Genomic DNA, 57,671 nt, shown 5'->3' on the forward strand with positions numbered 1-57,671 from the left:
TTTATCAAGATATTTTACGAACTTTTTATTTTATTTTTTAATAAAAAGTTCGTTTTTTAAAAATAAACAGTTCGATACGTTAATTAAAAGCTCGGAAATTAATAAAAAAAAGCCTTAATGCAGTATTTAGCTACATCAAAGCTTTTTGGAAATTAATATAGTTTTAAAAAGCGATCTTTCCAAATATCTTCATAAAAATCGATTGTATCCTTAGCAGTCATAAATTCATTATCATAAGTTGTTGTACCATTTTTCTGCATTTGTAAGTTATAGCCTAGTCCATGCGCCATTTTAACTGTACTATCAATACAATATTGCGTTTGAGCCCCACAAATCTCGATTGAATGAATGTTTTTGCTTTTTAAAATTTTTTCTAAATTAGTGAGATAAAAAGAGTTAGCATGGGTTTTATCTACATAAATGTCTGTTATTTTGTTATTTATTTCAGGAAGAATTTTCCAATTAGTAGAGCCACACACTAATCCAACCTCGTTGTGCTGAATAAAAATAATCTCTTTTTCCTTTTTTCGATAACACTGAATTAATTGGTTTACTTGTAAAATTAATTTTTCTAAATGATCAATATCTGTTCTACCTCTGCATACTCCATTTTGTAAATCAATCACTAACAATGCATCTGAAGTTATCATACTTTCCACCTAGTTTTATTTTTAAAATACGCTTTTTTATTTATCTGTCAACAAATTTATGTTTTACAACTTCAGTTTCTTATGATAATATGATAATCAAATTAAAAATCAATGAAGACAAAAAGAGAGACGAGTAGAATTTATCATTCTGTCAGTGAGTTGGGATAAGTGGGAACCCAATCAGACCCTGATACTTTTGAATAACACTTTCTTAGTTTCTAACTGAAATAGCATAGGCTAAAGTAGGCTTAGACGTGACCGGTACGTTACCAATCGGAGGAGTATGTTTGTACTCTTATTGAGGTGGCTTATTAAATATAGGCAACTTGGGTGGTACCGCGGAAAGTCTTTCGTCCCTTGTCATGGATGAAAGGCTTTTTCTTTTATCCTTAAAATCTAATTTATTAAAGGAGAATCAATTATGGATTTAATTATTCCTGCATCATACGATCCAAAATTATCAGTACGTCAAACCCAAGAGGCCATTCGCTACATCCGCGAAACTTTTCAAGATGAATTTGGAAAAGAACTCAACCTCTCACGTCTCTCTGCACCAATGTTCGTTCCTAGTGCCACTGGGTTAAACGATAATTTAAATGGAGTTGAAACCCCAGTTTCCTTCTCTATGCAAGATATGCCTGAAACCAGCATCGAAATCGTCCACTCTCTAGCTAAATGGAAAAGAGTTGCTTTGAAACGCTTTGATTTCGAGATGCACAGTGGACTTTATACTAATATGAATGCCATTCGTAAAGACGAAGATCTTGATAATATTCATTCCATCTATGTTGATCAATGGGACTGGGAAAAAGTTATCGATCAAAGTGAGCGTAATCTAACTACCCTTAAAGAAACAGTTCAAACAATTTTTAAAGTAATCAAACACATGGAGCACGAAGTTTGGTATAAATATCCTGAAGCCGTCTATCATCTTCCTGATCAAATTCATTTTGTCACTACCCAAGAATTAGAGGATCGTTTTCCGAAATTAACTCCTAAAGAACGCGAGGACGCCATCTGTAAAGAACTGGGTTGCGTTTTCTTAATGCAAATTGGTGGGACGCTAAAAAGTGGTGAACGTCATGATGGACGCGCACCAGATTACGATGATTGGCAATTAAACGGCGATATTTTATTTTGGTATGAACCTCTTCAAAAAGCCCTTGAAATTTCTAGCATGGGAATCAGAGTTAGTGAAGAGTCGATGCTAAAACAACTAAAAATAGCTAACGCAGAGGATCGAATCCATCTCCCTTATCATCAAATGTTGTTGAATCATCAACTGCCCTACACCATTGGCGGTGGAATTGGTCAATCACGTCTTTGCATGTTGCTATTAGGTAAAGCCCATGTTGGTGAAGTTCAAGCTAGTGTCTGGCCTCAATCGATGATTGATCAATGTGAAGAAAATCAAATTCATATTTTATAAACTAAAATAAAAAAGCTATGACTTAATAAGCGACTTATCCGTCGTTTAGAAATTGAGTCATAGCTTTTTGTATTTTTTAATCTTGATCCATTGAGTAAATCAAGGCTTGTAATTCTAGAGATAAATCAACATCATGGATAGTTACATTATAAGGTACATCAATAATTTCAGTGGTGAAATTCATAATTCCTTTGATGCCTGCTTCTACAAGTAAATCGGTAACCCGTTGTGCTTGTGAATTAGGCACTGTTAAAATGGCTACTTCAATCTTCTCATCTCTAACACGTTGCTTGATTTCATTAATATCATAGACCGGAACTTCGCTTTGAATCGTACCTACTACCTCAGGATTAACGTCAAATGCCATTTTAATCCGAGCATTGCCCGTCTTATGAAACTTGAAGTTAATTAACGCATGCCCCAAATTACCTACACCAACAATGGCAACATTAGCAGCTGTATCTTGTTTTAAAACGTCGTTAAATAATTCCAATAAAATCTTCACATCATATCCATATCCACGTCGCCCCATTTGACCAAAATAAGAAAAATCACGACGTACGGTTGCAGCGTCGATTTTTAATAACCGTTCCAAAACGGCTGAAGAGACTTTATCTTCGCCTTTTTCATTTAGTTCACTCAAGCAACGGTAGTATAATGGTAAACGACGAGTTGTTGCCAATGAGATTTTATTATCATCCATTTTTTCTTCCACCTTTTCTACTGAATTACCTTTAATAATCCTGTTAACATTTTGGCATGAACTTGATTATTTTCCACAAAGTTATGAAGAACGACCATACCTTGTTTTTTCTTAACATTAAATGCGATAACCCCAGTTGGACTACTGCCATAAAATACGTCAGCATTGGCGCTAAAACGACTCCAACCAAGTGATTGCCCATCAATGTTGAATTTTTCCATCGTATCAAATAGCTGTGGATCAAGGACTTCTTTTCCTTGATAATTACCACGGTTTAACATCATTTCAACAAATACTGTTAAATCATTCAAGGTTGAAAATAATCCAGTGTAACCACTTTCTCCATTCAACAACAAGCCCAATTGATCTTCAACTTGTCCTTGGATTTGTCCTCGCTTAGCATCTTTTCTAGTTGGTACAAAGCGAGCCTTAGGACGGTTTAAATTAAAACCAGTATTAGTCATTGCTAGTGGATATAAAATGCGATCTTGAACAGCACGATCAATGGAACCGTCTACTGTTCGAATAATAATTCCTAGCACCACAAAGTTAAGTGGTGAAACTTGCATTTTTTCACCAGGTTTAAAATCTAGACCGACAGAATATAGTGCGTTAGTAAATTCGATTCCTGTAAAATGTTTCGATTTATTAACCGTTACTGGTAATCCACTAGTATGGGTTAATAAATGTAGAATCGTAATATCTCGATTTGAAAAACCAGGTAAATATTTAGTGACTGGATCTTTTAAGCCAATTTCTCGAATTGCAAGTAATTGAAAAATTCGAGTTGTGGTTGCAACTACCTCTGTCATTGTACTTAGGTCATAAATCATTGAAGGATCTAATAAAACGGCAGATGGTCCTTCTCCTTGGACACCTTCATAACGATTTTCAATTTCTTTTGGCGTAATCAAGCTATAGGAAGCACCATAAATATTATGATTTTCAATTTCCTTTTTAATAACTTGATGAACTTGATACATTTGCTCAGTCATATTTATTCACCCACTCTTTACTTAATTGCTTCTGGTTCCCAATCAAATTCTAAACTTGGATCAGCATTTAACGTCATATCAGCAAAAACTTGGTGTCGCATTAACATTTCACCAGCAGCACCAATCATTGCTCCATTATCACCACAAAGATCCAAAGGTGCCTTAACGAAATCTAAATGATTAAATTTTTCGCCAAGTTCTTTATCTAAAGTATCCCGTAAACCACGGTTAGCTGCAACTCCTCCAGCTAAAATTAATTGTTTTATTTCTAACTGCTCGCAAGCCCGAACCGTTTTAGCCGTGATAACATCTATCACGCTTTGTTGGAAGCTTGCTGCTAAATCTTTTTTACTAAGTTCTTCATTAATTTGATCTGCATGATGCACTGTATTAATAAAAGCACTCTTCAAACCACTGAAACTAAAATCAAAATTATCTTCGTGTTCCATTGCTCGTGGGAACTTGAAGATGTCTTCGCCTTGGTGAGCAAGTTCGTCGATTGCTTTACCCGCTGGATACTTCAAACCCATTACGCGCCCCACTTTATCATAGGCTTCACCGGCTGCATCATCACGAGTCTCACCGATAATTTTAAATTCATTTTCGGTTGGCATATATACTAGTTCTGTATGACCCCCCGAAACAAGGAGAGCTAAGGCTGGAAAAACAATGGGTTTTACAAAACGTGCAGCGTAGATATGTCCAATCATGTGATTAACTGGGATTAATGGTAATTCATTTGCAAAAGCAAAAGCTTTAGCAGCTGAAACGCCCACTAAAAGTGCCCCAACTAATCCGGGTCCATACGTAACTGCTACAGCATCGAGGTCCTCTTTACGTACTTCAGCTTGCTTTAAGGCTTGTTCAATGCAGATGGTAATTTGCTCGATATGATGGCGACTGGCAACTTCCGGAACCACCCCGCCAAAGCGCTGATGGCTATTAATTTGTGTTGCAATTATGTTAGATAAAATAATGTCACCATTTTTAATAACTGCAACACTAGTTTCATCACAACTTGATTCGATTGCTAAAATTAAACTAGTTTGATCCACGATATCCTCCTCGCCACTTCGACAAATCTAATGTCATATCAATTGCATCTTCATGATCGCCGAAATAATACCTCTTCTTGATTCCTGTCTTTTCAAAACCAATCTTTAAATATAATGCTTGAGCTGTAATATTACTTTTTCTTACTTCTAAAGTGATTGATTTGTATTCAATAAATTGAGCTTTTTTAATAATCGACTCAATTAGAAACGATCCAATACCACGGTTTTGATATTCCGGTAAGATAGCTACATTAGTAATGTGCGCCATTTTACTACGATCATCAAAAGAAGCTCCGATAAAGCCCAACAGTTGGTCATTATGCCTAATAACTAAATATAATCGGTCTAATTTTCTTCGCAATTCGTTGGCAAAGGCCATTCGATCCCAAGGGGTTTGTCCGTCATACACAGCACGTTCAACCGTTAATATCTCCGGAATATCGGTATTAGTAGCCTGCGCTACAAAATATCTTTCACCTTCGATTACAACATTATGGTGTTTAATTTCAAAAGCCTCCTCACGCAAACGTCGTGTCCGATTAAAAAAAGTGTATTTAGCCCAATTAATTAATTTGTCTAACATATGATTCTTTGTTTTCATCGTTTGGATGCTTTTCCTTCCAATTTCTTTCTGCTTCTGTCACTCGTAAATAAGCTGGTACAAAAGTATAAACATTTTCAAGTTCTGTTTTTTGTAATCCTAAGATTCCTAATGCATGCGCATTTGGTAAACTGTTTAATTTTCCAGAATGTTCTGCAACAACAACCAACGTATTTTCTACCATTGTTTGAAATTGTTCAAATTGAGAAGATACAAAGTAAACTGGTCGACCTAACTCATTAATCTTAGCCAATAATTTTTCAAAACTAATATGTTGGTCTGCTAGTACGTTTACAACTTGTTCTCCATTTTTCTCATAAATTCCGGCGAATACATTTCCATTTCTAGCGTCAAAGAATGGGACTACTAAACCATTTTGAGGTGCGTTAGGAACCAACATTTCTAAACTAGATACTCCTACTAACTCAGCATTTAACGTTAATGCTAATGTTTTGGCCGTAGTAACGGCGATTCGTAACCCAGTATATGAGCCCGGTCCTTTGGCAACAACAATCCGGTCAATTTCGTTTAGTGCCATCCCTGCTTCTGCAAGAGTTTGCGAAATAATTGGCATCAGTTGTTTACTATGATTTCTTTTAATATTAGTGGTTTGCATAGCTAGTAATTGTTCTGAATCCAAAACCGCTACACTTAAAGTAACGTTGGACGTATCCATAGCTAAAATCTTCATTCAGTTCGCTCCCTTTTAATTCCTCTACATATTATCCTACAGAATAGTGATGACGACAACAAAGAATAAATTCGTCCTTTCAAGGTCATTTCTTTCAAAATTAAAGAGGTTATGACAAATTTTTATGTCATAACCTCAATTAAAATTATTTATACGTTTATTTTAGTGGTCTTCATAACCATTGGGATGTTTCTGAGTCCAATTCCACGCAGTTTTAATGATTTCTTTAACGTCATCATATTGAGGATTCCATTTTAAGATTTTGCGTGCTTTTTGACTTGCAGCAATTAATGAATCTGGATCTCCAGGACGACGAGCCGCAATTTTAGCTGGAATGGCTTCACCAGTTGCTTCACGTGCTGCTTCAACCATTTCTTTAACTGAGAAACCAGTTGATGAACCTAAATTGAAGACGTCGCTATCATTACCTGCTTTAAGATAATCGATTGCTAAAATATGAGCATCCGCAAGATCTAAAACGTGCACATAGTCACGTACGTTCGTACCATCTGGAGTATGATAGTCATCTCCAAAAATTTGTAATTGGTCACGTTTGCCTAAAGCCACTTGCAAGATAATTGGTGTTAAATGAGTTTCTGGTCCATGATCTTCGCCAATTGAACCATCTGGATAGGCTCCTGCTACGTTAAAGTAGCGGAGGGCTACAAATTTGATTCCATAAGCTTGATCCGCCCATTTAATGATTTTTTCCATCATTAATTTACTTTCACCGTAAGGATTGATAGGGGCTTGACGGTCGGTTTCTTCGATCGGAGACTTTTCAGGAACTCCATAAGTAGCAGCTGTAGATGAGAAAATAATGCGTTTTACATCGTGATCCCGCATTTCTTCAAGAAGAGCAACCATTCCTGCCGTATTATTATCAAAATACTTAAGCGGTTTTTCCATGGATTCAGGAACAATTGAAAATGCAGCAAAATGCACAACTGTGTCAATTGCTTCTTGATCAAAGACTTCCTTTAAAAAGGCATGATCTCGGATATCGCCCTCATAAAATTTTACGCCTTTATCCACTGCGCCACGATGACCAGTTGATAAGTTATCCACAACGACTACATCTCGATTTTGTTCGACTAATCGCTTAACCATATGTGAACCAATATATCCGGCTCCTCCAACTACAAGAATACTCATTCATTCATCCTCCAATGTAAAATTTAAACTACGCTCATTGTAACCTTAACGGTGATTCCATTCAACATTTGCTTCACAACACAAAGTGTCATTAGCAAAAATTTTATGATCACTTTTGAGTGTATCATGATCCATCGTAAAAGTGCTATGGGCAACCTGGTTAGGTTGGATTTCCACATGATAACGAATGTTAATCATCGCTGGATAATAGTTATTTAGAGTATCTTGATCAACCGTATTAAAAATCCATTCAAAATATTTAGCATTATTCACATGCCGATTTGGATCAATATCAAAATATTCTACACTGAAATCCTTAGCAACTGATGCTCCTTCAATGGTTTCCAGTTTAGGCAAACGAACAATACGTTTAACCTGGTCAGCTTCATAGGGTTCAATAATTTCAGGTAAGAGCTTGTGCATTCTTCGCGTTGTTCGATCCATCAATACAAAAATTGAAGTGTTTTCCACAATCACTTCACCTTTTTGATCTTTAACCCAAAAATCCCGTTGGCAGAAATAATCATTGTTATTAACTGCTCTAGTTCCTACTACAATTTGTTCTCCAACCCGTGGTAGTCGTTTGATTTTCAGCACGTATTGCGTAATTACCCAGCCTAATCCGGTTTTATCCACAACTGCATTTCCGACACCTAGTTGCTGACTTTGATTATCCGAAGTTAACAACATGGCGTTAATAATCATGGGAACTTTCATTGTTCCGGTCTGGTCACCTTCGTAATGCGTTACTAAATGTTGTTCTTCATGTATCTTTCCAGCCATTATTCTCTCCTATTGCTCTAACTGATGATAGATGTCATAAACTTCTTGTTTACTTAAACCTCGCAATTTAGCGACCTGTTTAATCGCAATTGTTGGTTTAACTTGTTCATCATCGATAATTTTTTGCACATGTTCATTAATCGTCATGCTTTCCCACTCGTTATTGGTAGTAACCTGTGGATGATCATTTCCTTCGACCATCACTACAAATTCGCCTCGTACTTCATTTTCAGCAATCCATTGCTGAACTTCTTCAATACTTCCACGAATAAACTCCTCATAGCGTTTGGTAAGTTCGCGTGCCAAAACCATTTTACGAGTCGTACCGAAACTACTACCAATTTGTTTGACGGTCTTAGCTAAACGATGCGGTGCTTCGTAAAAGATAACTGTATTAGGATTATTTTTTAAAACCTCAAGCTCTTCTTTTTGCTCTTTAGTTTTGCGTGATAGAAAACCATAAAAAGTAAAGGGTTGGGGAACTAATCCTGAAGCAATTAATGCTGTAATTCCGGCATTCGAGCCTGGTAAAGGTACGACGTTAAGGTGTTGTGATACTGCTACCTTTACTAACTCTTGACCAGGGTCACTAATTGACGGCATCCCCGCATCTGATACCTGAGCAATTTGTTGACCATCTTCTAACATTTTCAAAATTGTTGGAATGCGCTGCTGAGTATTGTGCTCATGGAAGCTCATCTGTTTGGTATCAATTTCAAAGTGATTAAGTAGTTTTTGAGTATTTCGTGTATCTTCAGCTAGGATTAAATCAACATCTTTCAAAATATTAATTGCTCTGAAAGTCATATCTTCTAAATTTCCAATCGGCGTTGGTACCAGATATAATCGTCCTTCATTCGATTGGCTGAAACTTTTTTGCGTTAACATATTAGCGATCTCCATAGATGACGGTTAAACAAAATGCGCACTCTTCTTCATCTTGACGATGCTTACCGTAAAATTCATTACAAACGTGATATCCGCTCGCATATAATTTTTCTAAGTTTTGAAGTGACTTTGATAAACCATATTTTGTGTTCTTAGTTCCTTCATTTTCAGCAGCGGTTGCTTGCTTTAGACGCTCTCTCAAATGTTGATTTTCAATTTGAAGTTCAGCATTTTCTTCCATGATTTCCACCATGGCACTTTGGGTTTCGTGTAGTTTATTTAACAAATCCTCAGTATTTCGCGTGACTTCTGTTATTTGATCAAATAAATCTTTTTTATCCACACTATCGCCCTCTCATTTTGAATATATTACATATTTTAATCGTTGCTTTTTCCACAACGCTTTGAAAATTTAAATTCTGACTTAACTGATGTTTTAAAGGCAGCAATACATCTGCAACAGCCAATAATTGACGGACGTTGGTCTGATCAGCTAACTCTTGTAACTGACGTCGATTAGCTTCATAAGTAATCGTTTCTTGATCAAATTTTAGTTCTAACAGGTCCATTGCATATAACATCATCAAGTCCAATATTTTTTCTTGATAAAATCGATCCTTAGCCAAAGCCATTACTCGAGTTTGAACATCCACAAATGCAGTTATGTCCCCAGTAGTGGCCGTTATAAACCACTTTTCTAACGCCTTATGGGCATCCAAAATCCAGTTGTTATCTACCAGTGTTTGAATTTCACTCATATCGTTGGTTAACCGGGTTAAAATTCTAGCATCCGTTTCAGCTATATTTTGCTCTGTCAATTCCTTAATCAATCGATCTTTAGGTAACGGTTTTAGTTCAATAATTTCGGTTCTCGACACAATAGTTGGTAGCATCAAACTTCTATTTTCAGCAAGTAAAAACGCCGTTACCTCTCCTGAAGGCTCTTCGATGAACTTCAGCAAACTATTGGCCGCACTCGTTGTCATTTTATTAGCTTGTTCAATAATAAAAACTTTCCGTGCGCCCTCTACCCCACTTTTAGAGAATTCGGATTTTAAAAAACGAACTTGTTCCACCTTGATTGATTGGCCATCTGGTGCAATTTCTACAACATCTGGATGTTGTCCTGACATGATTCGAGTACACTCTTCACATTCTCCACAAGGCATTGATCCCTGTAAGTCAATACAAAAAAGACGCATCGCTACCCATTGAGCGACGTCTTTTTTTCCAATCCCACCTGCTCCGGTTAACAGGTAGGCATGCGACAAATGCTGGCTATCAATCATTTCATTAAAGCGTTTAACAATTTCAGGTTGTTTTTCCACAGCCTGATTAGTTAAATTTTTCAGATCTTCCACTAGAAGCGCTCGAATTGATCTACCGGAAGAACAAGGACGGTTGCACCACCGACTTGAACCTTAATTGGATAGGCCGTAGTACCTTCCATATTAACGTCCATGTTAACAGATGGTGTCATAAATTCTTCTCTGGTATGACTAGCTTTCTTGATAATTTCAAGGACTTCTGGGACACGTTCTTCTTCAATCCCAATCATGAAAGTTGTATTACCTGATTGTAGAAAACCACCAGTTGTGGATAACTTAGTTGCTCGAACATTTTGATCAATAAACTGATCACTCAAATAGTTTGCATCTTTATCTTGTACAATTGCGATAACTAACTTAGTTGCCATAATAATATTCCTCCGCTAATTTAAAATTTGGTCTAACACTTCAATTACATCTCTCTTTACATCATCAAGTTCTTGACTCGCATCAATTACGACAATCCGATCTGGAAATTTCTTAGCTAAATCTAGATATGCCGAACGGACTCGCTGATGAAAATCTAATTGTTCTAAATCTAACCGATCAACATCTTCCGTCCGATGAGTCATAATGCGCTTTAGTCCAAGTTCTGATGGTACATCCAAGTAAATTGTTTTTTCTGGTAATGCTCCTTCAGTAGCAAAGAGATTCATTTGATAGACGGCATCGGTACCAATTTTTCTGCCTGCTCCTTGATATGCAATTGAGCTATCAACAAATCGGTCACAAAAAACCACATGATTTTTTTTCAAAGCTGGTAAAATCGTTTCCACCAAATGTTGTCGTCTAGCAGCCGCATAGAGTAAGGCCTCCGTTCGCTCATCCATCTCGGTGTTGTTTTTATCCAAAATAATAGTTCGAATTGCCTCTGAAATAGGATTTCCGCCGGGCTCCCTCGTTACTGTTAATTGGTCCTTCAAACGCTGTTGGTAATGTTCGACCATCGCTTGCAGAACCGTTGTTTTTCCAGCCCCATCTGGACCTTCAAATGATATAAAATGCCCGTTCACCAGTATTCCCCGCCTTACTTGTTTTAAATTATTTATTGTTTTTATTCTACTTTAGATTTTAAGGACTGTCTATTAACCTTAATTAAAATATCACCATATTAATTTAAAAAAATGAGCTAACGCGCTGGTAAAATCGCATTAACTCATCTTTTAATTATTTTGCTTTACATTTCTGTTCGGCCTTCAACCGCTTTATATAAAGTCATTTGATCCGCATATTCAATATCACTTCCGACCGATAACCCGTGAGCTAAACGAGTAACTTTAATGCCGGACGGTTTAACCAATCTTGAAATATACATCGCTGTCGCTTCCCCTTCTGGAGTTGCATTTGTAGCAATAATAACTTCTTTAATGGCCTCGTTCTTCTGTAAACGGGTAAGTAACGCAGCAATATTGATGTCTTCAGGGCCTTTACCATCCATGGGTGATAACACGCCATGTAACACATGATACAAGCCATGGTATTCTTTCATCTGTTCCATTGACATTACGTCCTTAGAATCTTCGACTACTAAAACCGCTTTTTGATCTCGTGAAGGGTCCTGACAAATATCACATGGATCATCTTCCGTAATATTTCCACAAATACTACAGAAACTTAGGTCCCGTTGTGCTGAAATCAGCGCCTTAGCAAATTCGGTTACATCATCTTTTTCCATATCTAACGTAAAAAATGCTAATCGGGTTGCCGTTTTATAACCAATACCTGGTAATTTCATGAAACTATCGATTAATTTCGCAATCGGTTCTGGATATTGCATAACGGTCTATCACCTACGATTCTTAATTACATTCCGGGGATGCCCTTAGTGTATTTTCCCATTGTTTTATTAGTTTCACTATCCACACGATTCATAGCGTCGTTTACAGCGGCTACAATTAAATCTTGTAACATGTCTGGATCATCTTCATCGATTGCTTCAGGATTAATCACGATGTCTTTCATTCTATGATCACCGGTGAATACAACTTTGACCATGTCATCTGGTGCCACACCCGTAAATTCAGTTTGATTTAATTTTTCTTGTTCTTCTGTTACCTTTTTTTGCATCTTTTGCATTTGACGCATCATGCTTTGCATGTTTCCCATTCCACCACGCATTTGTATTACCATCCTTTAATCATTTTTTATATTTACATTTTCAGAGCCAAATAATTCGACCGCTTTTTTAACAGCTTGATTATCTTCATCCGCTTTGGGTGTAGATTGCTCTGATGCCTCTGGTTCAGATTTTTCTTGATTCTTATCAAAATGATGAGTATTTAAGAAACCTGACCGCACCTCTGGCCACTCTTCAACTGTAACATAAACTACCTTAAAATCGGAACCAGTTAACTTAGCTAAATTTTGTTGAAGTTCAGTACGAAGCACTTCATTATCGACGGCCTTTTCAAACAGAAAGTCGTAATTGAACGCTACGACCACTCCTTCTTTACTAGCTGCAACTGGCTTAGAAACGTGCATTAAAGCCCGTTCTGTAACAGATAGCATATCCATTAGGTCGCGCCAGAGTTCCTGCATTGTATTTAAACTGGCCTTAGTAGCATTTTCCAAGATCGGATAAATCTTGGTTAAATTAGCAGGAGTTTTAACTTGTTTAGCCCCTACCGCTTTTTTCTTAGGTTTAGGCTGAGCTGATTGTGAATTACTTGGCGTATTTTTTACATTTTGTTGTAGCTTTTGAATTGCTTGTTTTAATTGACTGACTTCTGAACGTAACTGCTCCACTTCTTGGTTATCCACGGAACCGGTTGGGGCTTCGGTGGAAACTTTCGCAGTTTTTCGTTGTGATAGCTTAATCGTCAAAACTTCCAAATAGACATCTGGGTGAGTCGTGAAGCGCATTTGTTGTTGAATACTATTCAACGTATCAATCATCTGATATAGCTCCACGCCAGTCACCATAGCTGCTTCTTCAGTAAAAGCTTCCGATAGATCATTCAAGCTTTGTTCTTGCACCAACTGGGGATCTTCTTGGTATAAGAGTAAATTTCTTTGGACAGCAATTAAGTCTTCAATTAATCGTTGTCCATCTTTACCCTCATCTAAAATTTGATGCAAAGTTTCTAATGCCGCTGATGTTTCTTGCTTAAAAATTTGCGTTAAATACTGATCTAATAGTTTTTGGTTAACACTTCCTGTAACTAATAAGGCGTTATCTAAAGTTACTTCTTCGTTACCAAATGAGATCACTTGATCCAAAATACTTAACGCATCTCGCATCCCACCTTCAGCAGCCTTGGCGATAATTGCTAAAGCCTTTTGATCGTACTGGATTCCCTTTTGATCCAAAATATAGACCATGCGATCATAACTTTGAGCTGGTGTAATTCGTTTAAAATCAAAACGTTGTGTTCTTGAAATAATAGTTAATGGAATCTTTTGAGGTTCCGTCGTTGCTAAAATAAAAATTACATTAGCTGGTGGTTCTTCTAAAGTTTTCAACAACGCATTAAATGCTCCGGTTGATAGCATATGGACTTCATCAACAATGTAGACTTTGTAGTCTGCTTCAGTTGGAGCATACTTTGCCTTATCTCGAATATCGCGAATTTCTTCGACACCATTATTCGAGGCCGCATCAATTTCGATTACATCGTTTAAGGTTCCCTCAGTAATCGCTTTACAAGTCACACATTCATTACAAGGCTCACCATCTTTAAGATAGTGACAATTAACCGCCTTAGCAAAAATCTTAGCTGCCGATGTTTTTCCGGTTCCTCGTGGACCAGTAAATAGATACGCATGGCTGGTCTGCTCAGTTATTAATGCATTTTTTAAAGTCCTCGTGACGACGTCTTGACCGACCATATCATCAAACTTTTGAGGCCGCCAAACACGGTATAATGCTTGATAACTCATTTGATTTCCTTCCATATTTGCTTTTTTTAAGAAAAGAACCCTTAGCCCAATGGACTAAGAGTTCGTTAATTTACCCAATAACTTAAGGCACAAGCCAGAGCATACTTAGTGCTGCTTCCTTCCGGACCTGACACAATTCGTAAGTCCAACCTTGCCTCAAGGCCTTACGGCAATAACTATGATACTCGAATTTTAAAAAAATTTCCACTATTTTACTTAGTTTTTTTTCTTCTTTTTCGAATTTCTTTAAAAAACGTCTTCATTAACATCGATGCTCGGTCAGCTTCAATCCCTTCATGAACCGTCACTTGATGGTTTAAACGCGTATCTTCGAGTACGGTATACAGGCTTCGAACCGCTCCTGCTTTAGGATCTCGAGCACCAAAAAATACTTGAGGTAATTGTGAATTGATGATGGTTCCACTACACATTAAGCATGGTTCAATGGTCACAAAAAGCTGACAATCCCACAGCCGCCAGCTTTTTAAATAAGCGCAAGCTTCCGTAATAGCTAAGACTTCCGCATGAGTGGTTGAATCCTGTGAGTGTTCTCTTAAGTTATGACCACGACCGATAATTTTACCATCATGAACAACCACTGCTCCAATGGGGACCTCATCAATCATTTTGGCGAATTGGGCCTCTTTAATTGCTTCATTCATATAAAAATTAATTTCATGCTCTGTTAACTTATTCATGTGCACTTCTTAAAATATAATATCCTTTATTCTTTTTTAGGACTTCGACATTCCCAAAGGTTTCTTGCATTAATTTTTTAGCTGAGGGCGCCCCCTGTTTTTTCTGAAGAACAATTACCAGTTGGCCACCTGCTTTTAAATGAGATTTAGCCTCAACGATAATTGTCTCAACTACCGATTTTCCTGCACGGACTGGTGGATTAGAAATAATCGTGGTGAAATCCGTATCATCGATATTCTCATATGCATCTGATTTATAAATTTGAGTCTGTTTTTCGACGCTATTAGCAACTGCATTTCGTTTGGCGAGTCCCAACGCGCGTTCGTTAACATCTGTCATCTGTACTTGTATCTCTGGAAAACTTTTGGCAAGTGATATGCCAATTGGACCGTATCCACATCCCACGTCTAAAATCTTTTCAGCAGAACCTACAATTTGTATTGCTTCAAGCAACGTCCTAGTTCCAAAATCAATTGTGTTTTTTGAAAAAACACCGCGATCCGAAATAAAATTTAATTTATGACCCAAAAGCTCGTAGCTCCAATGCTTCTCGTCATGTTCGGCGTTGGGATTTTCAGTAAAATAATAATCTGTCATTGAAAAGTCCTCCATTCTCTATTAATATAATATCGTATTGTAAATTCAGTTACCAATTTAAAAAGAATAAAATTTAATAAACACCGCCAGCACAATATATAGTGGGATTATAAAAATATATCCTCTACATATTGTGCTTTTTTATTTCAAATTTAGTAATAAATGTTGTATACTTAGTTCCATGATAAATGAGACAAGGGGGATCAGTATTATGAGAAAAATAATTGTGTACACTAAAAATAACTGCATTCAATGCAAAATGACTAAACGCTTCTTATCCGAAAACGGGGTTACTTTTGAAGAACGTAATATCAATGCAAATCCAGAATATATCGACGCTTTAAAAGCTAAAGGCTTCCAAGCCGTACCAGTCGTTCAATTTTCTGAAGAAAAAGCTGTGGCTGGTTTTAGACCTGATTTACTAAAAAAATTAGCAATTTAGTTCTCCACCAACGCTAACTCAGATGTTCAAGACGCCCCATTCGTACATTGTAAATGCGGAGCGTTTTTTTATTTCACTTGATTGAAGAGAGGATTCGAATTATGACTTTAAAAGATCTAAAAGATGTTACTTACTATGATTTAAACAATGAAATTAACATCCCTGTTGATAACCAAATTCCCCTAAGCAAGGATCGTGAAGCTCTAGCTGCATTTCTAAAAGAGAATGTTCAAGCTAACACCATGCAATTTGATTCTCTACGTGAACGTTTCGATTACCTCCTCAAAGAAGACTATATCGAGGCTGCCCTTGTTGAAGAATATTCATTCGATTTTATCGAAAAACTGTACGACTTCTTAAAGCAACAAGACTTCCACTTTCAATCGTTTATGGCAGCTTATAAGTTTTACGCTCAATATGCCTTAAAAACGAATAATAACGAATATTATTTAGAAAACTTCATCGACCGCGTGGCTATGAACGCTCTCTACTTTGCTGATGGTAATGAAGAATTGGCCATGAATATTGCCGATGAAATCATTCACCAACGCTATCAACCAGCTACTCCTAGTTTTTTAAATGCCGGTCGTAAGCATCGGGGAGAGTTAGTTTCATGTTTCTTAATTCAAGCTAACGACGATATGAACTCGATTGGTCGTACGATTAATTCTGCTCTTCAACTTTCTAAATTAGGTGGCGGGGTCGGAATCAACCTCACTAACCTTCGTGAGGCGGGAGCACCAATCAAGGGGATTGAAGGCGCTGCTAGCGGTGTGGTTCCGGTTATGAAACTACTAGAAGATAGTTTTTCTTATGCCAATCAATTAGGACAACGTCAGGGAGCTGGTGTTGTATATCTAAACGTTTTCCATCCCGACATTGTATCTTTCCTTTCAGCTAAAAAGGAAAATGCCGACGAAAAGATACGGGTTAAAACCCTCTCACTTGGTGTAGTCGTTCCCGATAAATTTTATGACCTCATCAAACACGACGAAGATATGTATCTATTTAGTCCTTATAGTGTGGAAAAAGTTTACGGTGAACCTTACGCCTACGTCGATATTACTAAAGAATACGACAACATGGTCAAAAACCCTGCTATTAAGAAATTCAAAGTTAAAGCCCGTAACATCGAAAATGAAATTTCTAAACTTCAACAGGAATCTGGCTATCCTTACATTGTTAACGTTGATACGGCTAATCGAGAAAATCCAATTTATGGAAAAATTGTAATGAGTAATCTCTGCTCAGAAATTATGCAAGTACAAACTCCATCCGTAATTGATAACAAGCAAAACTATACGAAACTAGGAACTGATATCAGTTGTAACCTTGGTTCAACAAACATTGTTAATATGATGCAAACGCCCCACTTCGGTAAATCGGTCGAAACTATGGTTAGAGCGCTAACTTTTGTTACGGATCATTCTGATATTGACGTTGTTCCTTCTATCCAAAATGGAAATGCTCTTGCTCATACCATTGGTCTTGGAGCAATGGGACTCCATGGTTACTTAGCTAAGAACCACCTTTACTATGGTGAAGCAGATTCGATTGAATTCACTAGTGTTTACTTTATGCTGTTGAACTATTGGACTCTAAAAGCTTCTAACCAGATTGCCAAAGAAAAGAATCAAGTTTTCCACAACTTTGATAAAAGCAAATATGCTGATGGTTCTTACTTTGATAAATATGTAGAAAATGATTTTGGACCTAAATCCAATCGAGTTAAAGAGTTATTTAATGGAATTGAAATTCCAAGCGTTGAAGATTGGAAGCAACTTAAAGCTGATGTGATGGCTGACGGACTTTATCACCAAAATCGAATGGCAGTTGCTCCTACTGGTTCAATTTCTTATATCAACGATGCGACAGCTAGTCTTCAACCCATTGTTAACAAAATTGAAGAGCGTCAAGAAAAGAAAATTGGGAAAATTTACTTCCCAGCTCCATATCTTTCCAATGATACGTTAAAATATTACCAATCAGCTTACGACATTGATATGCGTAAAGTTATTGATATTTACGCTGCTGCCCAACAACATGTTGACCAAGGGATGAGTATGACCTTCTTCATGCGTTCAACAATTCCAGCTGGAATTTATGATTGGAAGGAAGGCCGCACTGATAAAATGACCACTCGTGATCTTAATATCCTTCGTAACTATGCCCATCATGAAGGTATCAAGTCCATCTACTACGTTCGTACCTTCACAGATAATGATGGTGAAGTTGGCGTAAATCAATGTGAAAGCTGTTCAATTTAAATAAGTGGAGGATTTTTTAATGGAAAACTATGAAGCAATCAACTGGAATGCCATTTCAGACCAAATTGATAAAGCTACTTGGGAAAAGTTGACTGAACAATTTTGGCTTGATACCCGTATTCCAATTTCAAATGATCTTAGTGACTGGCGTGAATTAGACGAAGACCACAAATGGGTCGTAGGTCACGTATTTGGCGGTCTAACTCTGTTAGATACTCTTCAATCACAAGATGGAATGGCAGCTCTCAGAAAGGATATTCGTACTCCTCACGAGACAGCAGTGTTAAATAACATTCAATTTATGGAATCGGTCCATGCTAAGAGTTATTCATCAATCTTTGAGACTTTAAATACTCCCTCTGAAATTGATGAAATTTTTGCTTGGAGTGATTCAGAAGAATTCCTTCAAAATAAAACTAAACGAATCTATGAGTTATATCATGATGATGAACATCCTTTGAAGAAAAAGATTTCGAGTGTATTTTTAGAAACTTTCTTATTCTACTCTGGCTTCTTCACTCCCCTTTATTACTTAGGTCATAATCAACTAAACAATGTGGCTGAGATTATTAAACTAATTCTTCGTGATGAATCAGTTCATGGAACTTATATTGGTTACAAATTCCAATTAGGCCTTAAAGAGCTTGGTGAAAATGAACAGCAAGAAATAAAGGATTGGATGTATAACTTCTTATACGATTTATATGATAACGAAGAAAAATATGTTCATACTTTGTATGACCAAGTTGGTTGGACTGATGAAGTTCTTACCTTCACGCGTTATAATGCTAACAAAGCCCTCATGAATTTAGGGCAAGACCCATTGTTCCCTGATACTGAAGCTGATGTTAATCCCATCGTAATGAATGGGATTTCAACTGGAACTTCTAACCATGACTTCTTCTCACAAGTTGGTAACGGTTATCGTTTGGGTAACGTGGAAACTATGAGTGATGAAGATTACAACATTTAAATCCAAATAAAAAAATCCAACTTCCATTTTAGAAGTTGGATTTTTTGTAACGCTCTGTCATCCTATTTATCAAAAAGTCTTTATTTGAATATTTTTTAAAACAAAAAAAGAGCTATTTCCATCCAAATGGAAATAGCTCTTTTAATAACTTAAGAAATTAAATTACTTAACTTCTACAGTTGCGCCAGCTTCTTCAAGCTTAGCTTTAAGTTCGTTTGCTTCGTCTTCAGAAACGTCTTCTTTAATTACAGAAGGAGCGTTGTCTACCATGTCCTTAGCGTCTTTCAAGCCAGCACCTGTGATTTCGCGAACTGCTTTGATAACTTTGATCTTAGCTGAACCACCTGAAGTAAGTTCAACGTTGAATGAAGTCTTAGCTTCAGCAGCGCCACCAGCAGCACCTGCTGCAGCAACTGGAGCAGCAGCTGAAACGCCGAATTCGTCTTCGATTGCTTTAACAAGATCGTTTAAATCAGTAATTGAAGCACCTTTTAAGTCTTCAATAAATTGGTCTTTATCTAATGCCATTTTTGTTTCCTCCAAATTAATTATAATTAAATGTTATTTGCTTATGCAGCGTCTTCTTCAGACTTCTTGTCAGCAACAGCTTTAAGTGCATATGCAACGTCACGTACAGGTGACATAAATTCATTAGCAAGCATTGCAAGCAAGTCTTCACGACTAGGCAATGTAGCGAATGTATTAATTGTATCGATATCAGCAACTTCACCTTCAATAATACCACCCTTAATTGAAAGGTTGTCATTACTGTCAGCAAAAGTCTTCAAAATCTTAGCAGGTGCAACAGCGTCTTCTTCTGAGAAAGCAACAGCTGAAGGACCAACGAACACGTCGTCCATACCTTCAAAACCAGCTTTTTCAGCAGCACGTGTCAACACTTTGTTTTTGATAACGCGTAGCTTGATACCAGCGTCACGAAGTTGTTTACGTAAGTCTGTTACTTCAGCAACAGTTAAACCACGTGAATCAACAACAATAGCAGAAACGGATTCCTTTAATTGTTCAGCAACTTCATCAACGATTGCAGCTTTTTGTGCGATAGCTTCTTTACTCAATGTATTTCACCTCCTGAATGATTGTTGAACCATAAAAAAATTCGTACCCCAGAAAGACTCTGAGACACGAATAGTTTCATACGTTCCTCGGCAGGCAATATATTAAGGCCAAACATGGCCACCTGAGTCTTAGGTAAATTATTCAGTTATAATTCACTCTTAGTAATATATCACAGCGTTTGGAACAAATCAAGAGATTTTAGAATTGAGAAAAGTCAACCTTAACTCCTGGTCCAAATGTTGATGCAACTGATACGTTTTGTACGTAAGCACCCTTAACAGATGCAGGACGTAAACGAACGATTGTATCGTTGATTGTTTGTAAGTTACCAAGTAATTGGTCAACATCAAATGATACTTTACCAATTGGCACATGAACATTACCGTCACGGTCTGTACGGTATGTAACCTTACCAGACTTAGAATCAGCAACAGCCTTTTCAACATCCATAGTAACTGTACCAGTCTTAGGGTTAGGCATTAAGTTCTTAGGTCCCAATACGCGACCTAAACGACCTACTTGTCCCATCATGTCTGGTGTTGCGATTGCAACGTCAAAGTCTAACCATCCGTCTTGGATGCGTTGTACTAAGTCGTCGTCACCAACAACATCTGCACCAGCTGCTTTAGCTGCTTCAGCCTTAGCACCTTTAGCAAATACAATAACTGTTTGCTCTTTACCAGTACCGTTTGGTAAAACAACGGCACCACGAAGTTGTTGGTCAGCTTGCTTTGTGTCAACGTTCAACTTGTATACTGTTTCAACAGTAGCGTCGAACTTTGCAAAATCAATTTTCTTAACTAATTCAAGCGCTTCTTTTGGAGCATAAGCCTTAAGAGCTTCTACTTGTTTTGCAGCGTCTTGAAACTTTTTACCTTTTTTAGCCATCTGTGTGTTTTCCTCCTAGCAAATGTGGTTATAGCGGATTTTCCTCCCACTTTGATACATCCACTTTAGTGGAGTATCCGACAGTGCGTGTATTAGCCTTCGACTACGAATCCCATACTACGTGCTGTACCTTCGATCATGCGCATAGCAGCTTCAACGTCTGCAGCGTTTAGATCTTGCATTTTTGTTTCAGCGATTTCCTTAACTTGAGCAGAAGTAACTGTTGCTACTTTGTTCGTGTTAGGTTCACCAGAACCGTGTTCTACACCAGCAGCTTTCTTCAAAAGAACTGAAGCAGGTGGTGTCTTTGTAACGAAGTCGAATGAACGGTCTTCGTAAACTGTGATTACAACAGGAATTAACAAGCCAGCTTGGTCAGCTGTACGTGCGTTAAAGTCCTTTGTAAATCCCATAATATTGATACCTGCTTGTCCAAGTGCTGGTCCAACCGGTGGAGCTGGAGTTGCTTTTCCTGCAGGAATTTGCAATTTAACAATGTTTGCTACTTTCTTTGCCACGAGACATACCTCCTTAAAATAAGTCCGTGTGTGGTCACGATGAAGATTTATATTTCTTCTCCCACATTGAGTATGCAAGGCATACTACGATATAATACCACACCCGAAATGTTTGTTCAAATTAAAATCTAGTCAATTTTATCAATTTGTTCGATATCTAGTTCTGTACTAGTTTCTCGACCGAACATATCGATGTTAACTTTAACCTTCATGTTATTATTATCGACTTCAGTAATCTTACCAGTCAAACCTTCAAAAGCGCCATCGACGATCTTAACTAATTCGCCTACTTCAACTTCGATATCAGCATGACGAGCAGTCATTCCTAAGCGACGAAGAATACGTTCAACTTCATCTGGTAAAAGTGGAGTTGGTTTACTACCAGAACCATGGGAACCAATAAATCCAGTAACTCCTGGTGTATTACGAACCACGTACCAAGAATCATCAGTCATAATCATTTCAACCAAAACATAGCCAGGGAATTCATTCTTCTTAACAATCTTGTCTTCCCCATTTTTAGTTTCAACTTCTTCTTCTTCGGGAACAACTACTCGGAAAATATATTCCGCCATCCCCATTGATTTAGCACGTGAATCCAAGTTATTTTTAACTTTATTTTCATATCCAGAATATGTATGTAACACATACCAGTTTTTTTCTTCAGTTTCCAAGTTAAGCGCTCCTTTTCCAAAATAAAAAAACTCCGTAAGCACGAAGTTTCTAATCAACAAATTAAATTATAACAAAATAATCGACCTTATGCCATTATACAAATAGCTTAAGGAACAATTGAATTAGCCAATCGGGCTAAAGCTAAGAAGGCTATAAAAAATACCGATGTTGAAATAACAGTGGAAGAGTCTTTTCTTAACTGTTTAAAATTAGGCCAGTCAACTTCTCGCATCTCTTGACCAATGCTCTTAAAAAATCGAAACATTTAATACGCCTCCTATCTTGTTTCACTGTGTAAAGTGTGTTTGTTACAACGTTTACAGTACTTATTAACCTCTAAACGGTCTGTTCTTTGCGGGTTAGCTGCTACTGTGTAGTTTCTTGAACCACAAACAGTACATGCTAAAGCTACTTTCTTTTGGGACATAAAAAATCCCTCCTTATCGAAATTAAACTTTAGCATGTGCAACCCTGATTGTCAATTAAGGGCGACCATACATTTGTTCACTTAATTTTTGTTTACACCGTACTATCGCATTTTGGATCTTAATCACCTCATAACCAAGTTTTTCCGCAATTTCTTCTGGGCAATTTCCTTTAAACAACAGCACTGAAACTTCTTTTTCAAATTTTGATAACAATGATTCATATTCCGCATAACTCTCCTTAATGACTAAATTACTATGCGGTGTAATCTTAGAAATTTTCTTAGTTGCTGTTTCTAAATCACCATCAACACTTTCTATCGATTGCGCCGTCAGACCCGCTTTTCTTTTATAGGCCATCTCAAATCTTAAGATACTATAAATTCGATTAGTAAAATTAGTTCGAAAAAAAGCCCCCAAAGTAATTTTTAAATTTTCATCAAAATTAACTACCGAGTTGAAGAAAACGATGCGTCCTTCTTGCAACCAATCATCCCATTCTAGATTACGAATCGAATATCTTGTTCTTAATTTTTTAATAATTGGAATATATCGCTTAAATAGAATTTCAAAATTACTTGAATCATTGTTTTTTATTTGTTGAACTATTTCAAGCTCATCCAATTCTTCCAAACTACCTTGTTTCGCCATTACGCTTCCTCCCTGTTTCAATGGAAACGATCTTAGCAAGGTTGTTAAAATTTTCTAACCGCATTTTTCGTAAATAAAAAACGAATAATTGGCATTCCAATCATTCGTTTCTAATTTTTAAAGTTGATGTCTTGAATTATAGCCTTGGTAAATTAAAAGTCCGGCTGCTACACTTGCATTTAAACTTTGAATTTCACCAACCATCGGAATCGTTAACATTTCGTCCACATTATCCTTAGTTAGGCGGGCCATACCTTTTCCTTCGTTACCGATAATCAAACCTACCGCCCCTTTTGCATCCCAGCGGCGATAATCCGTTCCCTTCATATCAGTACCAAAAATCCAAAGTCCACGTTCTTTAAGTTCTTTAATCGCGTTAACTAAGTTGCTAACTTGGACGACAGGAACTCGTTCAATTGCTCCCGCAGAAGTTTTGGCTACGGTACTGGTTAAACCAACTGCCCGTCGTTTTGGAATAATTACTCCGTGAACGCCTGCTGCATCTGCCGTTCTTAAAATTGAACCTAAGTTATGCGGGTCTTCAATTCCATCTAAAATTAAAATGAAGGGTTCCTCTTCGCGTGCTTTAGCTAACTTGAAGATATCATCTAATTCAGCATATTCAAAGGATGCAACCGCTAATACCACCCCTTGGTGATTTTGTCCGTTCGATAATGTATCCAATTTCGACTTAGTAACTCGTTGAATTACCAGACCTTGTTTTTTTGCTTTAGCAATAATTTGTCCAATTCCATCCGATTTTAGCCCTTCTTGAATAAAAACCTTGTTAATTGAATGATCACTTTGCAAACTAGCCATTGCTGGATGGCGGCCAATGACAAAATCTGGTTGTTGCGTTTCATTTGAATTATTCAATACGTAAATTTCCTTCCTCGACTTTTTCAATACACCATTGAGCAAATTCAGCTAAACGTTCAGTTTGATTTGTCAATGACAGATATCCAACAATTGCCTCAAATCCCGTTGAAATTCGGTAAGTAAGGACTGATGTATTTTTTGCAGACGTATGACTTTTAGCATTACGCCCCTTTTTGAAAGCTTCGATTTCTTTTTCAGTAAGAAAATTTTCTGCTTCCATTGCGTTAATTAAAGCTGCTTGTGCTTTAGCAGATACATATCTGGTTGCAACGTGATGTAACCGATTAGGACGGGTAAGCCCTTGTTTAATTAGATGTCTTCTAATAAAAACTTCGTATTCCGCATCACCCAAATAAGCTAATGCAATTCCATTAATTGCTTGGTAATTAAACTCTTCACTCATCTTTTTTTCTCCAACGTGTTCCTTGTGGCGTATCCTCTAAGATAACACCCATTTCTTTTAATTGATTACGTAATCGATCACTAGTCTCAAAATCGCGGTCTGCACGAGCTTGATCGCGTTGTTTAACTAATTCATCAATTTCAGCATCATCATTTTCAATCTGTTTCAATTCAATCCCAAAAACAGCTGCCATTTTAGCATAGCTGGTTAATAATTGATTAATTTGCTCAGCATTCACGGCTGTTTTTTCACTATATACATTGATTAAGCGTGCAAACTCGTAAACAACGGTAATCCCATTTTGCGCATTAAAGTCATCATCCATCGCTGTAATAAAGTCTGTTTCTAATTGAGCAGCCTGTTCAGCAACCGTTGCGTCAGCTGCCCCTTGAGCACCTTGCAAACGATAATTCAAATTGATAAAAGCATTTTGCAGCTTTTCTAGATTGTTTTTAGCGTCTTGTAAACTTGCTTGTGTATATTGAATTGGACGTCGATATTGAGTAGTCGACATTAAGAAACGTAAGACTTGGGGATTTATTTTTTGAACTAAATCGTGCACCGTAACAAAGTTTCCCAAAGATTTACTCATCTTTTCATTATCATCACCGACTGTGACAAAACCATTATGCATCCAGTATCTAGCAAACTGTTTACCAGTTTTGGCTTCACTTTGAGCAATTTCATTTTCATGATGCGGAAATTGAAGGTCTTCTCCTCCACCATGAATATCAAAAGTATCTCCTAGATATTTGGTTGACATTACTGAACATTCAATATGCCATCCAGGGCGTCCGGTCCCCCATGGTGCTTTCCAAGCAATTTCATCACCCTTAGCTGCCTTCCACAACGCAAAATCAATTGGATCTTCTTTACGAGCTGTTTCTTCATCATCTACGTGTTGGCTCGCACCCTGTTCTAATTCATCAATATTTTGGTGCGAAAGGGCACCATACTTTGAAAACTTACGTGCCCGATAGTACACATCGCCATCTACCGCATAGGCAAAGCCCTTGTCCATCAAATCTGCAATAAATGCGATAATATCATCGATATTCTCAGTAGCCCGTGGATTAAGCGTCGCTGGTTCTACATTAACAGCTTGGACATCTTCTTTAAAAGCTCCAATATAACGATCCGCTAATTCTGGAACTGTAATACCTTGTTCACGAGCTGAATTAATCATTTTATCGTCAACATCAGTAAAATTTGAAACAAATTTCACTTCAAATCCGCGATATTCAAAATATCTCCTGATGGTATCAAAAGCGATAATACTACGCGCGTTGCCAATATGAATATAGTTGTATACTGTCGGTCCACAAACGTACATTGATACCTTATGATCCACTAAAGGCTTGAAAGTTTCTTTAGTTCTAGACATTGTATTATAAATTTTAATCATTTTTTCACTCCCTACGGGGATTTTTAGCTACCTCTAATGATAATTGAAAAGAGTATGCAACGCAAAGTGAATATAAAAAAGAAGAGCTTCAAAAAAGTTTTAGTCGCTGAGCCAAGCATCAACGTTTGGTAGCGGAGTCCATGTCTCCCACCTAACTTTATTGAAGTTCTTCTTTCATATTTAGCTTAATTCTTCAATCATTGCCCGTAAATGTTGCATTGATAATTCATAACCTAATAATTCCAAACTTTCTGGAAGTTCTGGTCCATGCATTTCATGGGTAATAGCAATTCGAATTGGCATCCAAAGTTTGCGACCCTTAATTCCAGTTTCCTTTTGAACCGCCTTAATAGCTGCCAAAATGTTAACTGTATCAAAGACTGGCAAATCACTGAATTGTTTTTCCAATGCTTTTAATACTGGAAGAGCATCATCCGTGGCCAATTCTTCTTTAGCCTCTTCATCGATATTTTCAGGACCATTAAAGAATAATTCTGTAAATTCAACAATTTGCGCTGTATAACTCATTTGACGCTTAAATAAGTTGATTAACTTACGTGCCCATTCTACCTTCATTGGTGCTGGGTTCTTTTCAATCTTACCGGCATTAATCAATTGAAGGAGTGCTGAGTGCATGATACGATCTTCATCAGCAGCTTTAACATATTGGTTGTTAATCCATTCCAATTTCTTAGCATCAAAAGCAGCAGGTGACTTACTCAAACGCTTTTCATCATACATCTTAACGAATTCACGTAGAGTAAAGATTTCACTTTCTCCCACTGGTGACCAGCCGAGCAAGATAATAAAGTTCAACATTGCTTCTGGTAGATATCCTAAACTACGATATTGTTCGATGAATTGAAGAATAGATTCATCACGTTTACTTAACTTCTTACCTGTTTCAGTATTGATAATTAAGCTCATGTGACCAAATTGGGGAGCATCCCATCCTAAAGCTTCATAAATCATCAATTGTTTAGGAGTATTTGCAACGTGGTCATCCCCACGGAAAACATGGCTAATTTCCATCATGTGATCATCAACAACTACCGCAAAGTTGTAAGTTGGCATTCCATCACGCTTTTGAATGACAAAATCGCCACCAATTGTTTCAGATTCAAATGAAATATGACCCTTAACCAAATCATCCCATTCGTAAGTAGTGTTGGTAGGCACCTTAAAACGAATTACAGGTTCAATTCCTGCTGCCTTAGCATCAGCAATTTTTTGTTCTTTTTGTTCAGGTGATAATCCAGCATATTCATCAACATAATGAGGCATTTCACCATTTGCCTTTTGCTCTTCACGTTGAGCAGCTAGTTCTTCTTCAGTCATATATGATTCATATGCTTTACCTTCAGCAACTAACTGATCAATTAGTGGTTGATATATACCTTTACGTTCAGATTGACGATATGGACCGTATTCTCCCGGTTTATCAGGACCTTCATCCCAATCCATTCCCAACCATTTTAGGTTATCGATCTGACTTTTTTCTCCGTCAGCGATATTCCGACTTTGGTCAGTATCTTCAATTCTAAGAATAAATTTACCTTTGTAATGACGAGCAAACAAATAATTAAATAAGGCTGTTCGTGCATTTCCGATATGCAGATGTCCCGTTGGACTTGGAGCATAACGTACTCGAATCTTTTGCTTTGCCAAAATTAACACCTCTCCAAAAATTATGTCACAATGTTTTCATTCTACATTGATATCAATAATAAATAAAGTCTATTCTGTCTTATCTTTGCTATGGGTAATTTCCTTAGTGGAGTGAACCGGTTTAGCAAAAATCATTCGACCCGCATCAGTTTGAATTGCACTCGTAACTACGACGTCAATTGTTTCACTGATATAAAACTTACCATCTTCCACAACAACCATCGTCCCGTCGTCCAAATAGGCAACCCCTTGTTGCCGTTCTGTACCATTCTTAACGACGTGTACTTTCATCGTTTCACCTGGAATTACTCGTGGTTTCAACGCATTAGCCAACTCGTTGATATTTAACACTTGGACATTCTGAAATTGACTAACTTTATTCAAGTTATAATCGTTCGTCACAATTACGGCGTCCTTGTCCTTAGCAAGTTGGATTAGTTTGCTATCGACTTCTTCAATTTCTTCATAATCGCCATCGTACATTTCAATTGGCATAATCTTTTCATTTTGAAGCTTGTTTAAGAAGTCTAAGCCTCGGCGTCCACGCACCCGCTTAATGCTATCAGCAGAATCGGCAATGTATTGTAGTTCGTATAAGACAAAGTTAGGAACTAATAAAGTTCCCTCTAACAATCCAGTTTTTACTAAATCGTATACTCGCCCATCAATTAAGATATTAGTATCTAAAATCTTGTAGTGATGGTAATTTTCACCTGCTCGACGCTCCAACACTTGATCTTGATTATTTAAATCACGTTTGCGAACTTGGAATAATTTTTTCCACTCGTTTAGCCGAGTTGTTCCAATTCGAAAACCTAAATAACCCAAAATCAACATTAAAATTAATGGAATCATCGTATTAATAAAGAAGACATCTGATCGATAAAATAAAGTGGAAATTAAAATAGCAATGACCAATCCAATGACCGTTCCAACACCACTAGTAATTAAATAGATTGGCGAAGATTTAGTTAACATTTTTTCTGCTTGTCTCATTAAACTCAATACATAACCAGCCAAAAAGATAGATAGAACCCAGAAAATAATTGCACCAATAACAAAGCCCGTTACGCGATTGTTTAATAAAATAAACTTATCCAAATTTGATAACGACCAAACAACTGGTAGATACGACATTCCTAAAGTACCACCAGCTAAAGCAAACACCGCTTGGACAATTCGTTTTTTAATATTTTTCATTTTAATTCACCTCCTTTCTAATTAAACGCCTTCCGAATTGCGTCCGTAATCGTTGTTACTCCTACTACTTCAATCCCTTTAGGTGGATTCCAACCCTTCAAATTATTCTTAGGAATTAAAATTCGTTGAAAACCTAGTTTTTGAGCTTCGGCAACCCGTTGTTCAATCCGATTAACCCGTCGGATTTCACCAGTTAAACCAATTTCGCCAACAAAGCTATCAGTCGGTCTCGTCCCTTGATTCTTAAAACTCGATACAATACTCATCGCAATTGCCAAATCAATTGCTGGCTCATCCAATTTCACTCCGCCAGCAGCCTTTAAGTAGGCGTCTTGGTTCTGCAACGTTAAATTAGCCCTTTTTTCTAAAACTGCCATAATCAATGAGACTCGGTTACGATCCAACCCGCTAGCAGTCCGCTGAGCATTCCCAAAAATGGTAGGCGTAATCAAAGCTTGAATTTCGACCAAAATTGGTCGAGTACCTTCCATCGAAACCACAATAGCGGAACCGTTAGCATCTTGCAGGCGTTCCTCTAAAAAGATTTCCGAAGGATTGGCTACTTCTCGAAGCCCTTCCTCTCGCATTTCGAAAATTCCCAATTCATTCGTAGAACCAAATCGATTTTTAACCGCTCGTAAAATTCGATACGTATGATGCAAATCGCCTTCAAAATAAAGTACTGTATCAACCATATGTTCTAAAATTTTAGGACCAGCAATGGCTCCGCCTTTAGTTACATGACCAACAATAAAAATAGTAATGTTATTTGTTTTAGCAATCTGCATTAATTCGGCTGTAATTTCTCGAATTTGCGATACACTACCTACTGCTGAATCAATGTCGGGCTCTTGCATGGTTTGAACAGAATCAATAATTACATACTGAGGATGTAGTTCCTCAATGACCGCACGAATATTGGACATATCAGTTTCAGGGTACAAGTAAAAACGTTCACTGTTAACCTGTAAACGTTCGGCGCGCATCTTGATCTGTGAAGCACTTTCTTCCCCAGACACGTATAAAACATCTCGATCAGTAGCAGCTAATTGCCCAGATAGTTGTAACAACAGGGTCGACTTTCCAATTCCTGGATCTCCACCAATTAGAACTAGTGAGCCATCCACTACTCCACCACCGAGCACTCGGTTCAGTTCTTCCATCCCTGTTTTAACCCGCGGTTCTTCGTGCATTTTAACTTCTGAAATTAGTTGTGGTTTACTACTTTTACCCTCAAAACTAACGCGACTCTTACGTTCATTTTTAGGTTCACTAATCCGCTCTTCAACCAGAGTGTTCCATCTTCCACAATTAGGACAACGTCCTAAGAATTTAGGTGAAACATACCCACATTCTGAACACAAAAACTGTGTTTTTACTTTAGCCAAGCTTTAAATTCCCCCTCAACTTTAAATTCGTACAATTAGGATAGCATTTATTTCTATAATTTAATCAAAATTAGTTTGACCTTTATTGATTTTTAATGACTACTTAGTCGAACCAAACCCACCAGTTCGCTTTTGTTCTGAGGCCGTTTCGTTGTCAGCTACTAAATATTTCATAAAAATTCCCTGACCAATTCGTTCGCCCTTTTTGATTTTTACATCTGTAATTCCATAATTTACAAGTTGGAGAAAAATAGCCCCTTCATTGCTTTCATTATTGTAGTAGTCCGCGTCCACAATTCCTACCCCATTAGGTAAAATTAAACTACGTTTTAGAGGGTTACTAGAACGATTGGCCAACATTAAATACTCATCATCTTCCATATATGCTTTAATACCCGTTGGTACTAAATATGGTTTTAATTCTGCTCGAGCCGCATCTAATACTTCGTCTGTTACATTTTCTTGATGACGTAGGGCCCACAAAACCTTCACAAAATTCAATTTCCAAATACTTGGTAACACAAAATCTTCTGCCGCTTCAAAGTCATATCCAGCGGCTGCTTTTGTTTGTCGTTGGGGTAAATGTAATCCTTGATTTTGATACTTACTAATAATTTCAAATCCTCTACTCATTACGGTTTCCCTCCTAATAATCATTTATTTTATTATCCTTTTATTGACCCACTTTGTAAACGGAAATCTGTTGAAGCAATTGACTTTATGCGCTTTCTTGGCGACAATGATTATTGTAGGAAAAGGAGGCTTATGTATGGAAAGAAATATCGAAGCAAACCGTCTTTTTTGGACTAATTCCGAAGGTGTGCAAGTAGGACATGTACTCTATTCTAAAATTCCCGATCTTGATACTTTAATCTGTGAAGAAGTCTTTGTTAATCCTGAAGTTCGAGGGCAAGGCTGGGGTGGCAAATTGATGAAAGACTTCATTAATTTTGCAATTGAAAATAACCAGAAAATTTATCCTCTTTGTCCCTTTGCAAGAAAATATTTTCTCAACCATCCGGAACTTTCCGAATGGAACATGCACGACCAAATTACAGCAACTAAAATACAAAGCTTAGTAAGTCGAAAGGAAGATTAAGAAATGGATCAAAACGAATTAAAAAAACTAGTTGGCGAAGAAGCCGTTAAATTTATTGAAGATGGGATGACTGTGGGTTTAGGTACCGGTTCTACTGTTAAATTTATGGTGGACGCTCTTGGTGAACGCGTTAAAAATGAAAATTTAAATATCGTTGGGGTCCCAACTTCCGATCGTACAGCTGAACAAGCCCGTTCATTGGGCATTAATGTTAAATCTGTTGACGAGGTTGATCATATTGATTTAACCATTGATGGAGCTGATGAAATCAGTTCTGACTTCCAAGGTATCAAAGGTGGCGGTGCCGCTCACTTGTTTGAAAAAATTGTTGCCACAAACTCAAAAAAAGTAATGTGGATTGTAGATGAATCTAAAATGGTTGATCACTTAGGGGCCTTCCCACTCCCTCTAGAAGTAATTCCATATGGTAGCAAACAAGTCTTCAAGAAGCTTGAAAAAGAAGGCCTTCATCCTGAATTTAGGAAAAATGATGCTGGCGAATATGTTTTAACCGATTCTAAAAACTACGTAATTGATCTTCATCTTGGTGAAATTAAACACCCGCATCAATTAGCAGATTATCTAATCAAACAAGTTGGTATTGTAGAACAAGGATTGTTCCTTGACATGGTTAATACTGTCATTGTTGGACGCCAAAATGGTCCAGAAGTTTTGACTGCTCGACCATAATTCTAATCATTTACTAATTTTTTTAATTAGCGTATAATCATCACCAATATTAGGATGGAGTTGAAGATATTGAGTAAAGAAATTTCACAAAATTTAATTGACCGTTTTAAACAAGAATATAACGGTCGTAAAGAAGCTAAAGTTATTGAACGCACAGTTACTAAAAATGGAATTCTTAATTCCAGTCGTAACCTTGCAGCTGATGTTCAAAGCACACCCGTTTTTTCAATTGATTTAGATACCGGTGATGTTGCGAATCAGAAACAAAGTGGTCGTTGTTGGATGTTTGCCGCTTTGAATACTATGCGTCATGACATGAAAAACCAATTCAAAGTTCCTGGCAATTTTGAATTATCCCAAAATTATACTTTTTTCTGGGATAAGTTTGAAAAATCAAATTGGTTCTACGAAAATATCATTAATACGGCCGAGCTTGATACTGATGACCGTAAAGTGGCCTTCTTATTAAATGAACCTCAAGGTGATGGTGGCCAATGGGATATGCTCTGCGCATTAATTGAAAAATACGGTGTAGTTCCTCAATCGGCCTACCCTGAAACTTATAATAGTTCAAAATCTCGTGAATTTGACACATTGCTAAATGAAAAGTTACGCAAAGATGCAGTTACATTACGTAATTTAGTTAATTCAGGAGCAAGTCGTACAGACATTGATGAACGTAAGCAACAAATGCTTAGTGAAGTCTATCGCATGGCTTCTTACAGTTTCGGAGAACCACCTGTTCAATTCGATTGGGAATATCGTGACGCCGATCAAAATTATCATCGTGAAGCAGGTATTACGCCTAAAGCATTTTATGATAAGTATGTAGGTTGGAACCTTTCCGAATATATTTCCATCATTAATGCGCCAACTGCTGACAAACCTTACAACCAAACATATACAATTGATATGCTTGGCAATGTCGTAAATGGACGCCAAGTTAAACATCTAAACCTTGCTATGGACGACTTCAAGCAGGCGGCCATCAACCAACTTAAAGCTGGACAATCAGTGTGGTTTGGTTGCGATGTTGGTCAACACTCTGAGGCTCGTGAAAAGGGACTTTTGGACCTAGATGTTTTTGCTGAAGATGAGTTGTTTGATATCGATCTTTCAATGTCTAAAGCTGAACGTTTAGACTACAAAGAGAGTTTAATGACTCACGCTATGGTACTTACTGGTGTCGATCTTGTCGCTGGTCAACCAACTAAATGGAAAGTTGAAAATAGTTGGGGTAAAAAAGTCGGTGAAAAAGGCTATATGGTAATGTCCGATGCTTGGATGGACGAATACTGTTACCAAGTAGTTGTTCAAAAACAATTCTTAACCGAAGCGCAACGTCAAGCGCAGGCTCAAACACCTACCGTCTTGAAACCTTGGGACCCAATGGGATCTTTGGCTTATCAAGATTAATAAATAATTTTATCAATAAAAAAGCGACTAGCTGTGGACCAAATGAAAATCGGTCCTTAACTAGTCGCTTTTTTACTACTCCATATTTGAAAAGGGATGCGGATCGTTATCAATAATTTCCACACTATTACCTTGTTTTTGCAGACGTTCGACCTTATCCTTACCCCAATTTGACATTGCTAATAAAATATTTCTTAGACTTTTTCCCTCTTTGGTTAAAGAATATTCAACCTTTGGCGGTACCTGGTTGTACACCTTACGTTGAACAATATTGTCGGCTTCTAGTTCGCGCAATTGCCTAGTTAATACTCTTTGTGAAACATCCGGCATTAACTGACATAACTCTCCCGTTCTTAGAGTACGACCTCCTAGATGACATAGAATGACGGGTTTCCATTTTCCTCCTATTACATCTAAAGTTGCTTCAACTGCTACATGATATATTTTTTCAGGCATCTAACCAAACCTCCTACTGGGTAATTTTAGCACGTCCTTTTGGAACGACAGCATTTTCTAAAACTATTTCTGACGTTTATTTTCAAATTTATTTTCTACCAACATCATTAAAACTGCTAATGCAACCATAGCTGCTGCTAGTAGCATTGTGCTTCTTAAGCCATAAGTATCAAGTGCAACTCCTCCTAAGAAAGACCCACCTACAATGCCAAAACTAAAAGCAGAAATATTCAAGGATGAGGCAACATCAACTGCTTTAGATGAATAACTTTTAGCTAAAATTAAAATATACGACTGTAGAACGGGAACGCTCATAAAAGCAACTAAACCTAAGAGCACGATATTTAAAGTACTTAAATATATATTAGTAACTGTAAAATAAAAAGCAAATAAAGCTAACCCTTGAACGATGAAGATCCCGAATAAAGCGTTAATCGGTTTAGCATTTCCTAGTTTACCACCAAGCGTATTTCCAATTGCGATAGCTATACCATAAATCACTAAGAATAAACTAACTTGATTCGCAGGGACATGGGTTATCTTTTGCAAAATTGATGATAAATACGTGAAGGTTGCAAAAGTACCACCATATCCTAAGATGGTAATTAGGAGCGTTAATAAAACATGTGGATGCAAAATCAACTTTACTTGATCTGCTATGCTGGATATTTCTACATTCTTTCTAGCTTGTTTAGGTAAAGCTACTCGATTTAAAATCCATGCTACTATTCCTAAAGTCGCAATCGCCAAAAAAGGTATCCGCCATCCCCAATAAGTACTAACCGCCGTCCCCAATGGAGCACCCAGTGCTGTCGCAATTGTGAAACCCGTAAAAATATAAGCAATTGCACTCGCTTGTCTGGATTCATCAACTAATTCGGCGGCTATTGTCGAACTGAGCGCAAACAATAACCCATGTGAAGCACCAGCTATTAACCTACCGAAAATGACTTCTCCAAAATTGGTAGCAAATCCAATAATTAAGTGACCGATTATAAAAATAATAATAGCCCCTAAAATAGTTCCTTTCCGCTGAAATTTAGCAGTTAAAATTGTTAAAATTGGAGCGCCTAATGCTACTCCTAAAGCATAAATAGTAGTTATTAGTCCGGCTGTTGAAGTCGTAATCATAAAACTTTTTGAAATCGCTGGTAGTACCCCCACGCTAATAAATTCTGTGACACCAACCGCAAAAAATATTACTGCCAAAGCAAATAAAGCAAAATTAGCTTTAGATTTTTGATTAATCATTATCTCACCTCATATTTTCTCTCTCAAACGATATAGATAATATAAGTGAATTATGACATTTATAGAAGTACGCACAATTTTGTCGCATAGAGACAAAATTGTCCCATTTTACTGAAATCAATACTTTATGCATAAAAAAAGAGCCTAAATAATTAGGCTTCTTTCAAGATAATTTTATTTTGGATAGATAAATCCGATTTTAATTCGTAAATGATGGGTTCTCCATTTTCAACTTCGACTCCATCAATACCCTGGTCAGAAATGTTCTCCAAATATTTAATTAATGCTCGCAAAGAACTTCCATGTGCGACTACCAATTGATTTTGTCCTTCCATTAATCTAGGAGCAATTTGATCAATCCAGTATGGTAGCAAGCGATTATAAGCCATATGTAAACTTTCACCCAGTGGTTCATTCAAAATTCCATTAACCGCATATCGTCGATCATCATCGGGATGCTCTAGCAGGGGTGGTACTGCATCAAAACTCCGACGCCATAAAGCAACCTGCTCCTTACCATAAATTTGGCGGGTCTCATCCTTATTTTGTCCCCTTAAAGCCCCATAATGGCGTTCATTTAATCGCCAAGTCTTATTAATCGGTAACCAATTTTGATTAAGATCATCTAAAACGATATTAGCAGTCACAATCGCGCGCTTCAGCATTGAAGTGTGAACCATATCAAAATTAATTCCTAATTTAGCAATTAATTTTCCTGCTCGTTGTGCTTGCTTAATACCAAGCGGAGTAAGCGGAACATCCGACCACCCTGTATAAATATTATCACGATTGGCGGTACTTTCCCCATGCCTAATTAAAACTAATTTAGCCAATTCTTTTCTCTCCCTGCTCAATATTAATTCAATCTTATCGTTCAACTCTACTTCATTGTTATTCATTTTCTAACTAGTTGCAAGTCTTAATCCCATTAAAACTTTTTACATGAAGATACTAAAAAACTGTGGTCCACATTACGAACCACAGTTTAGTTTTAATTCCAATGATTAAATTCTAATCAACATACTTCCATAGTCCAGACCCGCACCAAACCCAGTCATTAAAACAGTTTTAGGATTAGGATCTTTTTCTTGGAGTTGAGCCAATGCCATTGGAATTCCAGCTGATGAAGTATTTCCATATTGTTCAACATTCGTAACAAATTTTTCCATTGGAATGTTAATCGTTTCAGAAATCTTTTCAATAATTCTTAAGTTAGCTTGATGACAGATTACGTAATCAACCTTATCATGTAAATCATTTCGATTTAAAATTTCTACCATTTGAGGAGGAACTACTCCGGTAGCAAAACTAAAAACATCTCGTCCACTTTGGAAAAAAGCGTCGATTGTTGGAAAGTTATTAGCTTTCACAGCCGTTAAAGCCGGAATTCGGCCGCTATGAATATACTCATTTTTTTCCGCTAAGGTGGCTAATTCTTCGTCAATAAAGAAATCTTCTGTGTTATGCGCATCAGCAGAAATAATTACACCACCCGCTCCGTCACCAAAAAATACTGCGGAGGTCCGATCTTTAAAATCCATCATTTTAGAATTGGTTTCCGCACTAATCACCATCGCGTTTCGGTAACGTCCAGAACGCATAAATTTTTCAGCCGTACTTAGCCCAAAAACAAATCCAGCACAAGCAGCCGATATATCAAAAGCAATAGCATTTTTGGCACCTAACTTAGCTTGCACAATGGTTGCAGTAGCCGGAGTTAAAGCGTCTGGCGTAATCGTTGAAAGAATAATAACATCGATTTGATCAGCCGTTAAACCACTTTCGTTTAATAATTTTTGTCCCACTTCGACTGCTAAGCTTGATGTATTCTCTTCGCCCATGGCATAATGACGAGTTTGAATTCCTGTGTGGGATTGAATCCACTCATCATTTGTATCCATAATTTTGGATAACTCATCGTTATCAACCACCCGTTCGGGTACATAATGTGCTGTAGATAAAATTTTTAAACTCATTTTAAGCTTCTTCCTCACTTTGTTTATCATTCTATTCTACCAGTAAAATATTATTTGTGAAAATAGTGTGCGTGACAGATCACATCTAACAAACGTTTTCATTGTTGTAACAATCGGATTAATTAAGTTCTTATAATTATATTAAGAAATCTAATGGATCTCATGTAGAAAACTTGCCTTTTAATCGTTAAATAATTATGCTTAATTAATAAGACAATGGAACAATACTGGAGGAATATTAATGTTTAATTTTTCAATTAGCTGGCTTATTTTTTGGATGAAAGGTCGCGTCGAAGTGGACAACCAATCTGTTCGTAGTCGCATCCCTCGTCTATTACTATGGGTTTTCCCTTATGGTCTAATTTCTAAAGACATTGCACTAAGTGATATTAAATCTACCAGCATCAAAGGTAAAAATCAGTTTTTCCCGCTACTACTTGGTTTAATTTTAATTGTTTTAGGAGCTTTAAGTGCCATGAATAAAGGCTTAGCAATCGGAATTTTAGCCATCATTATCGGTTTAATTCTAGGTATTGCCGGATTCAAGGCCCGTTTAACAATCGAAACTGCCACTGGTCGTTTTAACATTGACGTTCCTGCTTCTCAAAAAGAAGCTTTGTTTAAAATAGAACGAGAAATTCAAAATCGTCAAAAACAACCCGAACCAAAGATTAAAGAAAATCAGGTACTTGAGGAACTTTAACATTTATTTGGACCATAAAAATAACCCATAACTATTAAAGTTGTGGGTTATTTTTTATTATAAATTATTTTTATCTAACATTTTTATCAAATCTTTACGGCTATCATTAGGAATTTTCTGAGCATACACTGTTAATCCACGTTCGTGTAGGGTTCGGATTGTAGCAATCTCTTCTTTACCAACCGCAATCGCATCTGTTAGCATCGTCATATCTACGGCGTATGCCAAACTGCCCACATCAATCCCTAAATCAGAGACATCGATACCGCCATCAACCAGCTTCAACATATCTTGTAGGGTTTCCGTTAAAAGTAACACTTTAAAAGAATCAAATTGCGAATCTTGATAAATTCGAATCATTTTTTCAACCGTAATCACGTTTACTAATATTCCAGGAGGCGCAGCTTGAGTAATCAACGTTTTACGTAAATTATCTTCTGCAACGCTATCTGAAACGACTAAAATCCGATTAGGTTTAACCTTTTTAGCCCAAGCAGTCGCTACTTGCCCATGCAAGAGCCGACTATCGACACGAGCCAGTAGAATGTCCATCGTCATATCACCGTGTCCTCCAAAATTAAGATTAGTTTTAATCTACCTCACTTAGGATTGTATCATTTTTTTCTTGCCATGTTTCCAACAATTTATAAACATAAAATTCTTCACTTGGAGTCATTTCAATTTGAATCCTTCTCAAATACTTATCATCCGCTTTTTGTATCAATTTAAACCACACTTCATCCTGAACCGCAGCCAATTCTTCCGGTGCTGTTTCCATCGGATTATTGGTAAGCATTCTTTCCACTGCTCCCGCAATATGCATAATTAAATTGATGCGGAAGGATTCACTAAATTCCACTTTCTTAGTTTCTGCCAAGTAATCCACATAATTCCATAAAATATCCGTGAACTTATCCGCATTCAAGAAAACAAAGTACTGTGATAAATATTGACGACAAACGCTACGCGTCAATTTAGAGTCTTGTTCATCAAGCACCCATGATACTTCGCTACGTTCTGCCAACTGTCGAACGAACTTTTCTCCTCCACCCTGTAAAAGTGTTTGAAGAGGCATAAATGGTACTCCAATTTGTGGATTCATTACTCCAGTCGCTGCGACAATCGTATATTTGGTGTTAATTTGTTGGATATGATCTTGCATGTTTACTATGGAGATCGGAAAAACTTTGATATCCTCAATTAAATTTTGAACTAAGAGTTGATCTAGTAAATCTTTAATTTTTTTGGCGGTTCCTTCACCTGTGGAGCATACCGCAACGATCGCTTTGGGTTTCCCAGAAATCATGGATAGATCTTCTGCTCTTTCTTCAACGTTACTTTCATCCGCAATTGCAACTCTGGAGTATCCGTGAAATTCACGTAGTTCAGCATAAATATCGTTCAAATCACTATCGATAAAAGAAGCTTTTCTGGTCGCTTCCAAGACCATCGCCGTCGTTACCATATCAATAACTTTAACCGGAATTTGAGTTTCTTCCGTGATTTTAGATCCAAAGGTACTTAGGGATCCCATATCAACTAGTAGAAGTACTCCTTCCCCCTGGTTAGCAGCTCGGACTCGCTCCACAATCCCCTTATACGCCGTTTGCGGATTCATGTCGAGCGGCATATCAAAAGCTTGAATCGAGTTGTCAGATAATAATTGAGAGACGACTTGTGTCATAGAACTAGCTGTACTACTTCCATGAGCTGCCACCACAATACCGACTTGACCATTACTAGTTGGGACCGTTCTTAGTGAAATTAAAAGGACTGCTAAATAGTAACTCTCTGATTCAGGAATTGGCATTCCATACCGCTGTTCTAGCATTTCCTTAATCGATTTAGCAACCGCCAACTCTTCTGGATAATCCTTAACCATTGCAACTAAATCATTGCCCATCAACCGCATCGGTTTTCCAGATTGAATTCGTTTAATAAATGAACTAATATGCAAACTCATTGCATATATAAAGTTCTCTTTAAAATGATAATCTAATTGATTTTCAATCTTAGGCTGAACCTGTTTAGCAAAATCAATAATCCCTTTATCCACAATTTCAGCTAGTTTACTTTCTGCTTGACGAGTGTCTGATTCATTCTTATAGAAAGATTTTAAATGTAGGTTAATATCCGTAGTAATAAAATTATTGATATTTTCTTGGTCAAGACCCTCTTCACGTAACATCATCGCTTTATCGCCAATGATTTCATACAAATTATAGGGCAGTTCATAGCTATCTTTACGGCTAACGGGAGTTGCATAAGTTGATCCCGGTTTAATTACCATGTAGGGTTCTAGTAACTTCGAAATTGCCCCAAGTTCAGCCCGGTTAGAGGCTAAATTTAGTAATCCATCCTTAATATTTGACGGCAAATCATCCGCTGTAATCATGATTTCGCCTTCATTCTCGATATTGTTCAAAAATCCCTTAGCGCACACTAATTGAATATTAGATTTTAATTGACCCACATTTCCATACGTAACACTACCTAATAAAGCTTGGACAACATCTTCGGTTAATGTAATTTCTTTGTTAGTTCGGTTGGCTTCAATTGTTACCAATGAACGTAGAAGGTCAATTCGTTCTTCCGGACTACGTTTATTAAATGCCGGAAGTTGAATGGTAATTGGAATTCGACGAACAAAAGTCTGTAGCAATGAACTTTCTGGATCTTCCGTTGTAGCACAAACTAAGCGAACGTCGGCATGATGGTTCTTGGAAGTTTCCCCCAACCGATTATAAGTACCATGATCCATAAAATAGAAAATCATTTCTTGACCTTCTGGTGGAAGTCGATGAACTTCATCCAAGAAGAGCATCCCACCATCGGCCTCTTGAATCAAGCCATCTTGCTCATCATTTGCCCCTGTAAATGCACCTTGAATGTAACCAAATAGATGGGACATCAATAATTCCGGATTGTGTGCATAATCAGCACAATTAAAGGTTACCAACTGTTGCTGACGATCAATTAAACCCTTGGTTTGGGCAAATTCAAACATCGCATTGGCAAAGTATGTTTTACCAGAACCAGTCGGGCCAATAATTAATGTGTTCAGTCCTCTTGGTGGATACAACATGGCTGCCTTGGCTTGTTCAATTTGGTTGTGCATGCTTCGACTCTTGCCAATCATTCGATCAAAAATATTAGTATTTTTATTTAAAGTAACCGGTCGAGTGGGTTCTTCAAGGGTACCTGCTAATTTCTTCTTCCCCAGGTCCATTCCACTAATACCATCTTCAATGTGATAGCTAGATGGATCTTGACTGGATTGTTTGGGAAGTTGTCCTTCTTTTGTCAAAGGTCGACAATAACGTACAGGCCGTCCACTAATCTTGGATAACTTATTCTTACGAACTAATTCATTTAGTTCCTTGCTAACATTGCTTCGAGCAATGTTCAAGTTCTCTGCGATTAAACTCGTCGTTAACGCAGCTTGCTCCTTTAATTCCGTATCGGAAACATTTTGCGTATTTTCAATAACATATTCATAAATTCTATCTTGTCTTTTCATTTTCTCACCGCAATCTGTATTAATACACTAATTAATACAATACAGTTTAACACAGTTTCAAAACAAACGCTTTCAAACAAAAAACTATGCTAAAAAACTCATCTTTCCGTCCCTCGTCCAAATATTTTTTAGACTTGCTTTAATCAGGTCGTCTCAAATCGCTTTTTAGCATAGTTTCAAATGATTATTTAATTATTATTTAGCTTTACGCTTGAAAATGCTCATTACTCCTCGTTTGATTACGTCCCAAACCCCTAACGAACGTACCATGCGGTCAGCATCAACATGTTTTCTAATTTCTCTTAAAACTTCATGGGTTTTTTTAGAAGCGAAACTATAGGTTCCACTTCGTTTAGTTTTAATGGCAAATCTTGGAATCCATCTACCCCCAAAGACCAAGGAAGCAATCACTGTATCAACTTCTTCCCAAGGAATTTGAATGAAGTTTTCAACATTACGATTGTCAAAAAATTCAAAACCGTGATCGCCAATCATAATTTTTCCGTAATCACCCATCCCCAAAAATGAGGTAGCATCGATTACCAAATCTGCTTTTGTATTAATTGATTGAGCCATTCAAATTACTCCATTCTTCTTTTTATCCAATTATAATACTTAAGGTACATTTCACCAAAAATTTTAATAAAAAAAGCCTAGGCCATAGCCCAGACTTAATTTAAGTTTATTACATAACGTGGAGTACGTGAAGTACAACACCAACGATGAATAAACCAAAGATAACAACGATAGGAGAAACACCCTTCTTAAGTAACCACATGCAAAGAAGTGTTAGAAGTAATCCAGCAAGTCCTGGAATTAATTGATCCAAGTTATCTTGCAATGTTGTAACTTTTTCTGGAGTTAATGAAAGACCAGCAGCTTGTTGTTGCAATGCTTCTTGAATTCCTTTAGCACCACTTGGAAGGTTTGCCCAGTCGATGTAAGCACCTTTACTTTGTTTAACAGTTGAAACAACTGGTGTGAACTTAACAGTAACCCAACGGTTAATCAATGAACCAAGGATAAACATACCCAAGATTGAAGCACCTTTAGTAACGTCTTGTAGTAAACCACCAGACATGTCTTCTGTAATCTTTGAACCAGCTTTATAACCAAATTCTTGTGTATACCATGTGAATCCCATACGAATAGCATTCCAAAGTACGAAGTAAAGAATTGGTCCAAGGATGTTACCACCCAAAGCAAGTGAAGCAGCTAAAGCACCAATAATTGGCTTAACTGTAAACCAGAATACCGGATCACCAACACCGGCAAGAGGTCCCATCATACCAACTTTAACCCCTTGAATCGCAACGTCATCAATAGGAGCACCATTAGCACGTTCTTCTTCAAGAGACATTGTTACACCAAGGATAGGTGCAGCTAAGTATGGATGAGTATTAAAGAATTCCATGTGACGTGTCAAAGCTGCGGCACGGTCTTCTTTTGTCTTGTATAACTTTTTAAGAGCTGGGATTAATGTATATGCCCAACCACCATTTTGCATACGTTCGTAGTTCCATGAACCTTGAAGGAATGTTGAACGTAACCAAACATGAATACGATCTTTTTTAGTTAATTGAACTTTTTCTTGCATTTTCTGTTGGCCTCCTTTTAGTATTTATCAATTATATCGCCGAGCGGATCACCGGAACCTGAGTTGCCTCCGTTACTTGAACCACCCATTTTTGAAAGGGTTAAGTAGATAAGAGCCAAAGCAATACCGATTGTACCTAAAGCGATAAGTGTCAAATCAGGGATAGTTGCTAAAACGAAACCAAGCGCGAAGAAAGGCCAAACTTCTTTAGTAGCCATCATGTTGATAACCATTGCATAACCAACGGCAACAACCATACCACCACCAACTGATAGACCGTCTGTCAACCAAGCAGGCATAGCAGCAAGTAAACTACGTACGGGACCAGCACCGATTGCAAGAATCAATCCAGCTGGGATAGCGATACGTAAACCTTGCATACAGATAGCAACATAGTGCCATGCTTCAAGTTTACCGAAGCTACCTTCTTTAGCAGCAGCATCCATAACGTGAACGATAAGAGTTGCAAGTGTACGAGCAATGATTGTTAATAATAGTCCAGCTACAGCTAAAGGAACAGCAAGAGCGATAGCTGATGAAACACCAGCTTTACCTTGGCCACCTAAAACTAAAATAATAGCAGAAGCTACAGAAGCCAAAGCAGCATCAGGAGCTACAGCAGCCCCAACGTTAGCCCAACCAAGAGCGATCATTTGAAGTGAACCACCTAAGATAAGGCAAGGTACTAAGTTACCAGTTACTAAGCCGATTAAAGTACATGCGATTACTGGTTGATGGAAATGGAATTGATCCAAGATACCTTCCACACCAGCTAAAAACGCTACGATAACGACTAAAATCATTTGAATTGCATTCAATGCCATGATTATTAATCCTCCGTTATAATTAAATTATTTTTTTGCGTTAAGCTCATCTTGAGCTTTCTTCATAATTGCATCCATATTGTCTTTTGAATCGGTTGGAACTTTACGAACATCAAGTTCAACGTTCATGTCTTCCAACTTCTTGTAAGTATCAATATCATTTTGGTCAAAAGCCAATACCTTATTAGGTTGAACTTTACCAGGTGAATGTGCCATTGAACCAACGTTTAATGACTTAAGTGGAACGCCACCTTCGATTGCTCTCAAAGCATCTTGTGGTGTTTCAAATAATAGCATGGCACGGGTTCCACCAAAATGTTGATCATCCTTAGCAAGTTTAATCATTTGATCAATAGGAACGATATGAGCCTTAACTCCTGATGGAGCAGCTTGCTTGATCATTGAAGAACGAAGTTCATCTTTAGCAACGTTATCAGAAACAACGATGATTCGATCTGGTTTAGTCGTCTTTGTCCAAGCTGTAGCAACTTGTCCATGAAGTAAACGAGTATCGATACGAGCTAAGACATAATCGAAGTGTCCTGGACGACCAGAAGCAACTTGTGCGCTTTCTGCTGCCTTTGGAGCTTCTTCTGGTTGAAGAGCTTCGGGACGAACCTTAACCCCTTCTTTAGCAGTTTCAATGATATGAGCAGCAATTTCTTGTGCTGATTCCATTGATAAACGTGAAGCATAAGCTTCGATTAGCATTGGCAAGTTCAAACCGGCAACGATTGCCCATTTGTCCTTGTGTTCTTCAAACAAGTTGTTAACTTGATTAAATGGAGTGCCTCCCCATAGGTCGACTAAGAATAATACTTCGTCTTGGTTACTAAAAGAAGCAACTGCTTCTTGAAGTTTTGCTCTGATATCGTCAGGGCCTTCACTTGGCATTAATGTAACAGCTTTAACGTCTTCTTGTTCACCGAAGATCATTGAACCTGATTGCAAAATACCTTTAGCAAATTCGCCGTGACTAGCAATGATAATTCCAACCATCTGTCTGTATACCTCCCATATTATATTGTTACAGCTTAATCAAAAAATAAATAAAATAAGTTCTAAAACCTGTAACTTAAATCTAAATTGAACGTTTATTCGTTTGGAAACCAACTTAAATTAAAATTTTCAAAAAACGCTTTCAATTATCTAGGATAAAAGATGGGACTGATTAATCCCATCGTGTTTTTCAAAGTTTAAGTTTTAATTTAAAATGGCTTCTCCTCAGATAAACATCCATCCATCAAAGTGGTTAAACCCGCTTCGATGTGCGAAACACATTGATAATTCAACATATTTTGCATTCACCTATATATAAGCAAATACCGTGCCAAAATACACTAATGATTAAATACCGTAGAATCAGCATTCTTATTAATACACATCGATACTAATACACTAATTGTGTATTAAAAAGTGTGTCAATATTGAAACAGTTCTTAGAAACACAAAAAGGACTCCTATTTCTAGGAGTCCTTTTTTATTGATGCGGCCAAGAGGGTTCGAACCTCCACCCGAGTAAATTCGGACAGGATCCTTAATCCTGCGCGTCTGCCAGTTCCGCCATGGCCGCAAAAGCTTACTAGATAATAGTATCAAATCTACCTACTGCTAGCAAGACTTTTTTTACGTTTTATTTTAAAAAATCTAATTTATAATAATTTGAGTCGTCCGCGACACTTGCTACACACATACTTGCGTGTATTAATCCGCCTTTGTCGGGGGTATTGTAATCCACAACCTTGGCATTGATATAGTAACTTGGGAGGAGTTCGCCGACGCTTAGAGGTGGTTGGAGCATACCTTAATCCTCCCACCGCTCGTAACAACTGCTGAAAATGTGGGTTTCGATGATCTGGTTTCTCGTTTAACATATGCACAAAATAATGCACTAGTTCATGTTTAATAACCCCGATCAAGGTCGCTTCATCGAATTCTTCCAGCATCAACGGATTAATATCAATATGATGATCATTTAGATGATAGCGACCACCAGTGGTTTTTAAACGTTGATTAAAGACCACCTTATACGGAAAACTTTTGCCAAAGGACTCTTGAGCAATGCGTTGAGTTAATTGTTGCAATTCTAAATCTGTCATTTTAATCCTTAGGAATCATTGTTAATTGAATTCGGTGGCGTTCAACGTCTACACTTTCAACCCAAACTTTAACAATATCCCCGACCGCAACCACATCGCTGGGTTGCTTTACAAAACCTTTCTTTAGTTTTGAGATGTGGACTAAACCGTCCTGTTTAACCCCAATATCTACAAATGCTCCGAAATCAATTACATTTCGTACTGTCCCTTGAAGTTCCATCCCTGGTTTAAGGTCCTCTAGCGTTAGAACATCTGATCGAAGTAATGGCGCCGGCATTTCATCTCGCAAATCACGTCCCGGTTTCTGTAATTCGGCGATAATATCAGCTAAAGTTTCCCAGCCAACGTTAAGCTGTTCAGCGACTGCTTTAACCTGCACTCCCTGTAGTTTTTCGTTAACTTCCGCTTTACCAATGTCTTGCAATTTTAGTCCCAATAACTGCACTAATTGTTTAACAACTGCATAACTTTCAGGATGGATTCCGGTATTATCCAAAATATCATCTCCATCAACAATTCTCAAAAAACCAATTGCTTGTTCATAGGCTTTAGGTCCTAAGCGAGGGACTTTTTTTAATTGTTTGCGAGAATGATAGCTTCCATTTTCCTCTCGAAAATTAACAATATTTTTAGCGGTTGTTTTAGTTAACCCCGAAATATGGGTTAGCAACTCTGGGCTAGCAGTATTTAAATTAACTCCAACTTGGTTAACGGCCGTTTCAACGACGTTATCAAGTTGTTCATGTAAATCTTTTTGCGCAACATCATGTTGATATTGACCGACTCCAACTGCTTGAGGATCGATCTTAATCAATTCTGCTAAAGGATCTTGTAAGCGTCGTCCAATACTAATCGCACTTCTTTCTTCAACTTGAAGATCTGGAAATGCCTCTCGGGCTTCGTTACTAGCAGAATAAACTGACGCTCCTGCTTCATTGACAATTACATAATAGATGGGACGCTTAATTTCTTTAATTAAATTAGCTACAAATTCTTCTGATTCGCGACTTGCTGTTCCGTTTCCAATTGCAATCATTTCAACTTGGTACTTCTCAATGAAATCTTTTAATTGTTTTCCGGCTTTAGCTCGTTTTTCCATTGAAGCTGGTTTATGTGGATAAATCACTAATTTATCTAAAAATTTACCGTTCTCATCAATAACCGCCAACTTACAACCGGTCCGATAAGCTGGGTCAAAACCTAAGACTACTTTTCCCTTTAGAGGAGCTTGCATCAAGAGATGGTATAAGTTTTCACCAAACACCTTAATAGCCTGTTGGTCGCCCATAGCAGTCAGTTCTGCACGTAATTCACGTTCAATTGCTGGGCCAATAAAACGTTTATAAGCATCTTGATATGCATCTTCGACTATACCAACTGCTTCGCCGGTCTTTTTACCAATCAAACGAAAGTGAAGGTATCGTTCGATTCCTTGAGGATCAACCTCAATTTTAGCTCGTAGGACCTTTTCTTTTTCGCCTCGGTTAATCGCTAAAATTTGGTGGGAGGCCACTTGATTCAGTTTTTCACTGAAGTCATAGTAAATCCCATAAACACCGTTCTCATCAATTGCTTGGCCCTTGGGCTTTATTTCTGCCGTTAATCGTCCATTTTTTTTGGTATAACTTCGCACCCATTCACGGATATCAGCCTGGTCCGAGAAGGCTTCGGCTAATATTTCGTGAACTCCTGCTAAAACATCGTCAACACTATTAAGATCCTGTTCTGGATTAATCGCACTTTGAAGTTGCTTAGCTAAAGTTCCTTGTGGAAAACCCAAAATCCAGGTTGCAATCGGTTCTAAACCTGCTTCCTTAGCAATTGTCGCTTTCGTCCGCCGTTTTTGTTTGTAGGGTAAATACAAGTCTTCTACCGTTTGTAGGGCGTCGGCTGTACGAATCTTTTGCGCCAATTCTGGAGTTAATTTTTGTTGATCTTCAATATTTTTTAAAACATCGGCTTTTCTTTTTTCAAGTGTTTCAGTCTGATGGTACGTTGCTTGAATTTCCCGAATTTGAACTTCATCTAAACTTTGAGTTCGTTCTTTTCGATACCGAGCGATAAAGGGAACTGTATTTCCATCCTCTAGCATTTCTAGTGTAGCTTTAATTTGATTTGCTCGATAATCTTTTAACTTAGTTCCGACAATTTTTAAAATTTTTTCTTCCAAAATCATTTTCTCCCATTATCTTAATAATCTAACAAGAAGAGGCTGAGGAACCAACTTCTCCCTCAACCTCTCATGTTGCTATATTAAACATTATGCAAGCAGCATATTCATAATTCTAGTTAACGTCTTGGTAATTTGGCCCATAATTTCTGCTTGAGCCTTTTCAGAAGCATTAAAATCTTCAGCATTAACTTTTTTAGCTTCTGGATTAATCGTATCCACCATTTTTTGACATTCTTCAATATATCGAAGATAATCATGTTTCAAATTTTGGTGTTTCCCGATAAATTTGATAGGAGCTTGCATTTCTGTAAGTTCTTTTTCAATTGAACGGTAGTTATCTGTAGCCAGCTGAAATTGATTCTTAATTTCTGCTAATTTAACTTGATCTAGATCAGCAACTTGTCCCAACTGCATCCATTTTTTTAGTTCTTGAAAGAATGGATCGACCTGGTCTCCTGTTTGTTCAAGTATTTCAGTTAATTTGGAAATTGTACCAGCATAAGTTTGAATATTAGCTCTCATTTAATCTCTCCACTATTTTTTTAAAGTACGTTGTATTAATTTTACCACTTCGACAATCACAATCATCGATAATGATGCAAAAATTACAATCATCCATTGGTGGAGATTTAGGTTGCTAACATGGAATAAATCATTTAATCCTGGCACCACAATTGTTGCGGCTAATAGCACAAACGAAATTACAATTGACCAATTGAAGAACTTATTTTTTAGCGTTGTTGCACTAAAAATAGAACCATGAACTGATTTTGAGTTAAACGCATGAAATAGTTGGATTAAGCCTAATGTTGCAAAGGCCATTGTTAACGCATCTGCGTGAATTTGAGTAGCCGTAGCATGATCTGGAAAACGGAGTGCCATCGCATAAACAAATAAAGTAATAGCCCCTTCTAAAATTCCTTGGTAAATCACATTACTAGCCACGCCTCCTGATAGGAAGCTTGCATTTTTACCACGCGGTTTTTGTTTCATCGCGTCTTTTTCAGCTGGTTCAAGTCCTAACGCAATAGCAGGGAACGTATCAGTGACCAGATTAATCCACAAAATATGAACCGGCGCTAGAATTTGCCATCCCATCATGGTCATTACGAACAAAGTTAATACTTCACCTAAATTAGCCGACAAAAGATACTGAATTGCCTTTTGGATATTAGCAAAAACTTTTCGTCCTTCCTCTACAGCAACTACGATGGTGGCAAAGTTATCATCTGCAAGGACCATATCACTGGCCCCCTTGGAAACTTCAGTACCAGTGATTCCCATTGCCACTCCAATATCTGCCTGTTTCAGGGATGGGGCATCATTAACTCCATCACCAGTCATGGCGACAATCTTCCCCTTTTTTTGCCAAGCATTTACAATTCTAACTTTATGTTCTGGTGCCACTCGTGCGTATACAGCATATTTATCTACATTTCGAGCTAGTTCTTCATCCGTTTGTTGATCAAGTTCGGCTCCCGTGATTACAGCTGTATCAACTTCATCTTCATCAATCATTCCTAAACGTTTGGCAATCGCTCCCGCTGTATCACGATGATCACCAGTAATCATTAAGGTCCGGATTCCTGCTTGTTGGGCTTCTTTAACAGCTTGTGCAACTTCGGTCCGTTCTGGATCAATCATTCCAATTAAACCAGCAAAAATTAAATCTTTTTCCACAGTTTCACTATCTAAGGCTGTAGGAATTTCGTCTAAAATCTGGTAAGCAAATCCTAATACTCGAATAGCTTGTGTAGCTAGTTTGTGATTTGTCGCCCGAATTAGTTTGATTTCAGCATCATTCATTGGGAGAATTTGGTTCTTTTCCACATATTGAGTAGTTCGTTTCAACAACTCATCTGGAGCACCCTTCACTGTTAAAAGATATCTTCCATCTTCCAAAGCATTAATAGTAGACATCAATTTTCTTTCGGAGTCAAATGGAACCTCAGCCACCCGTGGATAACTTTTAATAACTTCGTCCGCTTGATAATTTTTGGAATCATTGAATGCAATCAAGGCGGTTTCCGTAGGATCACCGATCAATTCTCCCTCAATTTTTTTAGTATCATTATTTAAAATCATTAAATCGTATAGCTTTTGTTTAGTATCTGGAATAACCTCTTCGGCATTCAGGAGTTGGTTATCCACAAATACTTTTTCCACAGTCATTTTATTTTGGGTCAATGTCCCTGTCTTATCTGAAGCAATAATTTCAGTACTTCCCAAAGTTTCGACTGCTGGTAATTTTCGAATAATAGCATGTCTTTTAGCCATCCGCTGCGTTCCCAGTGCTAGAGTAATCGTAACAATAGCTGGTAATCCTTCTGGGATAGCCGCTACAGCTAAAGAAATTGCTGTTAATAACATGTCAATTAAGGTTTCTTGTCCACGTAACATCCCTACTATGAATACTACCACCGCAATACCTAAAATTAGCCAAGTTAAAGTTTTACTCAACTTAATCAGGTTCCGTTGCAACGGAGTAATGGTTTCTTCGGCATTATTAATTAAGTCGGCAATTCGCCCAACTTCAGTTTGCATTCCCGTTCCAGTAACCACACCTAGTCCACGACCAAACGTTACATTACTATTCATAAATGCCATGTTTTTACGATCACCTAGTGCCGGATTTTCTCCCTCAATGGGAGCAACTGCTTTATTTACTGGTACAGATTCACCCGTTAGTGCAGCTTCCTCCATCTTAATTGAAGCAGATTCAATTAATCTTAAATCTGCTGGAACGATATCACCAGCTTCGAGCAGAACGATATCGCCCGGGACTAAATCCTCACTTTTTATCGTTTGTACTCTTCCATCTCGGCGAACATGCGCTTGAGGAGCAGCTAAACTTTTCAGTGCGTCAATCGCTTCCTCAGCCTTGGCTTCTTGGAATACTCCAAAAACCGCATTTAAAATAACTACTAGCATGATGATCATTGCATCCACTCCTTCGCCAACAAAGACGGAGATCAGGGCTGCAATCATCAATACGATAATCATCAAATCTTTAAACTGTTCAATAAACTTCTGTAAAAGAGTGGTTTTCTTTTTGGTTGCTAAAACATTTTTTCCGTATTGTTCAGTTCTTTTTTGAACCTCACTAGCAGATAAACCACGCTCTTTATTACTTTGTTCCTGCTTCAAAACCTCTTCTACCGTTAACTGCCATTGCTCTTTGTGCATAATTCCCTTTCCTCCTAGCTATTTTTTAATGCTGGGTATGAAAAAAGACCCATGTGCGCAAGGAATCTTTTCCCACACACATGAGTCTCACTAAATTAAGATAATACCAGATTTATTCTTGTTGGTGATATTATCGCAGATAGTCTGCAAGTTACTCCCTCATGTCTACAATTTGATTATAACCGACCATTCAAACTAATTACAAGCTAAACCCCTTCTCTTAATAATTAGTTGTCGAAAACCGTATAAGGTAAAACTCGTTTATGAGCCGTCCGTTTATACCAACCTTCAATTTTGTCAGCCGCTTCAGAACTAATTTCGCGACCTTCCAGATAGTTGTCAATATCGTCGTAAGTAACCCCTAAGGCCACTTCGTCAGGCAACGCTGGACGCTCCTCTTCTAAATCAGCCGTTGGGGTCTTTTCATAAAGTTCAACCGGTGCGTTGAGCTCTTTTAGCATTGCCTTTCCTTGTCGCTTATCCAAGCGCCAAAGAGGGATAATATCAGCTCCGCCATCACCAAATTTAGTATAAAATCCCGTAACAGATTCTGCAGCATGATCGGTTCCAATTACAATTCCAGCATTACTTCCCGCAATACCATATTGAGCAATCATCCGTTCACGAGCTTTGATATTCCCTTTGTTAAAATCAGAAATTTTTAAATCATTAGCTTCCAACGCAGCAACCATGGCATCTGCCGCTGGTTTGATATCAATTCGAACTACTTCATCGGCTTGCATAAATTCGATTGCTTTCATTGCATCGGATTCATCCGCTTGCACACCATAGGGCAAGCGAACTGCAATGAACCGGTAGTCTTGAATACCCGTTTCTTCCCGTAATTCACGAACCGCAATTTCAGCTAACGCACCGGCAAGGGTTGAATCCTGTCCACCTGAGATTCCGAGCACTAAGGAACGTAAACTAGGAACTTTTTTTAGATAATTTTTCATAAAATCTACACTACGACGAATTTCCTGTTTTGGGTCAATCGTCGGTTGAACCTTTAAAGTTTCAATAATCTCTTTTTGTAATTCTCGCAATTTTATCACCTAGTTTGTTAAAATTTTAGTTTCCCAACATATTCACGGACTCGCTTGATAATAGCAACTTTATTGTCGTAGCAATCTTGTGAAAGATCCACCGGATAATCTTGTGGATTTAAATCCCGTTTGTACTCATCCCACAGAGAATCCAAACTACGACGAGCAAATTCTTTAATCTCAGCCAAACTTGGTCGATCATAAACTAATTTACCATCTTCAAAAATGGTTTGTAAAACTGGACGAGCTTTAAAATCAGTGACCGTTTTATTAATATACGTGTAGTTCGGATGGAACATGTATAGAGACTCTTCTACTCGAGGATCTTCATCCCAAAGAGTGATATAGTCACCTTCCGATTTTCCATCTGAGTTTCTTGAAATACGCCAAACTTGTTTTTTACCTGGAGTAGAAACTTTCTCAGCATTATTTGATAATTTGATGGTATCCACCATTTTACCGTCACGTTCAATTGACACCATCTTATAAACTGCACCTAGCGCTGGTTGATCATATGCCGTAATCAACTTAGTACCAACGCCCCAAACTTCAATCTTAGCTCCCTGCATCTTCAAGTTTTGGATTGTTTTTTCATCTAAATCATTCGATGCAAAAATTTTAGCATTAGGGAAACCTGCTTCATCTAATTGTTCACGAACACGTTTCGATAAATAGGCCATGTCACCACTGTCAATTCGAACTCCTAAGAAATTAATCTTATCGCCCATTTCTTTTGCTACGCGAATAGCATTAGGTACCCCACTTTTTAATGTATCAAATGTATCTACTAGAAAAACACAATCACGGTGAGTTGTCGCATACGCTTTGAAAGCATCATAATCATTCATGTAATATTGAACCAATGCATGCGCGTGTGTCCCACTTACTGGAATTCCAAATTTCTTACCGGCCCGTACATTACTGGTAGCATCGAAGCCACCAATGTAAGCAGCGCGAGTTCCCCAAAGGGCAGCATCCATTTCTTGCGCACGCCGAGTACCAAATTCAAGTAACTTGTCTGAACCAACTACCGACTTAATGCGAGCCGCTTTTGTAGCAATTAAGGTTTGGTAATTGACAATATTCAATAACGCTGTTTCAATTAATTGACAGTCGGCAAGTGGCCCTTCGACTTGTAAAATAGGTTCGTTGTTGAAAACTAGGTCGCCTTCAACTGCAGAACGAATTGTACCTCTAAAATGAAAATCTTTAAGGTAAGCTAAAAAATCGTCTGGATAACCAGCCACATCCTTTAAATATTCAATATCGCTCTCTGAAAAATGTAAGTTACTGATATAATCAATAATGCGGTCTAATCCAGCAAAAACAGCATACCCATTATCAAATGGCATATTTCTGAAAAACACTTCAAAGATCGCCGTCTTGTTGTGAATTCCTTTATTCCAATAGGTTTGGATCATATTGATTTGATACGCATCTGTATGCAAAGTTAATGTGTCATCTGGAAACTCTTTTACCATGATGATTATGCTCCTACTCTTTTATGTTTTTATTTAATCTAACAATACAGTTGTTTTAATTTTATCATTTATACATTAAATCGCAATTTTTAATCTAGGAGACCCTTATGAAATATAATTTTGTTAATATTCTCGGATTTAATTTTCTGAATGTCACTAAATCACAGTTTTTAAAACAAGTTGAAGAAGATCTTCTTCAACATCAAAATCGTTTTATCATCACTGCTAATCCGGAAATCATCATGTTTGCTCGCAAAAATCCTAATTACGCAAAAATTGTGCGTTCTGCTGATTATTTAGTTCCTGATGGGATTGGAATCGTTAAAGCATCCAAGTTCACGAAAACGCCGTTGACAGAGCGAGTAACTGGATATGATGTCTTTACTGAACTCATGCAGTGGGCCAATGAACATCATTCCAAAGCCTACTTCTTAGGTGGGAAACCTGCCGTAATCAAAAAAGTTGTTCATAAAGTTCATCATGAACATCCTGGTATTAATTTGGTTGGTTATCACGACGGCTATTTCAAAGATTCCCTTCCGATTATTGACGAGATTAAAGAACTTCAACCTGAAATAGTTTTTGTAGCTACAGGTTTTCCAAAACAAGAGGAATTTATTGCTAAATATCGTCATTTTACCCCAGCAATCTGGATGGGAATCGGTGGTAGCTTTGACGTCTACGCCGGAACTGTTAAACGGGCTCCTGAATTTTGGCAAAAACATAACGTTGAGTGGTTATATCGTTTATTAAGTGACCCTAAACGAATCAAACGCCAAATAGTATTACCGATTTTTATGATGGAAGCCTTTAAAGCAAATAAAAAGAAGGAAAAATAGGATTAGCCTATTCTTCCTTCTTTTTTATTAACGATTTAAATAAAATTCAAAACGTTCGCCTACATACTGAGTACGTACATATTCAAACGGTGTACCATCTTGAGCATACGATAATTGATGTAAACGTAGAATTGCATCGCCACGTTTAATATCTAAATACTCTGACACTTTTTCAGAAGCCAACATCGCCGAGACGGTTTGTTCCGCACGTCCAATCATCAACCCTGCTTTTTCTTCCAGAGTTTTATAAAGTGATTTAGTCACTTCAGATTTACTAAAATCACTAACTAGCTTTTCTGGAATAGTTGCCGTTTCATAACAAATTGGAACAGCGTCAGCAAATCGAATACGCTCCATCCGCAATACTAGATCACCATCATTTAACTGTAATTTTTCAATTTCACTTAAAGAAGGTTCACTAGTATGGTACGAAATTGTCCGACTAGACGGCTTTTTACCTTGAGCCTCCGTTAATTCCGTAAAACTAGTAACTCCTGAAACCTTTTCTTGAACTTTCTGACTAGCAACATAGGTTCCCGAACCCACCTTACGTTCCAAAATTCCCTCATCAACCAAAGTTGAAATAGCTTGGCGAAGAGTCATTCGACTTACACTAAATTCTGTAGAAAGTTCACGTTCAGCTGGAATTCGCTCTCCCACTTTCCATTTCCCGGCTTCAATCGCCTTTTTGATTTCATTATGAATTTGAATATATACCGGTGAATTCATTCTTGTACCCCTATAATGTTTGACTATTAGTCTTCTTTAGAAAACTTTTTCCCGTAACTATATGTTTCCAATTTGTTAAGGTTGCTATCAAAGACGTTGATATCTGCATCCTTACCAACTTCAAGTGTTCCCTTTGAATCCAAACCAAATTCGCGAGCTTGGTTAACTGAGCTCATTTGTACAGCTTCAGCAATTCCGCAATTAAAGAAACGCATTGCATTTCTAAATGCATCATCAAATGCAAGTACAGAACCAGCTAATGTACCATCTTCCAAACGTGCTTGTTTGTCTTTAACGTAAACTTTTTGTCCACCAAGTTCACTTTCACCTTCAGCAAATCCTTTAGCCCGCATTGAATCTGTAACTAGGTCAATTCGTTCTGGTCCCTTAACTTCGTATGCTAATTTAAGCATATCAGGAACGATATGGAAGCCATCACAAATTAATTCAGCGTAAATGTTGTCTTCTAACATAACGTGTCCAGTTACACCTGGTTCGCGATGCTTAAACTCACGTTGAGCATTGTAAAGATGAGTTGCATGAGTAACAGTACTATTTAGTAGTTCCGCACGAGTTGCGTCTGAATGACCCACTGAAGGCACAATTCCATGGTCTAAACAGTAAGCTTCAAAAGCATCAGATCCCTTATGTTCAGGTGCAATTGTAATCAACTTAACACGACCACCAGATAATTCATTCCATTTACCCAAAAGTTCTGCATCTGGATCCTTGATGTACTCTTCAGGTTGAGCACCCTTATACTTAGTAGAAATAAATGGTCCTTCCAAATGAACCCCTTGGATAACTGGGTTATCTTCAGCAGCTTTCGCAACCCCACGCATTGCTTTTTCAATGTTGGCATTTGATTGGGTCATTGTTGTACAAAAGAAGCTGGTAACCCCTTCGTTAACAACGGCTTTATTTACCATTTCATTGATTTGATCTGGATCACCATCCATGGCATCAAATCCGTATCCACCGTGTGTATGTACATCAATGAATCCTGGAACAATAATCTTTTCTCCAGCATAGAAAACTTGATCATCACCTTGGGCTTTGTATTCGCTCATTGGACCAACGGCTTCAATTTTTTTACCAAATCGAATGTAACCATCTTCAATTTTTTCTAAACCAGTATAAATAGTAGCATGACGCAAAACTGTACTCATGAATTTTCCTCCTAAATTTTTAATCTAAATCCATTATATATCGGTATAGACCAAAAAACAAGATTCTAATGATTGATTTCTTTTGCTACCGTAGCATCGATTCCCTTAACAACCGCTGGTGAAAAGCCTGCTTCTTCCATTGCTAGGAGTCCCGCTACTGTTGTACCACCTGGAGAAGATACTTTATCAATTAAGGCATACGGTATCTCATCGGATTTCAGAACCATTTCTGCGCTACCTTTGACCATTTGAGCAGCGATCTTTGTAGCAGAAGCCTTAGTTAATCCATGTTTAACTCCCGCCCGTGAAAGAGCATCAATAAACAAGTAAGCATAGGCAGGTGCACTACCAGCAATTGCTGAAAAAATTGGAAAGTCTTTTTCAGCAAGTTCCATTGTACTTCCAACAGTTTCAAAGATTTTAACCCCAGACTGAAATGGTTCCATTTTAAGATCACCATTAGCAACGACCGCTGTCATTCCTTCGCCAATTTCAACGTTAACATTCGGCATAATGCGTAAGATAGGTTGTTGCTCATCTAAGCTGGTCTGTAGATCTTCTATACTAATTCCTGATGCCAGTGAGACAACTAACTGATGATGATTTAAATCATCTCTGACTTCGTCTATAACCGTTTTTACTACGTATGGTTTAACCGCTATGACAATGATATCCGAATTTCTAACAAGTTCTTGGTTAGATTTTGTCGCTATTAGTTGATTCTTTTCTGCGAAAGGTCCATAACTTGATTGATGCGCACTGTGTACCAGTATATCTGTGCTTTCAAAATTATTTTTTAACAAACCCTTGATAATCGCTTTGGCCATATTACCTACACCAATAAATCCAATTTTCATAAAAAAAGCCCCCCATTGGTTATTTCATTTTGTTCTCCTTATCCTATCATTAACTAGGCCAATATTGAAAGCCTCCAATTAAAAATTTAAGCTATAAACCTCCAACTAATTACTAATACCATTCTAAAAACGAAACATATTAAAACTACCTGTGATTTATTGATTTAGATACAAAAAAACATCATATCATTGATATGATGTTTCTGAAAACTAGATTGGGCTAGCTGGGATCGAACCAGCGCATGACA

61 protein-coding genes, 2 tRNA genes, 1 other RNA gene and 2 other annotated features (1 of these 66 only partly in view) are annotated in these 57,671 nt (G+C 37.5%); of the genes, 9 read left to right on the forward strand and 55 right to left on the reverse strand.

The window, feature by feature from the left end; translation table 11 throughout:
• Positions 1-152 precede the first annotated feature (152 nt).
• Positions 153-650 carry a cysteine hydrolase family protein gene (locus tag PEPE_RS07115; protein ID WP_011673685.1) on the reverse strand — a complete coding sequence of 166 codons (498 nt, stop codon included), beginning with the start codon at positions 648-650 and terminating at the stop codon, positions 153-155.
• Positions 651-761: 111 nt separating this feature from the next.
• Positions 762-1,011: a binding site (T-box leader), on the forward strand.
• A 60-nt stretch (positions 1,012-1,071) separates the two neighbouring features.
• Here PEPE_RS07115 and asnA point away from each other — a divergent pair.
• On the forward strand, positions 1,072-2,079 hold the full coding sequence (asnA, locus tag PEPE_RS07120; protein WP_011673686.1) for an aspartate--ammonia ligase: 1,008 nt from the start codon (positions 1,072-1,074) through the stop codon (positions 2,077-2,079).
• A gap of 76 nt (positions 2,080-2,155) precedes the next feature.
• Here the strand turns inward: asnA and PEPE_RS07125 are convergent, their stop codons facing one another.
• From PEPE_RS07125 to PEPE_RS07205, 18 genes are all read right to left on the reverse strand, one after another.
• Positions 2,156-2,782: a redox-sensing transcriptional repressor Rex gene (locus PEPE_RS07125; protein ID WP_002833282.1), complete on the reverse strand. Its 627-nt coding sequence runs from the start codon at positions 2,780-2,782 to the stop codon at positions 2,156-2,158.
• 17 nt (positions 2,783-2,799) lie between these two features.
• Positions 2,800-3,777 (reverse strand): serine hydrolase domain-containing protein, encoded by a 978-nt coding sequence (locus PEPE_RS07130; protein ID WP_011673687.1) that lies wholly within the window; start codon positions 3,775-3,777, stop codon positions 2,800-2,802.
• A gap of 17 nt (positions 3,778-3,794) precedes the next feature.
• A complete protein-coding gene (gene tsaD, locus PEPE_RS07135; RefSeq protein ID WP_011673688.1) occupies positions 3,795-4,832 on the reverse strand; it encodes a tRNA (adenosine(37)-N6)-threonylcarbamoyltransferase complex transferase subunit TsaD in 1,038 nt (345 codons plus the stop codon).
• A complete protein-coding gene (rimI, locus tag PEPE_RS07140; RefSeq protein WP_002833279.1) occupies positions 4,819-5,415 on the reverse strand; it encodes a ribosomal protein S18-alanine N-acetyltransferase in 597 nt (198 codons plus the stop codon). The genes tsaD and rimI overlap by 14 nt, the downstream gene beginning before the upstream one ends.
• Positions 5,396-6,124, reverse strand: coding sequence for a tRNA (adenosine(37)-N6)-threonylcarbamoyltransferase complex dimerization subunit type 1 TsaB (gene tsaB / locus PEPE_RS07145; RefSeq protein ID WP_002833278.1), 729 nt, complete (start codon positions 6,122-6,124; stop codon positions 5,396-5,398). The genes rimI and tsaB overlap by 20 nt, the downstream gene beginning before the upstream one ends.
• 162 nt (positions 6,125-6,286) lie before the next feature.
• Entirely contained in the window at positions 6,287-7,279 is a 993-nt protein-coding gene (gene galE / locus PEPE_RS07150) for a UDP-glucose 4-epimerase GalE (protein WP_011673690.1), read from the reverse strand.
• Between the two features lie 45 nt (positions 7,280-7,324).
• Positions 7,325-8,062 carry an acyl-[acyl-carrier-protein] thioesterase gene (locus PEPE_RS07155; protein WP_002833276.1) on the reverse strand — a complete coding sequence of 246 codons (738 nt, stop codon included), beginning with the start codon at positions 8,060-8,062 and terminating at the stop codon, positions 7,325-7,327.
• A 9-nt stretch (positions 8,063-8,071) separates the two neighbouring features.
• On the reverse strand, positions 8,072-8,950 hold the full coding sequence (gene rsmI / locus PEPE_RS07160) for a 16S rRNA (cytidine(1402)-2'-O)-methyltransferase (RefSeq protein ID WP_011673691.1): 879 nt from the start codon (positions 8,948-8,950) through the stop codon (positions 8,072-8,074).
• Between the two features lies 1 nt (position 8,951).
• Positions 8,952-9,293, reverse strand: coding sequence for a DNA replication initiation control protein YabA (locus PEPE_RS07165; RefSeq protein WP_002833274.1), 342 nt, complete (start codon positions 9,291-9,293; stop codon positions 8,952-8,954).
• 1 nt (position 9,294) lies between these two features.
• The gene (gene holB, locus PEPE_RS07170) at positions 9,295-10,311 is read right to left on the reverse strand and encodes a DNA polymerase III subunit delta' (RefSeq protein ID WP_011673692.1); all 1,017 of its coding nucleotides are present in this window, start codon (positions 10,309-10,311) and stop codon (positions 9,295-9,297) included.
• Positions 10,311-10,646: a cyclic-di-AMP receptor gene (locus PEPE_RS07175; protein WP_002833272.1), complete on the reverse strand. Its 336-nt coding sequence runs from the start codon at positions 10,644-10,646 to the stop codon at positions 10,311-10,313. The genes holB and PEPE_RS07175 overlap by 1 nt, the downstream gene beginning before the upstream one ends.
• Positions 10,647-10,661: 15 nt before the next feature.
• Complete coding sequence (gene tmk, locus PEPE_RS07180) at positions 10,662-11,291, reverse strand: dTMP kinase (RefSeq protein WP_002833271.1); 630 nt, start codon at positions 11,289-11,291, stop codon at positions 10,662-10,664.
• 164 nt (positions 11,292-11,455) lie between these two features.
• Positions 11,456-12,055, reverse strand: a complete 600-nt coding sequence (gene recR / locus PEPE_RS07185) for a recombination mediator RecR (protein ID WP_002833270.1) — start codon at positions 12,053-12,055, stop codon at positions 11,456-11,458.
• A gap of 26 nt (positions 12,056-12,081) precedes the next feature.
• A complete protein-coding gene (locus PEPE_RS07190; RefSeq protein ID WP_002833269.1) occupies positions 12,082-12,396 on the reverse strand; it encodes a YbaB/EbfC family nucleoid-associated protein in 315 nt (104 codons plus the stop codon).
• Positions 12,397-12,411: 15 nt separating this feature from the next.
• Positions 12,412-14,157: a DNA polymerase III subunit gamma/tau gene (gene dnaX / locus PEPE_RS07195; RefSeq protein ID WP_011673693.1), complete on the reverse strand. Its 1,746-nt coding sequence runs from the start codon at positions 14,155-14,157 to the stop codon at positions 12,412-12,414.
• Between the two features lie 76 nt (positions 14,158-14,233).
• Positions 14,234-14,320, reverse strand: an RNA gene (ffs, locus tag PEPE_RS09145) — signal recognition particle sRNA small type.
• Positions 14,321-14,369: 49 nt separating this feature from the next.
• Positions 14,370-14,855, reverse strand: a complete 486-nt coding sequence (locus PEPE_RS07200; RefSeq protein ID WP_011673694.1) for a nucleoside deaminase — start codon at positions 14,853-14,855, stop codon at positions 14,370-14,372.
• Positions 14,848-15,453, reverse strand: a complete 606-nt coding sequence (locus PEPE_RS07205) for a class I SAM-dependent methyltransferase (protein WP_011673695.1) — start codon at positions 15,451-15,453, stop codon at positions 14,848-14,850. The genes PEPE_RS07200 and PEPE_RS07205 overlap by 8 nt, the downstream gene beginning before the upstream one ends.
• Positions 15,454-15,664: 211 nt before the next feature.
• Between PEPE_RS07205 and nrdH the strand changes: the two genes are divergently transcribed.
• The 3 genes from nrdH to nrdF all read left to right on the forward strand — a co-directional run bounded on the left by nrdH (position 15,665) and on the right by nrdF (position 19,135).
• Positions 15,665-15,895, forward strand: a complete 231-nt coding sequence (nrdH, locus tag PEPE_RS07210; RefSeq protein ID WP_011673696.1) for a glutaredoxin-like protein NrdH — start codon at positions 15,665-15,667, stop codon at positions 15,893-15,895.
• Between the two features lie 101 nt (positions 15,896-15,996).
• Positions 15,997-18,162, forward strand: a complete 2,166-nt coding sequence (gene nrdE / locus PEPE_RS07215) for a class 1b ribonucleoside-diphosphate reductase subunit alpha (protein WP_011673697.1) — start codon at positions 15,997-15,999, stop codon at positions 18,160-18,162.
• Positions 18,163-18,181: 19 nt separating this feature from the next.
• Complete coding sequence (nrdF, locus tag PEPE_RS07220; RefSeq protein ID WP_002833261.1) at positions 18,182-19,135, forward strand: class 1b ribonucleoside-diphosphate reductase subunit beta; 954 nt, start codon at positions 18,182-18,184, stop codon at positions 19,133-19,135.
• A 162-nt stretch (positions 19,136-19,297) separates the two neighbouring features.
• On the opposite strand, the gene rplL is transcribed toward nrdF, so the two are convergent.
• The 15 genes from rplL to PEPE_RS07295 all read right to left on the reverse strand — a co-directional run bounded on the left by rplL (position 19,298) and on the right by PEPE_RS07295 (position 30,945).
• On the reverse strand, positions 19,298-19,663 hold the full coding sequence (gene rplL, locus PEPE_RS07225) for a 50S ribosomal protein L7/L12 (RefSeq protein ID WP_002833260.1): 366 nt from the start codon (positions 19,661-19,663) through the stop codon (positions 19,298-19,300).
• 41 nt (positions 19,664-19,704) lie between these two features.
• Positions 19,705-20,211 carry a 50S ribosomal protein L10 gene (gene rplJ / locus PEPE_RS07230; RefSeq protein WP_002833259.1) on the reverse strand — a complete coding sequence of 169 codons (507 nt, stop codon included), beginning with the start codon at positions 20,209-20,211 and terminating at the stop codon, positions 19,705-19,707.
• 25 nt (positions 20,212-20,236) lie between these two features.
• Positions 20,237-20,363, reverse strand: a sequence feature (ribosomal protein L10 leader region).
• Positions 20,364-20,410: 47 nt separating this feature from the next.
• Positions 20,411-21,100, reverse strand: a complete 690-nt coding sequence (gene rplA, locus PEPE_RS07235; protein ID WP_002833258.1) for a 50S ribosomal protein L1 — start codon at positions 21,098-21,100, stop codon at positions 20,411-20,413.
• Positions 21,101-21,192: 92 nt separating this feature from the next.
• Positions 21,193-21,618, reverse strand: coding sequence for a 50S ribosomal protein L11 (rplK, locus tag PEPE_RS07240; RefSeq protein ID WP_002833257.1), 426 nt, complete (start codon positions 21,616-21,618; stop codon positions 21,193-21,195).
• 128 nt (positions 21,619-21,746) lie between these two features.
• Entirely contained in the window at positions 21,747-22,292 is a 546-nt protein-coding gene (gene nusG, locus PEPE_RS07245) for a transcription termination/antitermination protein NusG (protein WP_002833256.1), read from the reverse strand.
• Between the two features lie 107 nt (positions 22,293-22,399).
• Positions 22,400-22,558 (reverse strand): preprotein translocase subunit SecE, encoded by a 159-nt coding sequence (gene secE, locus PEPE_RS07250; RefSeq protein ID WP_011673698.1) that lies wholly within the window; start codon positions 22,556-22,558, stop codon positions 22,400-22,402.
• Between the two features lie 12 nt (positions 22,559-22,570).
• A complete protein-coding gene (gene rpmG / locus PEPE_RS07255; protein ID WP_011673699.1) occupies positions 22,571-22,720 on the reverse strand; it encodes a 50S ribosomal protein L33 in 150 nt (49 codons plus the stop codon).
• 55 nt (positions 22,721-22,775) lie between these two features.
• Positions 22,776-23,369 (reverse strand): competence protein ComX, encoded by a 594-nt coding sequence (locus PEPE_RS07260; RefSeq protein WP_002833254.1) that lies wholly within the window; start codon positions 23,367-23,369, stop codon positions 22,776-22,778.
• A 117-nt stretch (positions 23,370-23,486) separates the two neighbouring features.
• Entirely contained in the window at positions 23,487-24,245 is a 759-nt protein-coding gene (rlmB, locus tag PEPE_RS07265) for a 23S rRNA (guanosine(2251)-2'-O)-methyltransferase RlmB (RefSeq protein WP_002833253.1), read from the reverse strand.
• Positions 24,238-24,651, reverse strand: coding sequence for a Mini-ribonuclease 3 (locus PEPE_RS07270; protein WP_002833252.1), 414 nt, complete (start codon positions 24,649-24,651; stop codon positions 24,238-24,240). The genes rlmB and PEPE_RS07270 overlap by 8 nt, the downstream gene beginning before the upstream one ends.
• Positions 24,644-26,056: a cysteine--tRNA ligase gene (gene cysS, locus PEPE_RS07275; protein ID WP_011673700.1), complete on the reverse strand. Its 1,413-nt coding sequence runs from the start codon at positions 26,054-26,056 to the stop codon at positions 24,644-24,646. The genes PEPE_RS07270 and cysS overlap by 8 nt, the downstream gene beginning before the upstream one ends.
• A 180-nt stretch (positions 26,057-26,236) precedes the next feature.
• A complete protein-coding gene (gltX, locus tag PEPE_RS07280; RefSeq protein WP_002833250.1) occupies positions 26,237-27,724 on the reverse strand; it encodes a glutamate--tRNA ligase in 1,488 nt (495 codons plus the stop codon).
• Between the two features lie 69 nt (positions 27,725-27,793).
• Positions 27,794-28,924, reverse strand: a complete 1,131-nt coding sequence (locus PEPE_RS07285) for a PIN/TRAM domain-containing protein (RefSeq protein ID WP_011673701.1) — start codon at positions 28,922-28,924, stop codon at positions 27,794-27,796.
• Between the two features lie 17 nt (positions 28,925-28,941).
• Complete coding sequence (gene radA, locus PEPE_RS07290; RefSeq protein ID WP_002833248.1) at positions 28,942-30,312, reverse strand: DNA repair protein RadA; 1,371 nt, start codon at positions 30,310-30,312, stop codon at positions 28,942-28,944.
• Between the two features lie 99 nt (positions 30,313-30,411).
• A complete protein-coding gene (locus PEPE_RS07295) occupies positions 30,412-30,945 on the reverse strand; it encodes a dCTP deaminase/dUTPase family protein (protein ID WP_002833247.1) in 534 nt (177 codons plus the stop codon).
• 136 nt (positions 30,946-31,081) lie between these two features.
• Here PEPE_RS07295 and PEPE_RS07300 point away from each other — a divergent pair, with 136 nt between their 5' ends.
• The 3 genes from PEPE_RS07300 (at position 31,082) to PEPE_RS07310 (ending at position 33,517) form a co-directional block, all read left to right on the forward strand.
• Entirely contained in the window at positions 31,082-31,411 is a 330-nt protein-coding gene (locus tag PEPE_RS07300) for a GNAT family N-acetyltransferase (RefSeq protein WP_002833246.1), read from the forward strand.
• Positions 31,412-31,414: 3 nt separating this feature from the next.
• A complete protein-coding gene (gene rpiA, locus PEPE_RS07305) occupies positions 31,415-32,101 on the forward strand; it encodes a ribose-5-phosphate isomerase RpiA (RefSeq protein ID WP_002833245.1) in 687 nt (228 codons plus the stop codon).
• A gap of 69 nt (positions 32,102-32,170) precedes the next feature.
• Positions 32,171-33,517 (forward strand): C1 family peptidase, encoded by a 1,347-nt coding sequence (locus tag PEPE_RS07310; protein WP_011673702.1) that lies wholly within the window; start codon positions 32,171-32,173, stop codon positions 33,515-33,517.
• 75 nt (positions 33,518-33,592) lie between these two features.
• On the opposite strand, the gene PEPE_RS07315 is transcribed toward PEPE_RS07310, so the two are convergent.
• The 4 genes from PEPE_RS07315 to PEPE_RS07330 all read right to left on the reverse strand — a co-directional run bounded on the left by PEPE_RS07315 (position 33,593) and on the right by PEPE_RS07330 (position 37,200).
• Entirely contained in the window at positions 33,593-33,973 is a 381-nt protein-coding gene (locus PEPE_RS07315; RefSeq protein WP_011673703.1) for a winged helix-turn-helix transcriptional regulator, read from the reverse strand.
• Between the two features lie 63 nt (positions 33,974-34,036).
• Positions 34,037-35,224 (reverse strand): MFS transporter, encoded by a 1,188-nt coding sequence (locus PEPE_RS07320; RefSeq protein WP_011673704.1) that lies wholly within the window; start codon positions 35,222-35,224, stop codon positions 34,037-34,039.
• Positions 35,225-35,376: 152 nt separating this feature from the next.
• A complete protein-coding gene (locus tag PEPE_RS07325; RefSeq protein ID WP_002833241.1) occupies positions 35,377-36,057 on the reverse strand; it encodes a 2,3-bisphosphoglycerate-dependent phosphoglycerate mutase in 681 nt (226 codons plus the stop codon).
• Between the two features lie 171 nt (positions 36,058-36,228).
• Positions 36,229-37,200, reverse strand: a complete 972-nt coding sequence (locus PEPE_RS07330; RefSeq protein WP_002833240.1) for a beta-ketoacyl-ACP synthase III — start codon at positions 37,198-37,200, stop codon at positions 36,229-36,231.
• 241 nt (positions 37,201-37,441) lie between these two features.
• On the opposite strand from PEPE_RS07330, the gene PEPE_RS07335 reads away from it, so the two are divergent.
• Positions 37,442-37,903 (forward strand): hypothetical protein, encoded by a 462-nt coding sequence (locus tag PEPE_RS07335; RefSeq protein WP_011673705.1) that lies wholly within the window; start codon positions 37,442-37,444, stop codon positions 37,901-37,903.
• Positions 37,904-37,960: 57 nt separating this feature from the next.
• On the opposite strand, the gene PEPE_RS07340 is transcribed toward PEPE_RS07335, so the two are convergent.
• From PEPE_RS07340 to PEPE_RS07400, 13 genes are all read right to left on the reverse strand, one after another.
• Positions 37,961-38,461, reverse strand: a complete 501-nt coding sequence (locus tag PEPE_RS07340) for a PTS system mannose/fructose/N-acetylgalactosamine-transporter subunit IIB (protein WP_002833237.1) — start codon at positions 38,459-38,461, stop codon at positions 37,961-37,963.
• A gap of 31 nt (positions 38,462-38,492) precedes the next feature.
• Positions 38,493-41,423, reverse strand: coding sequence for a sigma-54-dependent transcriptional regulator (locus PEPE_RS07345; RefSeq protein ID WP_011673706.1), 2,931 nt, complete (start codon positions 41,421-41,423; stop codon positions 38,493-38,495).
• Positions 41,424-41,618: 195 nt separating this feature from the next.
• The gene (locus PEPE_RS07350; protein WP_002833235.1) at positions 41,619-41,999 is read right to left on the reverse strand and encodes a DUF956 family protein; all 381 of its coding nucleotides are present in this window, start codon (positions 41,997-41,999) and stop codon (positions 41,619-41,621) included.
• A gap of 109 nt (positions 42,000-42,108) precedes the next feature.
• Positions 42,109-43,020, reverse strand: coding sequence for a PTS system mannose/fructose/sorbose family transporter subunit IID (locus tag PEPE_RS07355; protein WP_002833234.1), 912 nt, complete (start codon positions 43,018-43,020; stop codon positions 42,109-42,111).
• A 17-nt stretch (positions 43,021-43,037) separates the two neighbouring features.
• Positions 43,038-43,844 carry a PTS mannose/fructose/sorbose transporter subunit IIC gene (locus PEPE_RS07360; protein ID WP_011673707.1) on the reverse strand — a complete coding sequence of 269 codons (807 nt, stop codon included), beginning with the start codon at positions 43,842-43,844 and terminating at the stop codon, positions 43,038-43,040.
• 27 nt (positions 43,845-43,871) lie between these two features.
• A complete protein-coding gene (locus PEPE_RS07365) occupies positions 43,872-44,843 on the reverse strand; it encodes a mannose/fructose/sorbose PTS transporter subunit IIA (protein ID WP_002833231.1) in 972 nt (323 codons plus the stop codon).
• Between the two features lie 488 nt (positions 44,844-45,331).
• A tRNA-Leu gene (locus PEPE_RS07370) sits at positions 45,332-45,417 on the reverse strand.
• A 79-nt stretch (positions 45,418-45,496) separates the two neighbouring features.
• Positions 45,497-45,943, reverse strand: coding sequence for a SprT family protein (locus tag PEPE_RS07375; protein WP_011673708.1), 447 nt, complete (start codon positions 45,941-45,943; stop codon positions 45,497-45,499).
• 1 nt (position 45,944) lies between these two features.
• Positions 45,945-48,113 (reverse strand): Tex family protein, encoded by a 2,169-nt coding sequence (locus PEPE_RS07380; RefSeq protein WP_011673709.1) that lies wholly within the window; start codon positions 48,111-48,113, stop codon positions 45,945-45,947.
• Between the two features lie 90 nt (positions 48,114-48,203).
• On the reverse strand, positions 48,204-48,638 hold the full coding sequence (locus PEPE_RS07385; protein ID WP_011673710.1) for a hypothetical protein: 435 nt from the start codon (positions 48,636-48,638) through the stop codon (positions 48,204-48,206).
• A gap of 12 nt (positions 48,639-48,650) precedes the next feature.
• On the reverse strand, positions 48,651-51,302 hold the full coding sequence (locus tag PEPE_RS07390; protein WP_011673711.1) for a cation-translocating P-type ATPase: 2,652 nt from the start codon (positions 51,300-51,302) through the stop codon (positions 48,651-48,653).
• A gap of 227 nt (positions 51,303-51,529) precedes the next feature.
• The gene (nadE, locus tag PEPE_RS07395) at positions 51,530-52,348 is read right to left on the reverse strand and encodes an ammonia-dependent NAD(+) synthetase (RefSeq protein WP_011673712.1); all 819 of its coding nucleotides are present in this window, start codon (positions 52,346-52,348) and stop codon (positions 51,530-51,532) included.
• Positions 52,349-52,365: 17 nt separating this feature from the next.
• Positions 52,366-53,829, reverse strand: a complete 1,464-nt coding sequence (locus PEPE_RS07400) for a nicotinate phosphoribosyltransferase (protein WP_011673713.1) — start codon at positions 53,827-53,829, stop codon at positions 52,366-52,368.
• Positions 53,830-53,936: 107 nt separating this feature from the next.
• Between PEPE_RS07400 and PEPE_RS07405 the strand changes: the two genes are divergently transcribed.
• Complete coding sequence (locus tag PEPE_RS07405; RefSeq protein ID WP_002833224.1) at positions 53,937-54,668, forward strand: WecB/TagA/CpsF family glycosyltransferase; 732 nt, start codon at positions 53,937-53,939, stop codon at positions 54,666-54,668.
• Between the two features lie 27 nt (positions 54,669-54,695).
• Here the strand turns inward: PEPE_RS07405 and PEPE_RS07410 are convergent, their stop codons facing one another.
• From PEPE_RS07410 to PEPE_RS07425, 4 genes are all read right to left on the reverse strand, one after another.
• Positions 54,696-55,397 (reverse strand): GntR family transcriptional regulator, encoded by a 702-nt coding sequence (locus PEPE_RS07410; protein WP_002833223.1) that lies wholly within the window; start codon positions 55,395-55,397, stop codon positions 54,696-54,698.
• A 26-nt stretch (positions 55,398-55,423) separates the two neighbouring features.
• Positions 55,424-56,566: an N-acetylglucosamine-6-phosphate deacetylase gene (nagA, locus tag PEPE_RS07415; protein WP_002833222.1), complete on the reverse strand. Its 1,143-nt coding sequence runs from the start codon at positions 56,564-56,566 to the stop codon at positions 55,424-55,426.
• A 65-nt stretch (positions 56,567-56,631) separates the two neighbouring features.
• A complete protein-coding gene (gene proC, locus PEPE_RS07420) occupies positions 56,632-57,423 on the reverse strand; it encodes a pyrroline-5-carboxylate reductase (RefSeq protein WP_002833221.1) in 792 nt (263 codons plus the stop codon).
• A gap of 215 nt (positions 57,424-57,638) precedes the next feature.
• A tRNA-Gln gene (locus tag PEPE_RS07425) sits at positions 57,639-57,671 on the reverse strand (it continues 39 nt past the right edge of the window).

Source organism: Pediococcus pentosaceus ATCC 25745 (genome assembly GCF_000014505.1).
Lineage (GTDB): Bacteria > Bacillota > Bacilli > Lactobacillales > Lactobacillaceae > Pediococcus > Pediococcus pentosaceus.

Excerpts from the sequence above, each read along its gene's own strand:
- PEPE_RS07115 (WP_011673685.1), bottom strand. The coding sequence starts at position 650 with ATGATAACTTCAGATGCATTGTTAGTGATTGATTTACAAAATGGAGTA.
- asnA (WP_011673686.1), top strand. The coding sequence starts at position 1,072 with ATGGATTTAATTATTCCTGCATCATACGATCCAAAATTATCAGTACGT.
- PEPE_RS07125 (WP_002833282.1), bottom strand. The coding sequence starts at position 2,782 with ATGGATGATAATAAAATCTCATTGGCAACAACTCGTCGTTTACCATTA.
- PEPE_RS07130 (WP_011673687.1), bottom strand. The coding sequence starts at position 3,777 with ATGACTGAGCAAATGTATCAAGTTCATCAAGTTATTAAAAAGGAAATT.
- rimI (WP_002833279.1), bottom strand. The coding sequence starts at position 5,415 with ATGTTAGACAAATTAATTAATTGGGCTAAATACACTTTTTTTAATCGG.
- tsaB (WP_002833278.1), bottom strand. The coding sequence starts at position 6,124 with ATGAAGATTTTAGCTATGGATACGTCCAACGTTACTTTAAGTGTAGCG.
- galE (WP_011673690.1), bottom strand. The coding sequence starts at position 7,279 with ATGAGTATTCTTGTAGTTGGAGGAGCCGGATATATTGGTTCACATATG.
- PEPE_RS07155 (WP_002833276.1), bottom strand. The coding sequence starts at position 8,062 with ATGGCTGGAAAGATACATGAAGAACAACATTTAGTAACGCATTACGAA.
- rsmI (WP_011673691.1), bottom strand. The coding sequence starts at position 8,950 with ATGTTAACGCAAAAAAGTTTCAGCCAATCGAATGAAGGACGATTATAT.
- PEPE_RS07175 (WP_002833272.1), bottom strand. The coding sequence starts at position 10,646 with ATGGCAACTAAGTTAGTTATCGCAATTGTACAAGATAAAGATGCAAAC.
- recR (WP_002833270.1), bottom strand. The coding sequence starts at position 12,055 with ATGCAATATCCAGAACCGATTGCGAAATTAATCGATAGTTTCATGAAA.
- PEPE_RS07190 (WP_002833269.1), bottom strand. The coding sequence starts at position 12,396 with ATGCGTGGTGGAATGGGAAACATGCAAAGCATGATGCGTCAAATGCAA.
- dnaX (WP_011673693.1), bottom strand. The coding sequence starts at position 14,157 with ATGAGTTATCAAGCATTATACCGTGTTTGGCGGCCTCAAAAGTTTGAT.
- PEPE_RS07200 (WP_011673694.1), bottom strand. The coding sequence starts at position 14,855 with ATGAATAAGTTAACAGAGCATGAAATTAATTTTTATATGAATGAAGCA.
- PEPE_RS07205 (WP_011673695.1), bottom strand. The coding sequence starts at position 15,453 with ATGACAGATTATTATTTTACTGAAAATCCCAACGCCGAACATGACGAG.
- nrdH (WP_011673696.1), top strand. The coding sequence starts at position 15,665 with ATGAGAAAAATAATTGTGTACACTAAAAATAACTGCATTCAATGCAAA.
- nrdE (WP_011673697.1), top strand. The coding sequence starts at position 15,997 with ATGACTTTAAAAGATCTAAAAGATGTTACTTACTATGATTTAAACAAT.
- nrdF (WP_002833261.1), top strand. The coding sequence starts at position 18,182 with ATGGAAAACTATGAAGCAATCAACTGGAATGCCATTTCAGACCAAATT.
- rplL (WP_002833260.1), bottom strand. The coding sequence starts at position 19,663 with ATGGCATTAGATAAAGACCAATTTATTGAAGACTTAAAAGGTGCTTCA.
- rplA (WP_002833258.1), bottom strand. The coding sequence starts at position 21,100 with ATGGCTAAAAAAGGTAAAAAGTTTCAAGACGCTGCAAAACAAGTAGAA.
- secE (WP_011673698.1), bottom strand. The coding sequence starts at position 22,558 with ATGTTTCGATTTTTTAAGAGCATTGGTCAAGAGATGCGAGAAGTTGAC.
- rpmG (WP_011673699.1), bottom strand. The coding sequence starts at position 22,720 with ATGTCCCAAAAGAAAGTAGCTTTAGCATGTACTGTTTGTGGTTCAAGA.
- PEPE_RS07260 (WP_002833254.1), bottom strand. The coding sequence starts at position 23,369 with ATGGCGAAACAAGGTAGTTTGGAAGAATTGGATGAGCTTGAAATAGTT.
- PEPE_RS07270 (WP_002833252.1), bottom strand. The coding sequence starts at position 24,651 with ATGAGTGAAGAGTTTAATTACCAAGCAATTAATGGAATTGCATTAGCT.
- cysS (WP_011673700.1), bottom strand. The coding sequence starts at position 26,056 with ATGATTAAAATTTATAATACAATGTCTAGAACTAAAGAAACTTTCAAG.
- PEPE_RS07285 (WP_011673701.1), bottom strand. The coding sequence starts at position 28,924 with ATGAAAAATATTAAAAAACGAATTGTCCAAGCGGTGTTTGCTTTAGCT.
- PEPE_RS07295 (WP_002833247.1), bottom strand. The coding sequence starts at position 30,945 with ATGAGTAGAGGATTTGAAATTATTAGTAAGTATCAAAATCAAGGATTA.
- PEPE_RS07300 (WP_002833246.1), top strand. The coding sequence starts at position 31,082 with ATGGAAAGAAATATCGAAGCAAACCGTCTTTTTTGGACTAATTCCGAA.
- rpiA (WP_002833245.1), top strand. The coding sequence starts at position 31,415 with ATGGATCAAAACGAATTAAAAAAACTAGTTGGCGAAGAAGCCGTTAAA.
- PEPE_RS07315 (WP_011673703.1), bottom strand. The coding sequence starts at position 33,973 with ATGCCTGAAAAAATATATCATGTAGCAGTTGAAGCAACTTTAGATGTA.
- PEPE_RS07320 (WP_011673704.1), bottom strand. The coding sequence starts at position 35,224 with ATGATTAATCAAAAATCTAAAGCTAATTTTGCTTTATTTGCTTTGGCA.
- PEPE_RS07330 (WP_002833240.1), bottom strand. The coding sequence starts at position 37,200 with ATGAGTTTAAAAATTTTATCTACAGCACATTATGTACCCGAACGGGTG.
- PEPE_RS07335 (WP_011673705.1), top strand. The coding sequence starts at position 37,442 with ATGTTTAATTTTTCAATTAGCTGGCTTATTTTTTGGATGAAAGGTCGC.
- PEPE_RS07340 (WP_002833237.1), bottom strand. The coding sequence starts at position 38,461 with ATGACGATGGACATTCTACTGGCTCGTGTCGATAGTCGGCTCTTGCAT.
- PEPE_RS07345 (WP_011673706.1), bottom strand. The coding sequence starts at position 41,423 with ATGAAAAGACAAGATAGAATTTATGAATATGTTATTGAAAATACGCAA.
- PEPE_RS07350 (WP_002833235.1), bottom strand. The coding sequence starts at position 41,999 with ATGGCTCAATCAATTAATACAAAAGCAGATTTGGTAATCGATGCTACC.
- PEPE_RS07355 (WP_002833234.1), bottom strand. The coding sequence starts at position 43,020 with ATGCAAGAAAAAGTTCAATTAACTAAAAAAGATCGTATTCATGTTTGG.
- PEPE_RS07360 (WP_011673707.1), bottom strand. The coding sequence starts at position 43,844 with ATGGCATTGAATGCAATTCAAATGATTTTAGTCGTTATCGTAGCGTTT.
- PEPE_RS07365 (WP_002833231.1), bottom strand. The coding sequence starts at position 44,843 with ATGGTTGGAATTATCATTGCTAGTCACGGCGAATTTGCTAAAGGTATT.
- PEPE_RS07375 (WP_011673708.1), bottom strand. The coding sequence starts at position 45,943 with ATGACAGATTTAGAATTGCAACAATTAACTCAACGCATTGCTCAAGAG.
- PEPE_RS07385 (WP_011673710.1), bottom strand. The coding sequence starts at position 48,638 with ATGAGAGCTAATATTCAAACTTATGCTGGTACAATTTCCAAATTAACT.
- PEPE_RS07390 (WP_011673711.1), bottom strand. The coding sequence starts at position 51,302 with ATGCACAAAGAGCAATGGCAGTTAACGGTAGAAGAGGTTTTGAAGCAG.
- PEPE_RS07400 (WP_011673713.1), bottom strand. The coding sequence starts at position 53,829 with ATGGTAAAAGAGTTTCCAGATGACACATTAACTTTGCATACAGATGCG.
- PEPE_RS07405 (WP_002833224.1), top strand. The coding sequence starts at position 53,937 with ATGAAATATAATTTTGTTAATATTCTCGGATTTAATTTTCTGAATGTC.
- PEPE_RS07410 (WP_002833223.1), bottom strand. The coding sequence starts at position 55,397 with ATGAATTCACCGGTATATATTCAAATTCATAATGAAATCAAAAAGGCG.
- nagA (WP_002833222.1), bottom strand. The coding sequence starts at position 56,566 with ATGAGTACAGTTTTGCGTCATGCTACTATTTATACTGGTTTAGAAAAA.
- proC (WP_002833221.1), bottom strand. The coding sequence starts at position 57,423 with ATGAAAATTGGATTTATTGGTGTAGGTAATATGGCCAAAGCGATTATC.